The sequence below is a fragment of the Methylobacter sp. genome (genome assembly GCF_023227905.1).
Lineage (GTDB): Bacteria > Pseudomonadota > Gammaproteobacteria > Methylococcales > Methylomonadaceae > Methylobacter_A.
In genome coordinates, this window is sequence record NZ_JALOCF010000023.1 from 1 (window position 1) to 57,671 (window position 57,671).

The 57,671-nt window shown below is 48.9% G+C and carries 48 protein-coding genes, 1 tRNA gene and 2 pseudogenes (1 of these 51 running past the window's edge); 17 read left to right on the top strand and 34 right to left on the bottom strand.

What is annotated here, in order from left to right:
• Window positions 1-90: 90 nt before the first annotated feature.
• The 11 genes and pseudogenes from M0R47_RS10765 to gmtY all read right to left on the bottom strand — a co-directional run bounded on the left by M0R47_RS10765 (window position 91) and on the right by gmtY (window position 11,166).
• Window positions 91-726, bottom strand: a complete 636-nt coding sequence (locus M0R47_RS10765; protein ID WP_292554303.1) for an isoprenylcysteine carboxylmethyltransferase family protein — start codon at window positions 724-726, stop codon at window positions 91-93.
• A complete protein-coding gene (locus tag M0R47_RS10770) occupies window positions 723-938 on the bottom strand; it encodes a DUF2933 domain-containing protein (protein WP_292554421.1) in 216 nt (71 codons plus the stop codon). Before M0R47_RS10770 ends, M0R47_RS10765 begins: the two co-directional genes overlap by 4 nt.
• 518 nt (window positions 939-1,456) lie before the next feature.
• Window positions 1,457-2,044: a protein containing YHS domain protein gene (locus M0R47_RS10775; protein ID WP_292554424.1), complete on the bottom strand. Its 588-nt coding sequence runs from the start codon at window positions 2,042-2,044 to the stop codon at window positions 1,457-1,459.
• Between the two features lie 24 nt (window positions 2,045-2,068).
• Window positions 2,069-2,176, bottom strand: a pseudogene (locus tag M0R47_RS10780) (YHS domain-containing protein); the annotation flags it as partial.
• Window positions 2,177-2,458: 282 nt separating this feature from the next.
• The gene (locus M0R47_RS10785; RefSeq protein ID WP_292554306.1) at window positions 2,459-3,709 is read right to left on the bottom strand and encodes a hypothetical protein; all 1,251 of its coding nucleotides are present in this window, start codon (window positions 3,707-3,709) and stop codon (window positions 2,459-2,461) included.
• Window positions 3,710-3,929: 220 nt separating this feature from the next.
• The gene (locus M0R47_RS10790) at window positions 3,930-4,271 is read right to left on the bottom strand and encodes a hypothetical protein (protein ID WP_292554309.1); all 342 of its coding nucleotides are present in this window, start codon (window positions 4,269-4,271) and stop codon (window positions 3,930-3,932) included.
• A gap of 333 nt (window positions 4,272-4,604) precedes the next feature.
• Window positions 4,605-5,870, bottom strand: coding sequence for an efflux RND transporter permease subunit (locus tag M0R47_RS10795; protein WP_292554312.1), 1,266 nt, complete (start codon window positions 5,868-5,870; stop codon window positions 4,605-4,607).
• Window positions 5,871-6,009: 139 nt separating this feature from the next.
• Complete coding sequence (greB, locus tag M0R47_RS10800) at window positions 6,010-6,483, bottom strand: transcription elongation factor GreB (protein ID WP_292554315.1); 474 nt, start codon at window positions 6,481-6,483, stop codon at window positions 6,010-6,012.
• A 1-nt stretch (window position 6,484) separates the two neighbouring features.
• Window positions 6,485-7,090 (bottom strand): gamma-mobile-trio protein GmtX, encoded by a 606-nt coding sequence (gmtX, locus tag M0R47_RS10805; RefSeq protein ID WP_292554318.1) that lies wholly within the window; start codon window positions 7,088-7,090, stop codon window positions 6,485-6,487.
• A 21-nt stretch (window positions 7,091-7,111) separates the two neighbouring features.
• Window positions 7,112-9,850, bottom strand: a complete 2,739-nt coding sequence (locus M0R47_RS10810; RefSeq protein WP_292554320.1) for a VPA1269 family protein — start codon at window positions 9,848-9,850, stop codon at window positions 7,112-7,114.
• The gene (gene gmtY / locus M0R47_RS10815; protein WP_292554322.1) at window positions 9,847-11,166 is read right to left on the bottom strand and encodes a gamma-mobile-trio recombinase GmtY; all 1,320 of its coding nucleotides are present in this window, start codon (window positions 11,164-11,166) and stop codon (window positions 9,847-9,849) included. The genes M0R47_RS10810 and gmtY overlap by 4 nt, the downstream gene beginning before the upstream one ends.
• 219 nt (window positions 11,167-11,385) lie before the next feature.
• On the opposite strand from gmtY, the gene M0R47_RS10820 reads away from it, so the two are divergent.
• Complete coding sequence (locus M0R47_RS10820) at window positions 11,386-11,610, top strand: GreA/GreB family elongation factor (protein WP_292554427.1); 225 nt, start codon at window positions 11,386-11,388, stop codon at window positions 11,608-11,610.
• 127 nt (window positions 11,611-11,737) lie between these two features.
• A tRNA-Ser gene (locus M0R47_RS10825) sits at window positions 11,738-11,827 on the top strand.
• A gap of 218 nt (window positions 11,828-12,045) precedes the next feature.
• Here the strand turns inward: M0R47_RS10825 and M0R47_RS10830 are convergent.
• The 3 genes from M0R47_RS10830 to M0R47_RS10840 form a co-directional block, all read right to left on the bottom strand.
• The gene (locus M0R47_RS10830; protein ID WP_292554324.1) at window positions 12,046-13,140 is read right to left on the bottom strand and encodes a transglycosylase SLT domain-containing protein; all 1,095 of its coding nucleotides are present in this window, start codon (window positions 13,138-13,140) and stop codon (window positions 12,046-12,048) included.
• Window positions 13,141-13,428: 288 nt separating this feature from the next.
• Window positions 13,429-13,941, bottom strand: a complete 513-nt coding sequence (locus tag M0R47_RS10835; RefSeq protein ID WP_292554326.1) for a lipocalin family protein — start codon at window positions 13,939-13,941, stop codon at window positions 13,429-13,431.
• 477 nt (window positions 13,942-14,418) lie between these two features.
• Window positions 14,419-15,291 carry a LysR family transcriptional regulator gene (locus M0R47_RS10840; protein ID WP_292554331.1) on the bottom strand — a complete coding sequence of 291 codons (873 nt, stop codon included), beginning with the start codon at window positions 15,289-15,291 and terminating at the stop codon, window positions 14,419-14,421.
• A 525-nt stretch (window positions 15,292-15,816) separates the two neighbouring features.
• Here M0R47_RS10840 and M0R47_RS10850 point away from each other — a divergent pair.
• From M0R47_RS10850 to M0R47_RS10860, 3 genes are all read left to right on the top strand, one after another.
• Window positions 15,817-16,413 carry a hypothetical protein gene (locus M0R47_RS10850; RefSeq protein ID WP_292554335.1) on the top strand — a complete coding sequence of 199 codons (597 nt, stop codon included), beginning with the start codon at window positions 15,817-15,819 and terminating at the stop codon, window positions 16,411-16,413.
• Window positions 16,406-17,290: a poly(3-hydroxybutyrate) depolymerase gene (locus M0R47_RS10855; RefSeq protein ID WP_292554338.1), complete on the top strand. Its 885-nt coding sequence runs from the start codon at window positions 16,406-16,408 to the stop codon at window positions 17,288-17,290. The genes M0R47_RS10850 and M0R47_RS10855 overlap by 8 nt, the downstream gene beginning before the upstream one ends.
• 727 nt (window positions 17,291-18,017) lie before the next feature.
• On the top strand, window positions 18,018-18,917 hold the full coding sequence (locus tag M0R47_RS10860) for a TIGR01777 family oxidoreductase (protein ID WP_292554340.1): 900 nt from the start codon (window positions 18,018-18,020) through the stop codon (window positions 18,915-18,917).
• A 49-nt stretch (window positions 18,918-18,966) separates the two neighbouring features.
• Here M0R47_RS10860 and M0R47_RS10865 read toward each other — a convergent pair whose 3' ends face one another.
• Both M0R47_RS10865 and M0R47_RS10870 read right to left on the bottom strand, forming a co-directional pair.
• Window positions 18,967-20,352 carry a deoxyribodipyrimidine photo-lyase gene (locus M0R47_RS10865; protein ID WP_292554343.1) on the bottom strand — a complete coding sequence of 462 codons (1,386 nt, stop codon included), beginning with the start codon at window positions 20,350-20,352 and terminating at the stop codon, window positions 18,967-18,969.
• A 14-nt stretch (window positions 20,353-20,366) separates the two neighbouring features.
• Window positions 20,367-20,795, bottom strand: coding sequence for a DUF1499 domain-containing protein (locus tag M0R47_RS10870; protein WP_292554346.1), 429 nt, complete (start codon window positions 20,793-20,795; stop codon window positions 20,367-20,369).
• Between the two features lie 837 nt (window positions 20,796-21,632).
• Between M0R47_RS10870 and M0R47_RS10875 the strand changes: the two genes are divergently transcribed.
• Window positions 21,633-22,565: a DUF523 and DUF1722 domain-containing protein gene (locus M0R47_RS10875; protein ID WP_292554349.1), complete on the top strand. Its 933-nt coding sequence runs from the start codon at window positions 21,633-21,635 to the stop codon at window positions 22,563-22,565.
• Between the two features lie 5 nt (window positions 22,566-22,570).
• Window positions 22,571-23,410 carry an NAD-dependent epimerase/dehydratase family protein gene (locus M0R47_RS10880; protein ID WP_292554352.1) on the top strand — a complete coding sequence of 280 codons (840 nt, stop codon included), beginning with the start codon at window positions 22,571-22,573 and terminating at the stop codon, window positions 23,408-23,410.
• A gap of 164 nt (window positions 23,411-23,574) precedes the next feature.
• On the opposite strand, the gene M0R47_RS10885 is transcribed toward M0R47_RS10880, so the two are convergent.
• The 7 genes and pseudogenes from M0R47_RS10885 to M0R47_RS10915 form a co-directional block, all read right to left on the bottom strand.
• Entirely contained in the window at window positions 23,575-24,669 is a 1,095-nt protein-coding gene (locus M0R47_RS10885) for an alkene reductase (RefSeq protein ID WP_292554354.1), read from the bottom strand.
• Between the two features lie 356 nt (window positions 24,670-25,025).
• The gene (locus M0R47_RS10890) at window positions 25,026-25,955 is read right to left on the bottom strand and encodes an ArsA-related P-loop ATPase (RefSeq protein ID WP_292554430.1); all 930 of its coding nucleotides are present in this window, start codon (window positions 25,953-25,955) and stop codon (window positions 25,026-25,028) included.
• Between the two features lie 12 nt (window positions 25,956-25,967).
• Window positions 25,968-26,788: pseudogene (locus M0R47_RS10895) on the bottom strand (TRC40/GET3/ArsA family transport-energizing ATPase); the annotation flags it as partial.
• 19 nt (window positions 26,789-26,807) lie between these two features.
• Window positions 26,808-27,170, bottom strand: coding sequence for an arsenite efflux transporter metallochaperone ArsD (arsD, locus tag M0R47_RS10900; protein ID WP_292554357.1), 363 nt, complete (start codon window positions 27,168-27,170; stop codon window positions 26,808-26,810).
• A gap of 51 nt (window positions 27,171-27,221) precedes the next feature.
• Window positions 27,222-27,944 carry an arsenical resistance protein ArsH gene (gene arsH / locus M0R47_RS10905; protein WP_292554360.1) on the bottom strand — a complete coding sequence of 241 codons (723 nt, stop codon included), beginning with the start codon at window positions 27,942-27,944 and terminating at the stop codon, window positions 27,222-27,224.
• 17 nt (window positions 27,945-27,961) lie between these two features.
• Window positions 27,962-28,441 (bottom strand): arsenate reductase ArsC, encoded by a 480-nt coding sequence (locus tag M0R47_RS10910; protein WP_292554363.1) that lies wholly within the window; start codon window positions 28,439-28,441, stop codon window positions 27,962-27,964.
• Window positions 28,438-28,821 (bottom strand): helix-turn-helix domain-containing protein, encoded by a 384-nt coding sequence (locus M0R47_RS10915; RefSeq protein ID WP_292554365.1) that lies wholly within the window; start codon window positions 28,819-28,821, stop codon window positions 28,438-28,440. The genes M0R47_RS10910 and M0R47_RS10915 overlap by 4 nt, the downstream gene beginning before the upstream one ends.
• 239 nt (window positions 28,822-29,060) lie before the next feature.
• On the opposite strand from M0R47_RS10915, the gene M0R47_RS10920 reads away from it, so the two are divergent.
• The 4 genes from M0R47_RS10920 to M0R47_RS10935 all read left to right on the top strand — a co-directional run bounded on the left by M0R47_RS10920 (window position 29,061) and on the right by M0R47_RS10935 (window position 33,948).
• Window positions 29,061-30,041 (top strand): diacylglycerol kinase family protein, encoded by a 981-nt coding sequence (locus tag M0R47_RS10920; RefSeq protein WP_292554368.1) that lies wholly within the window; start codon window positions 29,061-29,063, stop codon window positions 30,039-30,041.
• Window positions 30,038-30,904: a metallophosphoesterase gene (locus tag M0R47_RS10925; RefSeq protein WP_292554371.1), complete on the top strand. Its 867-nt coding sequence runs from the start codon at window positions 30,038-30,040 to the stop codon at window positions 30,902-30,904. The genes M0R47_RS10920 and M0R47_RS10925 overlap by 4 nt, the downstream gene beginning before the upstream one ends.
• A gap of 86 nt (window positions 30,905-30,990) precedes the next feature.
• Window positions 30,991-32,316 carry an alkaline phosphatase PhoX gene (locus M0R47_RS10930; RefSeq protein WP_292554374.1) on the top strand — a complete coding sequence of 442 codons (1,326 nt, stop codon included), beginning with the start codon at window positions 30,991-30,993 and terminating at the stop codon, window positions 32,314-32,316.
• A gap of 432 nt (window positions 32,317-32,748) precedes the next feature.
• The gene (locus tag M0R47_RS10935; RefSeq protein WP_292554377.1) at window positions 32,749-33,948 is read left to right on the top strand and encodes an alpha/beta hydrolase; all 1,200 of its coding nucleotides are present in this window, start codon (window positions 32,749-32,751) and stop codon (window positions 33,946-33,948) included.
• Window positions 33,949-33,969: 21 nt separating this feature from the next.
• Here M0R47_RS10935 and M0R47_RS10940 read toward each other — a convergent pair whose 3' ends face one another.
• Together M0R47_RS10940 and M0R47_RS10945 are read right to left on the bottom strand one after the other, a co-directional pair.
• On the bottom strand, window positions 33,970-34,434 hold the full coding sequence (locus tag M0R47_RS10940; protein WP_292554379.1) for a GDP-mannose mannosyl hydrolase: 465 nt from the start codon (window positions 34,432-34,434) through the stop codon (window positions 33,970-33,972).
• Window positions 34,435-34,566: 132 nt separating this feature from the next.
• The gene (locus tag M0R47_RS10945) at window positions 34,567-36,108 is read right to left on the bottom strand and encodes a porin (protein WP_292554382.1); all 1,542 of its coding nucleotides are present in this window, start codon (window positions 36,106-36,108) and stop codon (window positions 34,567-34,569) included.
• A 930-nt stretch (window positions 36,109-37,038) separates the two neighbouring features.
• On the opposite strand from M0R47_RS10945, the gene M0R47_RS10950 reads away from it, so the two are divergent.
• Window positions 37,039-38,496 (top strand): M48 family metalloprotease, encoded by a 1,458-nt coding sequence (locus M0R47_RS10950; protein ID WP_292554385.1) that lies wholly within the window; start codon window positions 37,039-37,041, stop codon window positions 38,494-38,496.
• A 463-nt stretch (window positions 38,497-38,959) separates the two neighbouring features.
• Here the strand turns inward: M0R47_RS10950 and M0R47_RS10955 are convergent, their stop codons facing one another.
• Window positions 38,960-41,287 carry a TonB-dependent receptor gene (locus M0R47_RS10955; RefSeq protein ID WP_292554388.1) on the bottom strand — a complete coding sequence of 776 codons (2,328 nt, stop codon included), beginning with the start codon at window positions 41,285-41,287 and terminating at the stop codon, window positions 38,960-38,962.
• A 222-nt stretch (window positions 41,288-41,509) separates the two neighbouring features.
• On the opposite strand from M0R47_RS10955, the gene M0R47_RS10960 reads away from it, so the two are divergent.
• Together M0R47_RS10960 and M0R47_RS10965 are read left to right on the top strand one after the other, a co-directional pair.
• Window positions 41,510-42,460, top strand: a complete 951-nt coding sequence (locus tag M0R47_RS10960) for a ZIP family metal transporter (RefSeq protein ID WP_292554391.1) — start codon at window positions 41,510-41,512, stop codon at window positions 42,458-42,460.
• 84 nt (window positions 42,461-42,544) lie between these two features.
• Window positions 42,545-43,273, top strand: a complete 729-nt coding sequence (locus tag M0R47_RS10965) for a TMEM165/GDT1 family protein (RefSeq protein WP_292554393.1) — start codon at window positions 42,545-42,547, stop codon at window positions 43,271-43,273.
• 246 nt (window positions 43,274-43,519) lie between these two features.
• Here M0R47_RS10965 and leuB read toward each other — a convergent pair whose 3' ends face one another.
• Window positions 43,520-44,626, bottom strand: coding sequence for a 3-isopropylmalate dehydrogenase (gene leuB, locus M0R47_RS10970; RefSeq protein WP_292554396.1), 1,107 nt, complete (start codon window positions 44,624-44,626; stop codon window positions 43,520-43,522).
• A 409-nt stretch (window positions 44,627-45,035) separates the two neighbouring features.
• Here leuB and M0R47_RS10975 point away from each other — a divergent pair, with 409 nt between their 5' ends.
• On the top strand, window positions 45,036-45,503 hold the full coding sequence (locus M0R47_RS10975; RefSeq protein WP_292554400.1) for a hypothetical protein: 468 nt from the start codon (window positions 45,036-45,038) through the stop codon (window positions 45,501-45,503).
• Between the two features lie 23 nt (window positions 45,504-45,526).
• Here the strand turns inward: M0R47_RS10975 and M0R47_RS10980 are convergent, their stop codons facing one another.
• The 7 genes from M0R47_RS10980 to M0R47_RS11010 all read right to left on the bottom strand — a co-directional run bounded on the left by M0R47_RS10980 (window position 45,527) and on the right by M0R47_RS11010 (window position 56,067).
• Complete coding sequence (locus tag M0R47_RS10980; protein ID WP_292554402.1) at window positions 45,527-46,210, bottom strand: alpha/beta fold hydrolase; 684 nt, start codon at window positions 46,208-46,210, stop codon at window positions 45,527-45,529.
• Window positions 46,173-49,271: an efflux RND transporter permease subunit gene (locus M0R47_RS10985; RefSeq protein ID WP_292554404.1), complete on the bottom strand. Its 3,099-nt coding sequence runs from the start codon at window positions 49,269-49,271 to the stop codon at window positions 46,173-46,175. The genes M0R47_RS10980 and M0R47_RS10985 overlap by 38 nt, the downstream gene beginning before the upstream one ends.
• 135 nt (window positions 49,272-49,406) lie before the next feature.
• Window positions 49,407-50,096, bottom strand: coding sequence for a GIY-YIG nuclease family protein (locus tag M0R47_RS10990; protein ID WP_292554406.1), 690 nt, complete (start codon window positions 50,094-50,096; stop codon window positions 49,407-49,409).
• A 443-nt stretch (window positions 50,097-50,539) separates the two neighbouring features.
• The gene (locus M0R47_RS10995) at window positions 50,540-51,073 is read right to left on the bottom strand and encodes a transposase (RefSeq protein ID WP_292554408.1); all 534 of its coding nucleotides are present in this window, start codon (window positions 51,071-51,073) and stop codon (window positions 50,540-50,542) included.
• A 276-nt stretch (window positions 51,074-51,349) separates the two neighbouring features.
• Complete coding sequence (locus M0R47_RS11000; protein ID WP_292554411.1) at window positions 51,350-52,294, bottom strand: hypothetical protein; 945 nt, start codon at window positions 52,292-52,294, stop codon at window positions 51,350-51,352.
• Window positions 52,295-52,493: 199 nt separating this feature from the next.
• Window positions 52,494-54,464, bottom strand: coding sequence for a PAS domain S-box protein (locus M0R47_RS11005; RefSeq protein WP_292554412.1), 1,971 nt, complete (start codon window positions 54,462-54,464; stop codon window positions 52,494-52,496).
• Between the two features lie 115 nt (window positions 54,465-54,579).
• Complete coding sequence (locus M0R47_RS11010) at window positions 54,580-56,067, bottom strand: RimK family protein (RefSeq protein WP_292554414.1); 1,488 nt, start codon at window positions 56,065-56,067, stop codon at window positions 54,580-54,582.
• A 141-nt stretch (window positions 56,068-56,208) separates the two neighbouring features.
• Here M0R47_RS11010 and M0R47_RS11015 point away from each other — a divergent pair, with 141 nt between their 5' ends.
• Together M0R47_RS11015 and M0R47_RS11020 are read left to right on the top strand one after the other, a co-directional pair.
• The gene (locus tag M0R47_RS11015; RefSeq protein WP_292554417.1) at window positions 56,209-57,306 is read left to right on the top strand and encodes a DUF2817 domain-containing protein; all 1,098 of its coding nucleotides are present in this window, start codon (window positions 56,209-56,211) and stop codon (window positions 57,304-57,306) included.
• Window positions 57,303-57,671 carry the 5' portion of a GNAT family N-acetyltransferase/peptidase C39 family protein gene (locus M0R47_RS11020; RefSeq protein ID WP_292554419.1) on the top strand. It continues 747 nt past the right edge of the window, so 369 of the gene's 1,116 nt are visible here — the first part of the coding sequence; its start codon is at window positions 57,303-57,305; its stop codon lies off the right edge, out of view. The genes M0R47_RS11015 and M0R47_RS11020 overlap by 4 nt, the downstream gene beginning before the upstream one ends.

A 57,671-nucleotide genomic window follows, 5' to 3' on the forward strand; every position in this document is an offset into this window, starting at 1 on the left:
TAATTCAATAGTTAAAATAACATTTTTTTCAAATTGTTAACGTATAGTTCAGTATTCAGTTGGTAATGACATCGCTACATCAACCGCCATTTAAATTTTGAATCGTGGAAAGAATGCCGGTACACGATCTGCATATTTTGAATATTTCTCCCCAAATTCAGCATAGGCTTCTCTCTCTTCAGTTCGGGCAAGTAGGATATACATGCAGAGCAAAATCGGAAACATCGCCACTGTCACGATTGTCGGCCATTGCAGCAGAAATCCGAACATGATCATCACGAACCCGGCGTACTGCGGATGCCGAATTTTTGCATAGGGTCCGGTTGTGGCCAAGGTATGCTGGCGTTGCGCCCGGTACAGCACCCGCCATGCGCTGGATAACAGAAAGAACCCGGCAACGATCAGAACGCTGCTAATCAAGTGAAATGGTCCGAAGTGCGGATTGCCGCGCCAGCCGAACAGGTCTTCCAGCAGATGGCCGGCATCATGCGAAAACGGATCGATGCCGGGAATGCGCTTGGTGAGCCAGCCGGAAAGCAAATAAATGGTTAACGGGAAGCCGTACATCTCGGTGAACAGTGCCACGATGAAGGCCGAAAAGGCACCGAAAGAGCGCCAGTCGCGCTTGCTTTGCGGTTTGGCGAAGCTGAAGGCGAAGATGATGAATACTAGTGAGTTGATGATGACCAGCGACCAGAGTCCGTAGGCCGGGGGTGTAGTGTTCATTTCCTGTCTCCTTCGATTGTGTCGTGGTTCTGGTCATGATGGCCATGGCCATCGTGACCGTGATGCATGAACAAATGCATCAGTGGACATGCCAGCAGGAACAGGTAAGGCAGGATGCCAAGCACATGGGCACGGTGCTCTGTAAACAGCAGGAATCCGGCAATTAAAAGAAACCCGTAAAACACCCATCTGCCCTTGGCGATGTGGTGCATCTCGTGCTCATCAGTCATGATGCTCTCCTTTTTTGTCTGATTAATCAAATGTAAACCCACGGGTTTGCCGGGGGAACTCCCAGGGTTTGACAATTCCGAAAATCATCGTGAGTCTCCCAATCTGAGAACCGCCCAAAGTTCAATAGATGAGGAAACTCACGATAAACTCACCAAAGAGTTTATATCATACAAAATGGGAATGTAAGGTCTATAGTGGTGGTGCTGTGCGCGGAAAAGCCGGCGGCGGGCGAGGGTGACAGGACGGGGGCAATCAAACTTTTCATGGGGTTTCTCCTAGGGTTTAGTGTCTGGCAAAAACGCGGGTACTGCCGTCCGCCTGGAACTGATTTCATGTCTGTTTCCGGGGCGATTATTTGAATGTAGCCAGTTTAAACGGTTGTTCCTTACGGGAGGCTGACCGAGACATTACATTTCCGTAATCTTCCAGGGTTTGGTCAATGCTTATGAGCGGTAAAAACTACTGCATAAACCGGTTTAGTACAATTGAGTGAATCAATTCAGCCTGCGCCTGCAGGTATCTCGTCGCAGAAACAGGAAGGACGTTGATAATGACGTTCTGTATATAACTTTGCCATTTCGTCGATTAACTTCAATGGATCGGCTGAATATACTAAACGTGCACCGCTATCTTTCTGAAAACTAGCCACAAGATCCTGAATCTGATCAGCAATTCCACCATTGCCTTGTAATACCCCGATCAACTTGCCTTCATCAAAAGCAATAGCAAACTCCCCTAATGTACCGGAACGTCCTCCGAGGATTACAACCATATCACTTGAGCGTATATTCGTCACTTCACGCCCCATCAAGCCACTACCTGTATAGATAAGGACATCATAAACGTCAGCTGGCGACCGGTACTTGTGTATATGTTCATCCAAGCTCAAAGCCGGCGAAATACCAATGGATAATCCTCCTGCTTGTTTCGCACCACGGGCACATTCATAGGGCAAGCCAGGGCACGCACCCGTTATTAATACGAAGCCCCGTTGTGCAATACTCTGACCCAGAATCATGGATTTCTCTTTGACATCGTCTGCTGCTTCGTTACCGGCTGAACCCATGCCCCCTACAGTTAAGTGCATCGAGGTGACTTTATTTTGATATAAGGCTGGCTGGCTGAGAAAAGTATTCCGGCAGGAAGGAGAGCAGAAATAATACAGTTTCCCTTCGTATTCAGCGGTTGTTTTTGCCTCGCGCGGAGAAAATTGCATTAGGCAAACCGGATCTTAAACCATCATTTAATCTCCTCTGGTTAAATCAATTGTATGCAAGGTCTTTTCAAGCGCCACAAAGAATCCATGCTCAAATTCTTTATCCATTTTTTTCCAGCTCCCGCATTGATTGGTTGCCAAGCTAACCCAACGAGTGCAATGACGCAAAAGGTCGCGCCAGCATAACCGGGGTGGGCAGGCTTTTTTTGCCCACCGTTCACAACACCAAAAGTATGGATTCATCAATGTGCTGGGCAGAAAAGCATTGCGCATTTGACTTCTATCTTATACCTCATACAGTTTTTGCAATTTTTTCATTATTTGGTGGCTGTCACCAAACTTACAAAGGGCATCGCAGTGTTGCCGGAGTTCTGAAAATAAAATGTATCCAATTGGGGTTTTGATTTGCTTGATGGAAGGGCGCGAGAGTTGTGATATCACGTCCTTTTCTCTGCTATCGGGTACCACCAAATAAAAAGTTTCATTGCCGGTAGCAATGGAATAAGAAAGATCGGTCAGTCGTAAAATTCCGGAATAAATACTGGTGCTTTTTTCAACTTCAAAGGCGCAAATTACAGTATTGGTCTCTTTCTCAAACCATAACACATCGATCAACTTGATCGTATTGGCGGTTTCTTTATCACAATCGATAGCGGGGAATTTATCGGGACTCATAAACGAAAAGTTGCTTCCTGCATAAGACCTTGAACGGTCATTTGAAGCCACAAAAGCATCGTAACCCAAGCTTTGGCCGATCTTCAAAAGATGAAACTGCATTTCGGAATGTAGGTTTTCTTCCTGTTTTTCGTCTTGAATTTCTTTTTGGCGTTTTTCAATGTTTTTCTCTAACTTGTTTCGCTCGTTTTCACTCAAATATTCATCATTGCCGATAAGCATTTTTTGCGTACCGATTTCAAAACACAAACCTGCAATCGCTCCCAAATCGTTAGAAAGTTGAGCCTTGTGTTTATTGTTGGTTTCAATCAAAACTTCCCTGATTTTTAGATATTCTGTCCAAGAGCCTAATTTCTTTTTGTCGTTAAATAACGCGTTAAACCCATTGACAATGGCCGTATTGAAAGGCGGAAACAACGTCGGGTGCAAAAAATATAAAATACTTGCTACGGCTGGGCCCAAGCCTTTTATTTTTAGCGCATCTAATCGCACTATTTCTTTAATAATTTGTTCTTCGGATTTAGCATTGATACAGTTTTCCAGAAATTGACCGAAGGCGATTTTATTACTTTGATTTTCGTAAATATCGGGTATGCGTAATTTAGGTTTCCAATAAAAAGGGTGTGATACGCCTATAAATACTTGCTTTTGTTCGGCAATGCAGTTCAAAACAAACTCTAAAGAGCTCCCCTTAAAATCATTAGGAAAAGTTTTATTTTTAATATCGTCTACCACTTGTGAAACCCCTCTGCGAATGGTGCGAAAGGCTTTGAGCCGTTGGTCATTGTCAATAAACCAAGTATTGTAGACACTCTGCGTATCAGCTTTGTATTCTGTAATTAGCTGTAAAAGGTTTTTCATTTTTCATTCTTTTATAGAGGTTACGTATTTGACAACTGGCTGAAATTAGGGACTTAAATACGCCATGCTTGACATAAAAGCGGGGCTTACGAAACGGAAAATAGCAAGCTAAGCTTTATAAACCACCCCTGGTTGCTGCCCAGCTAACCCAGTCGCAAAAAGCTTGCGCCAGCATAACCAAGGTGGGCAACCCATAGGATATGCTGAACGCAGTAAAACATTACATTTGGCGATGCATTTTCGCCATTTCCAGATTTTCCTCGGCGGCTTTTTCATAGACATCAATCAGCCTTTGGCAATGAACTCCGAACCCGGTTGCCTGCTGCTTACCGATCAACCACGGCTCACGCTGGTATTCACTCAGGATTTTCTTGTGTTCTTCAACCTTAAGCTGCATTTCTTTCGCCACTTCCTCATAGTGTTCCGCCAGCGCCTCATGATCGGCTTTGGTTTTTGCGTTATGTACCGCTTGATCCATATCCATCGAATGCGGATTAAATTCGGCACATGCGGTCAGCAAACCAAGAGCCAAAACCAGGGTAATCAATAACTTTGTTTTCATGGGTTTTCTCCAGAGTAATTCAAAAAATTAAAATAACATCGTTTTTCAGGTTTTTATCAGTTTTACCTCCTTTATAGCTCGTGGGTTGAAAAATGAAATCCAGCTTTTCTTAGCAAATGCTGGGTTACTAAACCCAGCATGACTGTTAGTTAAAACGAACGCCCCTTATCCCAAGGATGACCCTGTCCACCGGGATGTGATGAGTAGACATTTTTAATGAATTTAGTATGTGATGCACACGAAGAAACAGTGAGCAATAAAAGTGCGATTAATACAACAACACGTTTTCGACCTCTAAATAATGTATTCATGTTTTCGACCTCATATAAAGTATTAGTGAACGACATCAACCACTACTTGCTTGCGTTTTTCCTGAAACTGCAACACCAGACTATAAATCACCGGAAATACCAGCAGGCTCAATATCAGCACGGACACCATCCCACCCAGCGCCGGGGCGGCGAGACATTGGGTAACATCAGCGCCTGCGCCAGTGGCCCACATAATCGGAATTAAGCCTACGATGTTGGCCAGCGAGGTAATCGCGACAGGCCGCACCCGCAGGGCTGTGGCAGCCTCGGTGGCGGCCCTGATTTCGTCGCCGGTTAACGGCGCTTGTTTTTGCTCACGCAGCTTGTCAATTTCAATGTCGATAAAACTCAACACCATGACGCCGGTTTCGGCCGCAGTACCGGCGAGGGCGATAAGACCGACATACACGGTAATCGACAGATTGAATCCCAGCCAGTACACGAACCAGATACCGCCGATCAGACTGAAAGGTATGGCCAGCATGACGATAGTTGGCTCGGTGAGGTTGCGGAACGCGGCATACAACAGGATAAAAATCAGCAGCAAGGTGATGGGTACCACGATACGCAACCGTTCTGCTGCACGTTCCATGTATTCAAACTGGCCTGACCAGGCGACCGTGTAACCTGCCGGCAGCGTAACGCGTTCGGCCAGTGTTTTTTTCGCCAGCTCAACATAGCCGCCGATGTCGGAGGTCTTGATATCGACATAAATCCAGGCATTAGGCCGTGCATCTTCGGTTTTAATCACGTCCGTGCCGCGTTTGAAGTTGATGTCCGCCACGGCAGTCAACGGGATCTGGCTGCCGGTCGGCGTCGGGATCAATACCCGCCTCAACGCCTCCAGGTTATCGCGCAAGTCGCGCGGATAGCGCAGGTTGACCGGATAACGCTTCAGGCCTTCGACGGTTTCGGTGATGTTCATGCCGCCGATCGCGCTTTGGATGACATCCTGCACATCGCCGGTAGTCAGTCCGTAACGCGCAGCCGCTTCCCGGTTAATATTAAAATCCAGGAAATAACCGCCGACTGCCCGGTCGCCATAAGCCGACAGCGTTTCGGGCAAGGTTTTCATCGCCTCGGCAATCTGTAGCGATAGGGACTGTAAGACATTCAAGTCAGGCCCTGAAACTTTGATGCCGACCGGCGTTTTGATGCCGGTGGCCAGCATATCGATACGGTTTTTAATCGGCATGGTCCAGGCATTGGCTAAGCCCGGAAAATGAAGCGCCTTGTCCATTTTATCCATCAGTTGCCGCGTGATCTTGCCCCGATTTTGCGGACACATGGCTAAGAGAGTAATCTCTAAAACCGAGGTCAATAATGAAAAATGCAATGTAATCAGCCCGCCAGGATTTTTCGCGAAAGCTAAAATGGTGTCCTGCCTGTGTTACCACATCCACATCGAGCCCCAAATATTTTAACCTTCATTTGGAATAGTAAATATTTGTGATGTACCAGTTTTTTTTCCCACTAGGAAGGTCCAAAACCACCTCATCATCGAGTTGCTTTTTTATACAAGCATGTGCCATAGGCGAATCGGTAGATATGTAATCTTTTCTACCGTATATTTCCTCAGATCCAACTATTCTAAATTTCAGTATATTGTCTTCATCATCTACCAACTCTACCCAGGCACCAAAAAAAACTTTGCCTTCTTGGTCTGGGTGATAGTCAACGATCCTAACTTCTTCTAATATTTTCCTTAAGAAGCGAACTCTTCGATCAATTTCTCTCAGTCTACGCTTGTTATATTGATAGTCTGCGTTCTCAGAGCGATCCCCAAGGCTCGCAGCCCAAGTAACAATCCTAGTTACTTCTGGTCGCTCTTTCCGCCATAGATTATCAAGTTCTTGCTGCAACTTTAGACAACCTTCTCTTGTTATGTATTTTTTTTTCATATCAGAGAAAATCTAGGGCTTTTTTTATGGCATCTAGTGTTGCCACCTTAAAAACAGGGCTATTATTTGAATCAATTAATTCTCCGTATTCATTTGCAGTGAGGTTCCATTTTTGTTGGAAAGAAGAGGACAACAAATATTCCAAAGCTCTTCGCTCTTGATCGCTGAGTTTGTATTCGGTCACAGTTAGTGCATGTTTATGATCATAAACATCAATCCTTAAGTTGGGTGGCAATATTTCGCTTATTTGTTTTTTTGCAGCACGAAGCTCAGAAGCCTGGATTTTTACCAATAATTTATGCTTGGGATTCGAAATCTCCTCAATCCAGTCCTCTTCCCTTCTTGAGAGTTTAGCTATGTCCTTTACAGGATTTTGCTCAGAGAAGCATTTAATTAGCGCTCTGTATTTTTCGCCAGATTTATTACGAATGCTTTGTGCTTTAGGGACACCTCTTTTGTAGCCTAGTCTTTCAATAGTGGCGAATGAGTAATCATCAATACCTCGCTCCTGCTGCTCTATGCAAACCTGATATATTGAATCAAGTGTTTCACAAACCTTTAGCGAGGCTTTCTCTTTTAATTTAATTAACAATAGCTCAGGACTCATGTATTAATTCTCAGGTAACTTTTAGTTAGAACTTGTTATTAGCAGAATTTCAAAATTTGAAATTTGCTCCGAACCCAAAAGATTTTCAAGTTTCACCTCACAGTTGACCACCTGTTCAATTCGATTCCAAGTTTTCAATCGACTTTTTAATAACTTAAATAACTCATTTCCAGCTTTAAGTTGTTGATCTTCACTCATTAGAAAGAGGCTTGGTGCCAAATCGTTAAACAATGCCATACGATCAAGAATTTGTGTTCTTGGTAAAATTGCGTTTTCAGCGCTGGCAGAATGGTAAATTGTCGCGTTTTCACATACTTCTTGAAGTTGCTGAAAATAACTTACCTCTTCCAGCTCAATTTTTGTTTCTGAATTTGGCATCGTTATTAATGAAAAACACTGTTCTTCATCATGATATATTTCATTATTTAGCAGGGATTGACAACGCTGTATATGGCTATAACTTGCCTGTAAATCACATAAAAGCATATCTAATTTTTTGGCCGCGCTTTCATAATCTGATTCAAGTCTTCGCACTTGAATTTCGAGTTCTTCCCTTTGAGATGCGTCGTATTTTTCTTTTTTTAAATTTGCCAAGTATTCTTCTTTTTCTAGCTCATTCAGTTTAATTTGAATGCTTTCAATTTCAGTTTGAAATGAAGAGCATTTAGAAGATTGGGTGTTAGACTGAAGTAATATTTCATTTGTTACAGATAATATTCCTCCAAGAAAAGCTGGACCGGTAATAAAATGACGACACCTTAAACAATTTTGTGTCCCCAGATAACCCGAGGGAGTCGGCGCATAAACTTGAGTGGAGCCAATTATTTCTCCGCCATCATCACATTTTGATGCCGCAAAAGGACAAATGCCATAATCCCTAAATACATAATTTCCAGCAGGCACATCGTTTATCAGAGATTTTAATAAATCTTTATTATTCGCAATAAGACGGTTTTTAATTTCTTCGATTTTGTTTTGTTCGATAATTTTTTGAGTCGCATCTGCTTGGGACTTTAGGGCAAGCTTTTCGCCTTCTTCTAATTTTTGCTTTAGATCATTATGCGAGACTTTGCAGTAGTAAATTGACATAACTACTGATGAGTGACCCACTACCTTCATAACCACTTCAATAGGCATCCCCATTTCCATAACATAAGCCGTGATTAAACTTACACGCATTGAGTGGGGCGTAAACCTCGAAGAATAATGCGATAAAGTTGATTCATTACCTTTTAAAGTAGCCAAGATTAAATTTGAAGGTTGGATATGATAAAGCGCTGCAGCTAATCTTTGAGTAAGTGCTGATGATACATTTTTAGGTTCAATATCTTTATAAGCCCTAAAAAGAAAGCAGTTTATGCCCTTTGCTTTTAGCTGTAATTCATTAAGATTTGTTCTGGTACACTCTAACCAACTAGTTGGTTGTATGATGGGATTATATATTTCCTGCCACTTCCTAAGTTTTACTAACCAATATGCTAGATCTTCGGGCATCCATGGTATCGAATATCCTTCGCCATTATTACTGGTTTTATTAGTGGTAACAAACATTCCTATAGCGTTATCTGGAAGGCGCTTTATGAATGACTGGTTTTTCGTCATGGTTGCAAATTGCCCGTCATTTTCCAGCCAAATTATTTTTCCATGATCATCAGTATCTGCTATGAATTCGTCACCTTCGCCAGAGTCGTTGTAAGCTATTTGCCTTCCTCTTAGCGGAACCTTTGTAAGAGCAAAAGTATGAATCCAATCAGTTGGCACCCATATTAGATATTGACCATCAATGTTTCGATACACACAGTCTGGATTATCTTTATCTATTTCTTGAGGATTAACTCTCACCCAATCCGCATCAAATTTTTGTAAATGCTTTAGATCTCTAAAATTTTTCGCAGATTTTGGTATTGTCCATTCTTGAGCTTTCTTTACAAAGTGATATTGAAGGTAGGGTTTAGTTGTTTCGGATCTTTGAGGGGAGATAACACTTTGATCCGTCAGGAGAAGAGAGAATGGGTTTCTAGCATCCAAAACCCTCACTATCTCACCTGTATCTTCGTCTTCAATCGTGAGATCTTTGTTGATTACATAATCTAAAAATTGATTCACTGAAAGGATAACGTTTCGACGCAAATTTTCCGTACTAAAACCATCCAGAATTTTTCTGAAAGGTTTTATATTCACCTTACCTTTGGTAAGTAACTCCTCTGGTGAGAGGCTTTTATCGTACTGCTCAATAAAAAGCCTAACAAAACGACAAAGGTGGGAAATTTTTGAGCCCCCTCCCTTAGCATGTTTCATAAACTCATTAATTTTTACTGCCCAAGCTGAAAACTCTGGTGCAATATACTCAGGTTTAAACGGTTCAGGTTTATGAAGAAATTTATACCAGTTCTCCCATTCAGTGGCATAAGCCGTTTGAGGATCAAGCGGAAGCGTAGAATCTTTTTGATCACGTAAAAATCGTTTATATTCATTTGCATTTTTTAAATTCAATGAATGAATTATTGATTTAAGATCTTGATAGGGAATGAAATCCGGGATATCGAAAAAATCATAATAACTCACCCATTCGTCAGCATAAACTCGCTCGGGATGAGCCGGAAAACCAGCGAACTCTTGGTAACGTTTTTTATAATCGACAGTGTTTGTAATACCATTTTTTTTACAGGCTACCTTTAATTCAACTAATGAATAGCTATTTTGATTAAAGATGCTTTTATTTTCTAAGGAAAGCTTCCTAATAGATTTTGGTTTAATCATTCGGTTTCCTTCATTTTATTTCGGACATCTTCGTTTGTAGGTTTGATATATACAAGACAAGAAGTTGGGCTTTTATGATGCATCGCTTTCTGAATTTCAATTTGATCTAGTCCAAATCGACGAACACGATAACCATATGCATGGCGATGACCATGCTCTGTTGTACCATATTCTTTTTTACACACTAATCCTATTTTTTCGACCGCTCTCTTATGTAGTCTTTGAAAGTTTTTAACCGTTTCAGGTTTGCCTTTCGAATTTGTAAATGCGTAAGGATTGAAATCAATCCCATGAGGTTCTACCCGTTGAAATTTTAAATAATTAACCCAGGTGATTAAAAATTCTTTCGCCTTTTCAGGAGGACAAAAAATAACCTCAAAATAACCTTTGTTACTTGTTAGTAGTGGGGTTTTCCAACCAGCATAATAACGTTCCGACAACCTATAAGTATTTCGAGGTTTATAATTTGTTTCTGCCAATAAATATTCAGCTCTGATTTTGTAATGTGGATCTGGCGAAACTCCAATCTCAGGATGAAAAACCCTAACTAATGCTTCATCGGGATGATTAGGATTTTGAGTTATGTCTGAAACATATATGTGAAAAATTTCACTCTTTCTTAATCCACCATAATTCATAAGCATTGTTATTGCCTGAGCCTTATAGTCAGGAATATCTTTCTTTTGAAAACCTAAAAATATGAGTCTTTCAATCTGATCTTCAGGAAACCTTATTACTTTTTCATTATCAAATTTATTTTCAGAAAAGTTCCCAATTATTCTAACTCGTTGGGCCTCATGTTTAGCTTTTTGAATACTTGTTAGATGATTAAGAAATACATTTGACTGTTTATGGTAATAAGCACACCAATTAAGGCGCTCTTCATAGCTAGATGTCTTCCTAAATGGATTAAATCTTGACGACGAATAACCGTCTTGCAACGCTAAAAAATCCGTATAGTGAGTAATATGAAAAAGGATGTTATTGGCATCTCTGTTTTTTCGAGGTTTCCAATAAAGATCTAATGGGTCATCTATTCTGCTGTAATCGATAGTTCCAGCAATTAGTGCCTCTGTAAAAGATTTCAATAGTTCTGTAACCTTTTCATAATTTGGCACCGCAGTGATGTATTCAATGAGGAGTTTCAAAGAAAAAACTGATCGTTCTTTCCATGATTCACTTTTAGCGTTAAACCATGCCAAGTACCTGAGATGAGAGACAATCAATCCTTTTTCGGTAAATAACCCCGGCAAATTGAAAATTTGTCCACTTTCAGAGTCTTTGTAATTGACATGTATTTTTTTGACGAATGGCATATAACAAATAGTACATATTATGTATCATTTACACAAATTTTTTCCATCTAACTTAGCTGCAAGACCAATTTTTACTAGAAAATAGTATGTTTTGATGTGGGGTTATAATACATCTACCGTAAAAAAGAACTACGCGGCATCGATCGGCGCATTCACTATCTGCAAAAACGGCTGCCCAACCTTCATGTCGTAGCCCAACCGCCTGACGATCAGGACAGGATTTTTTTCAGCGCTTGGGTGACTTTGGAGAATGAAGCAGGCGAAGAAATGACTTACCGCATTGTCGGAGCAGATGAACTTGATCCTAAAAAACAATACATCAGCCTTGATTCGCCGCTGGCAAGAGCGCTGCTTAAAAAGACTTTTGACGATGAGGTCGCCATTAAGAATGAGCTTAAAGAGACCCGGTACACAGTCGTCGATATTCATTACGGCAACAGATGAAGCGTTTTGAAATTATTCAAATGTATTTCATCGCACAGGCTTTGCCCCTCAAGAAAGCATTATTTGAGGTTGAAATAAAGAATTATGATTGCAATAAATGCAGCAGCATATATAATACGCCGGGTTAGGAGAGGTGGCTGAGCGGCCGAAAGCGGCGGTCTTGAAAACCGTTGAGGGTTGATCCCCTCCCAGGGTTCGAATCCCTGCCTCTCCGCCATAGATACGAAAAAACCGATTGTTTTCTAAAGACAATCGGTTTTTTTATGCCTGTTTGTTTCAGTTGCCTTTTTTCACATCATCCATAAACTTTTCGGCAAAAAACACGCTGTTATCCTGCCGCACAGTTTCTCAAGTCCTTACACATCACAAGACTATAACTTGAACTCCTCGGCAACTGTCCTAAGCTCGTCCCCCTCTTTGAATATTGTGCCTCGCCTAAAGCTCCGCTTGCAGTCCAGGAATGCCAATGCGCTGGATACGCATGGCATTATCGCCTTCTTCATAAACGAGCAGTTTTCTTTCTTTTTGCCAGAGCCGGAAAGCGAGCGCATGCGATAAAACACGAATCGGATAATCGCGTGGCAGTTGCTGCAAATAAGGCTGGATGGTGACAAAATCGGTCGCGCCGTACTGCTGCATGATAAAGCGAAGGCCGCCGTTGCGAGGGCCGATGTTATAGGCCAGTAAGCCTAAAAACAAATCGTTGTGCATCTCGGTGAGATAGTATTTAAACGTGGCGGCGGCGATAAAGGCATTGTGGCGCGGATCGAGCAATGACGGTTTGCTGACCGCCAGCTGTTTGCCGGCCTGCGCCATAACGGCTTTAGGCACCTGGGTAATTTGAAACAGACCATGCCCGCCGTCCTGGCTGTCTCTGGGCAAAAACGAGGATTCCGTCGCGGCAATGCCTTGTAGAAGGTTGGGGTCGATATCGAATACCTTGGCCGCTTCTGCAATGGCCGGGTTATATTCCTCGGCCCGGTTAACCAGCTTTTGTAATTGTGCCGGATCATAACGCCGGTAAGCCGCATAGACCTGATGGGCCAATGTCACCCGGCTGGCTTCCTGCTTGCCGCCGACCAGCAATCGAAAGTGGCCGAACGCCTGGGCAAATTGGTTTTGCATCACAAACCAGCCGATGACCAGCGCAAAGCTGATCGCCAGAATCGGCGACAATATCGTCGACCTATCATGCAACCGTTTGCGCAGTTTCCACCAGCCTATCAGCAACACTGCCCCCGCAACGATCAATGCCAATACGCCGATTGCAAACGGCAATAAACTGGTGAAAAAACGGGTGCCGGAAAACCAGCTGGCCGAATAGCCCAACAAAATCATGACTACGGAAATCGCCGTTATCGCCAGCCCGGCCACTTCAAGGCTGACCATCAACAGCCTGTGCTTAAAACTGCCAACCGGCGGTTTAGGCAGCGGCTTTTTCGGCGTTCTTGGCGCCCTGCGAGGCTTAGGTTTGGGACTAGTCTCCAGCTTGGCACTGGCCCGTTTTCGAGGAGCTGCCGGTTTATTCATACAAACAGGCTATACGGTTTCGGCAAGGTGTTGTGCGCATAAATTCAGAAGAGTTGGCGTGATGAGATTATAGCCTGAAATCGTAATTATTCCGCCCTATCCGAGTAACCGCTCATCCTATTGAAAATGCCTGTCAGGAAACCGCGCAAAGTCAGCTTCGCGACGCCAAGAACCAAGCAGTGCCCAGTCGGAGTGCAAAGCTGGCTTTGCACTTAAACCATAGGCCGGCTTTTTCACCCCAGATTCAATTTAGCGAAAAATCGCTGGATGCGCATTGCTTGCCCAAGGCTAATCGTGCTTGACAAAAATAAGCTGATCGGTCGCAAAGCCCAGCGCCTTGGCCCGCTCAAGCAACGCCTGTAAAGTCGCCTCGGGCAATTGCCTGGTTCGGGATAATATCCACAAATAAGAGCGATCCGGGCCGGTGACCATCGAATAAGCATAATCTTTTTTATCCAGATCAATGATGTTGTAGCCGCCATAAAACGGCCCGAAAAAAGAAACTTTCAGCCTGCCTTTATCCGGCTGTTCGACAAAATAAGCCTTGCCTTGCGCCTCCTGCCATTTTCCGGCCTTGACATCCCATCCCTTATTAAGCACATCAATACCGCCATCTTCACGCAGTGTATAGGTCGCCGAAATATTCTCCAGCCCCCGTTCAAACCGATGATCGAGCCGAGCGATTTCGTACCAGGTGCCCAAATAACGGTTAACGTCAAAACCGTCAACAGCCGTAATCCCTTCAGGAATGCCAGTGCAGCTTGTCAATAAGGTAAAAATCACTATACATAATATTTTCATACGCAATTCCTTTTAAAAGTGTTTTATAAACCAAGCGGCTAACAGTAACCGCCCAAATTCCGACAATCAATTCAAAGGGATTAAGCAAATTATCCATCCGGCGACAATAAAGGCAACACTTTCGTCTTTACACAAGCGTCATTGCCCTGCCGAAATGATAATGTCTCGCAAGACATGCGTATAACGATGAGCGCGTTGCAGGACAAACAGAAGTGCAGGCGAAGCCTGCAAGCGCAAGCGAAGCTTGCAAGCGCAAGCGAAGCTTGCACTCCCGTTGCAATAATCCGTCTTCGTGACATAAAAATGAGCATAGGCTTGTGCGGGCTACGTCCTCCATACCCATAATGGCACCTCACAGGCTCTGCATGGATGCAGGAGGTAGAGCAATGCAGGAGCAATTGCCGAGGAGCAAATATCAGTCCTTGCAGTCGTAAAGCGCCTACTGTTGGAGCCCTACCCGTCCCTGCCAAGCTGATTTTAAGTACCGCTCAAATTCACTAGCAATGCCTGCAATTCGGGCTTTGCTGCTGTCTGATGCGTATGAATCGCATAAACCTGACGGCTGATCTCAGGTTCCGATAGATAGCGATAACTGATATCTGTTGCCTGCTTGGGCAGGGTATATTCCGGCATTAATGCAACCCCGATACCGGCCTTAACCATCTGCAAAATCCATTCTTCGCTGTTACTTCGGTAAGCGGCGTAAAGATTGATTTCCTCGTTTTGGCAAATGCATTTCAAATCCTCTCTTAACTCACAGTTTAGCCTGTCTAAATAAGGCTCCGACTGTATCGCTTTAAGATCGACTTTTTGCACTTGATTAAAGCGATGGCTAGGGCTGAATGCGACCACATAGCGTTCTTCGTAAAGCAAGGTCGATTGATACGGCGTTGCCGGTATGTGCGCCGGCGCGCTGATTACCAGATCCAGTAATCCTGAACCTAGTTGCTTCAATAACTCGGCTTCGCTGTCGACGATGAGTTCCAATTCGATATTCGGGTATTCCTGCTGATACCACGCCAAACAAGGACTTAGGCGTTGCGCGCCTATGGTAGTCATCAGCCCGATACGCAACGGAACAGTGTTTAACCGGGTAAAGCGAATCGCTTCGGCTTTGGTTGCCTGAAGGTCTCTATAAATCTTGCGCAGGTTTGCTTCAACCATACGACCTAACGGCGTTAACTCGCAGCCGGATCGAGTCCGCGTAAATAACGCTCCGCCCATTTCATCTTCGAGTTTTTTTATCGCCTGAGTCAAAGACGGCTGCGACACATAAGTGAGTTGCGCCGCATGCGTGATTGAGCCTTGATCACAGACGGCCAAAAAATAGCGGATTTGCTGCATTTCCATCAGAGATGCTCCTCATATAGAGAAAACCTATTGTTCCATAGAAAGCAGGTATTATACAAACGCTCATATTCCGCTATACGATTGCGGCTCCTTTAGACAAACCATATGAGAAATCTATGAAAACAGCAAAAGCCGATTGACGCTTGCTGATGCTGAACTATTTGAACAACGCTATGCGCAGAAATACGTGCCGATGGCAGTAGAAAAACTGGCCGGCAAACCCGCTTTGTCGCGTCGCTGATTACAAGCAGCGTAGACCAAGAACAAACGCCTTTCCATCGTATTGCCGACGTTTATTTTCCATCTATGCAGGGATTTGTAGGCCTGTTTAAATTCACCCGGCAGCACACCACCATTTTTAATCGCGAAGCCGAAAGTTTCGATTTTAGTGTGATGCAGGTTGGCAGCCGATTGCCGATCTCTGCCTTTATCATCAGGAGATACGATGTTGTGCCCGCCGTCAAATGCGGAGAAATAGTGGGGTTGATAATTCTGCTTTCACTAAAGTTAAAAAGAGGTTTAAACATGAAAGAGAACATTTCATTACCCGCATTAATCAATAGGATAGCCTGTAGTTGCCGCGTCCTGGTGTTATTCGGATTATTGGCTTTGCCGTCAGCCGTTTATGCGCACCGGGGAGCAAGCAATGAAATCGACGCCTGCAATATTCTGGTCGGTCATGAACGGGTCCACTTTACCGCCTACACACCGACCTTTAATAACAAAGAGTATTGCCAGTCGATTCCGCACCTGGGTACCACTAACCTGGTATTCGATTATGGCGGTAAAGGCCTGCGCAATTTAACCGTCGAGTTTGAAGTCACCAAAGAACCTGAAGGAACCCGCGTTTTCTATCTGGAGCCGACAAAAATAAAATCCGGTACGGTAAACGGCACGGTCGATTTCAATAAATTCGGTGCAGGCAATTATCTGATCCATGTCGCGATAGTGCATAAAGACAAAAGCATCGATAACCATATCCCGCTTTCGATAGGTCTTGAACCTGAGGCCTCGGATAATTTGCCGTTAAAAGCGCTGTTCATTGTGACACTTATCGCGGCAGCTATTTATTTTATGAAGCGCTTAGCTGACAAAGATGCACCGAGGCCATCCGATGTTTAAAGCCTACCAGGACAAATTAAAAGCCACTTCGGCTATCCGAAATAACCTTTTTAAGCTCCTGTTCTTGCTACCTATCTTGATAACGCTGATAGTCTTTTTCAGCGAAGATAATGACGAATATTCTCAAGTAGGTAGCGCGTCTTATGCCGGGCAAATCGAAAACCCGCAATGCGTTGCCGATACGCTTGCTGGAGAATCCGGCGCCGTCAATGGCGAGTCAACGCTTGAAGGCATCAAATACAATGTACGCACACCATTAAATTACGATGCCACGATCGCCCATCCGTTGCTGGTCGTGTTGTCTCCGGCAGGCTCAAACCGGGCAAAAACCGAAAAAACGACAGCGCTGACACTGAAAGCGACGAGCGCCGGATTTATCGTCGCTTATGCCGATCATCCTGATTTATCGCCTACGTCCACCATCGAACTCGGCACTATTCCCGGCTTGATTGCCAAACAATGGTGTATTGATAAAGAACGAATTTTTCTTACCGGGCATTCTGACGGCGGTACTGCCGCGATGGCTTTGGCGTTTATGTCCGGCACCAAGCATATTCCCAAGGCGATTGCCCCTAGCGCCGCAGGAATCGATTATCAGGATTTGCGAGATCACAAATGTCCCGATCCGGTTCCTGTGATGGTCATGCACAGCGTGAACGACCATTTGTTTCCGAAGTACGGTCAACAGACTTTCGGCTGGTGGGCGGCGTGCAATCAATGCGAGCCAATACCTGAAAAGATTGCCAATGGCTGCATGGCTTATTCCGGTTGCGCTAAAGGCGTAAAAACCTGGTATTGCGAAGGAGACAAGCTTCATGCGCAGTGGCCGGATATTAATGATACGTTGCTGGATTTTTTGATTTCTACGAGCCATTAGACTCGCAGCTTATATAGCGATCGAATCGATAAATTGAGGACCGGTAACAAATCATGCTCACCACAAGCTGACAATCAATTAGCTATTAATACCGCTTAATTCAAAGCAGGATAAAGTTGAAAAAACCAACAATAACCAATATCAACAATCCTGCCGGACAAGTTTGAGGTGCGCTCATTCGGGGCGGCTTAAAGGCCGCCCTTTTTTTGTACATCGGTTTTTACAAACAGCCCATTAACGTTAAAAGCCGGCCCACACGCCTTTTGTGCCGACCAATATCATTGTAATGAACTGAATCAATAAAAAAAGTAATCCGATCGCTATGAATAAATTTATGTTTTTCATAAAGACTCACTCCATTTAATACAAATATCCCGGCCACTGCTTCGCCAATCAGGAACAAAGTAAATTATGATTAGCATCTGTGCCGTGTTCAGATAGCTTTTAAATACGTGGCACAATTTTAAAATTGGTTTTGTAGAAGATTTTAATTTTATGATCAATTTATCGACTTTGAGAAATATCAACTTTCTATGAATCAATAGGTGCTAGCTATAGTTCTCTTGAGCATGAAAGGGGCCTGACGAAAGAAGGCCGCATTCTCAAGGCAGAACCATGAATTCAGGAATCCACGCAGTTTTTACTAGTTTATGTCACTATCGGGTTAATGCTGTTTGGGCATTGATAAAAGTTTTCCAAATCAATCAATGGTTATGAGGACACGATTATGAACATATTAATTACCGGCGGTACCGGCTTTATTGGCAGTGCTTTGGTTAAAAACCTGGTCGAGCAAGGCCATGCGGTTACGGTATTAAGCCGCAGCCCGGAGAAGGTCGCCAACATATGCGGCCCCAGCGTTAATGCATTGGGCAGTCTCACGCAACTTAAAGCTGAAGACAGCTATCAGGTCATCGTCAATCTGGCCGGCGCACCGATTATTGCCCCCCGCTGGAGCGAGGCCCGCAAGCAACTAATCAGGGATAGCCGTATCGGCCTGACCCATCACCTGATAACCTGCATCGGTCGCATGACGGTTAAGCCCGAACTGTTAATCAGCGGTTCCGCTATCGGCTATTACGGCGATCAGGGCGACACGGTGTTAACCGAGGAATCAACACCCTATGAAGATTTCTCCAGTCAGCTTTGCGCCGATTGGGAAGCCGCCGCAAAGCAAGCCGAACAATTCGGCGTCAGAGTCTGCCTGATCAGGACAGGTTTGGTTATAGCGGGCGGCGGCGGTTTTCTGCAACGGATGTTACCGCCGTTTCGCTTGGGACTGGGCGGGCGCTTGGGCGACGGACGACAATGGATGTCCTGGGTGCATCGTAAGGACTGGCTCAATATTGCGCAGACCATGATGGCCGATTCGACAATGCGCGGTGCTTATAACGCAACCGCCCCGAACCCTGTCACCAACGCCGAATTCACCCGGATACTGGCGCAATGCCTGAATCGCCCCGCGCTGCTGCCGGTTCCTGCTTGCGTGTTGAAAAGTCTGCTCGGCGAAATGTCGGAACTGGTGTTGGGCAGCCAGCGCGTGATGCCGGAGCGGCTGTTGGCGCAGGGGTTTAAGTTTCAATACGAGGATCTTGCCGCTGCATTGAATGAAGCGTTGTCTCATTAACGTTGAACGGCCAAAGCCAGTCTTGGACTCCATAAACTAATACCGGAGTTCAAAGCTGGCTTTGAACCTTATTCTTCGTGCCGGCGGCTTCCTTAAACCGGGTCTTGGTTAATTGGCTCTCACGGGCATGATCGACAACCGGCGCAGGATAATTGCATATACCATGTCTCTTATCCCATTGATGAATGGTACGGGGCGGAAAGGCTTGCAGTTCAGGCAGCCAGCGATAAATGTACCGGCAATCCTGATCGAATTTAAGCTGTTGCAGCCAGGGATTGAAAATCCTGAAATACGGCTGCGCATCGCAGCCTGTCGAGGCGGCCCATTGCCAGTTGCCGTTATTGACGCAGGGATCGTAATCGACCAGCTGCCGGGCAAAGTAGCGCTCGCCCCAACGCCAGTCGATATGCAGGTCTTTGACCAGAAATGAGGCCGTAATCATCCGTACCCGGTTATGCAGGTAACCGGTGGCTTTGAGCTCGCGCATCCCCGCATCCACTATCGGAAAGCCGGTTTTGCCATCGCACCAGGCCTGGAAATAATCGGGATTGTTATCCCATTGCAGGTTATCAAATTTCTCCACAAAAGCCCGCCCGAAAACCTGCGGAAAATGATAGGCGATATGAGTAAAAAAATCGCGCCAGTATAGTTGCCGAATCAACGGATGTTCGCTGCCGAGCTGTTCGATAATGGCATAAAACACTTCCCGGACCGAACAAGTGCCGAACTTTAAATGCGCGGAAAGCTTGCTGGTCGCATCCAGCGCCGGAAAGTCGCGGGTGTTCCGGTAATCGGCATAGTCGCCTATCCGGTCCAGTATCGCCAGCGCCCGATTGCGGCCGCCTTTAATCACAGATTCCGCCAGCGGCGAGACCCACTGATCGGGGGTGAATTCGGAAGCCGCCGCCAAAAAATTCCACTTAACCAAAGCTTGCGGCAGAGCAACCGGGATTTGCCTTGCCTGGTTATAAAACGCCGTAAACACTTGATACGGTGTTTTGTTATTTTTCACGACTTGCTCCGGCTCATTAAGCAGAATGCCCGGAAGCGTATGCAGCGCGATGCCCAGCTGTTTGCACACAGCGGCCAGCTCGTCGTCGCGCCGCCGACTGAAAGGGGTGTAGTCGCGAGTGATGAATACGGCTTGTATCTGTTGTTGCTCATGTAGCCGCTTTACGACCTGCTCCGGCAGCGCATGATAAAGCGCCAGTTTGCCGCCTACCTCCTGTAACTGTTGCTGAAGGTCATCAATAGACTGCAACATGAACTGCAAGCCCGGCTTGCTTTGGTAAGGGTGCGGCTCGATCTGCCGGGGATCGAAAATAAAGCACGGAATGACCTGCATGGAAACCCGCAAGGCTTCAAGCAATGCGGTATTGTCATGCAGACGCAGGTCGCGCCGGAAGATGAATAACGAAGTCGAGTAACAGGCCATCGCAGATTACGGCGTCATTCAATCACATGCGCCTGTTGCAGCTTTGAACGGAGCGTTTCCATGCGCTTGCGGTTAACCCCGAAATCGCCGTAACCGGTGCGCGAGGCGGAACGGATATGAATCATCCTGGCATCGGCGTCCAGTATCGCGTCTATATCGTCGACAAAGCGAAACACCAGGCTGGTTGCCTCGGCATGAAGCGTATCGCCGGTTACGTTGGTGATGACGGTGCGGCTCTGGCCGACCAAGGCTTTTTTCAGCGCCGCCCAAGCCTCATCAACATTGCCTATGATTTTAAACGGCGCAATAAAATGGTCGGCGTCTTTCGCCTGGCTGGAAACGCAATTGGGGCTGCCCGGACAAGGCGGTAATTGTTTTTCTGATGCTTGGGTTGCTGTGCTTAATGTCATAACGATAATGTAAAAAATGGTTTTAAATTGCATCAGTGTCATCCTTAAAAACTTATAGTATTGGATATTTCTGATGATTGCCTCTCGAATCCTGGACGCCAAGGGCTACAAAGACGGAAAAGTTCAGAGCGAAGCCATCCCATGCCACAGATATGGCCGGCATTATTGTCAAAATAGCACACTGTATTAATGCATCCCAAGGTCAGATCTTGTACCTTAGCAACACCAATATCAAAACAGTGCCCCACATATTAATCAACAATTCAGATATATGATATTCCATGATCACTCCTTGGCTCATTAGCCTGAGTAAATTTCATTGGAAAGCGAAAATACGGCGATCTGCGGATTCATGTTAAAACCGGTAATAAAAATATACCCGGGGAACAGCAAGAAAACCGCCACAACCGTGTATTTGCAAATAACACCCGACCGGTTGACGCGTCTATGCAAGTAATTAGCAGAAAATTTAAACCATAGCCGTTACAGCGAAATGGAACCGCGACAACATCCATTAACCGTTCAGTAAGTCCATAGTTTGAAAAGCAGGGAACACGAACAACTGCTCCCGCATGCGCCCCCTCTCCATCCCTGGGGGTGCCTTACTACCTACGTCCTTGTAGGTATCCCTTTGGAGAAGGAGCAACCCTATTTAGCAGACACCCCGCTTGTAGAATAGGGGGTTCAATTCCTTCGATCAATAAGTGCCATTACCTAGCGTTTTAGCTATAAGTGACTGAACCCTCTGGCTTTTGGTCATAAATCTACGCGAATGATTAAGCCTTCATGCAGGGACGGCCAAAAATCGATTGAAAAATCCTCCAAAGGCTATAGACTCGGGCCATCACTCATTCAGCACTCGTCAGCCTTATGAAAAAGATTCCTGTCGGCATCAGCAGTTGTTTATTGGGCCAGAATGTCCGCTTTGACGGAGGGCACAAACTTGACCCTTACATTACTGGCACCCTGAGCGAATACTTTGAGTTTCACCCTTTTTGCCCGGAAGTAGAAATTGGCCTGGGCACGCCTCGGCCAGCCATTCACTTGGTAAGAATTGACAATGCAATTCACTGTGTCGGCATTAAAGACCCTGAACTGGATGTAACCGAACGCTTGCACAACCGGGCTACGCATCAAAAAGATTTGCACGCCGACTTGTGCGGCTACATTTTGAAAAAGGATTCGCCCAGTTGCGGCATGGAGAGGGTAAAGGTTTATGCTGGAGGCCAACCGCATAAGGACGGAGTCGGCATTTATGCGCAGGAAATGATGCGCAATAGTCCGCTGTTGCCGGTAGAGGAAGAAGGTAGGCTTGGCGATCCCGGACTGCGCGAGAACTTTATCCAGCGCGTTTACGTTCTCTACCGCTGGAAATTAATGCTGGCAGACGGACTGACTATAAGCAGCCTGACGCATTTTCATGCCCGCCATAAGCTCATTATCATGAGCCATGACGATTACCGCGACCTGGGCCAGTTATTGGCGGGACTCAACAAAGCCAACCTTGCGCCTGTTGCAGAACAATACATTTCGCAGCTGATGACCACCCTTAAAAAGATCGCCACCCGCAAAAATCACGTCAACGTCTTGCAGCATATTCAAGGCTACCTAAAAAAGGCTTTAAGCGCCGACGATAAAGCCGAACTTTGCGAAGTAATTGAACAATACCGCAATGGTTACGTGCCACTGATAGTGCCTTTAACCCTGCTCAAACACCATTTTCGTAAAGCGCCCGATCCCTACATCGAAGAGTCCTATTACATGTCGCCTTATCCGCAAGAACTGCAACTCCTTAACCAATAATAAACATGGCAAAAATTCTGATTGTCGGCTGCGGCGCGATAGGCTCTGAGCTTGCCGAAGTTTTAGCGGCCCAAGGCCATGAAGTCACCGGGCTAAAGCGCAAGCCGCCGTTATCTGCGTCCGGCCCTATCCGCTATGTCGCCGCCGATATCAGCTCATCCTCCGACCTGGCAGGTTTGGACGGCGATTTCAGCCAGGCTTTTTTTATTGTTTCGCCTGACGGGCGGGATGAACAAAGCTACCGCGCCGTTTACGAAACCGGCTTGGACAATCTGCTCGTAAGGTTTGCGCAAACCCCTTGGCTGATGGTCTCATCCACCAGCGTTTACGGGCAATCCCAAGGCGAATGGGTGGATGAAGACTCAGTTGCCGAGCCTGCCAATATCACCAGCCAATTGATCAGGCAAGCCGAACAAAAATTGCTGGCTTTAAATCCGGCTAATATTGTGGTGCGTTTTTCCGGCATTTACGGACCGGGGCGGGAATCTCTGTTAAGACAGGCGACGCAAGCACCAGCCATACAGCAAACTCCGCCTTATTTTACCAACCGGATACATCAGCGAGATTGCATCGGCGTTTTGGCTTTTTTGCTGGAACAGCGCCTGGCCGGTAAAGCGTTAGCTCAATGTTATTTAGCCAGTGACGATGATCCGGCGCCGATGTGGGACGTAATGACCTGGCTGGCAGATCGTCTGCATTGCCCTCCACCCAGTGTTAAGAAAGTCGATGCCGATATCGGAATGAACAAGCGTTGCAGTAATGCCAGGTTAAAGGCGTTGGGTTATCGGTTCCAATATCCGAGCTATCGGGACGGCTATTCGGAGTTAATCAGCGCCCAAAGATGATTTTACCCGTTCCCACGCGCTACACTCATCGTAATATACATCTTCCGTTGGCACCCAAATCAACTTTTAACGCTTTTTTAAGGCTCCCGGAGTGCAGGCTTCGCCTGCAAGGCAAGCAGAGCTTGCACTCTTCACTTTGCACCGGGTAAGCTGCGGCCCATCCTTCATCCACCCGCATACTTAGGATAATCGGTGTAACCCTTTTCATCGCCGCCGTAAAAAGTCGCATGATCCGGCTTATTTAGCGGCAGGTTTTTAGCGAAACGATCCGGCAAATCCGGATTGGCGATAAACAGCTTGCCGAACGCCACCATGTCGGCATGGCTCTGTTCAATAGCCCTGTTGCCGGTTTCCAGGTCATAGCCGTTGTTAGCCATATAAAGCCCTGAAAAGCAGTTTCTTAATGCCACGTAATCCACCTCCCGCTTACCGGTCATCATGTCGCCTTCCAGCACATGCAAATAGGCCAACGGGTAGTCGGATAATTTTTTGGCGACGGCATTAAAAGTCTGTTGCGGCTGACTGTCTTTGATATCGTTAAAACTGTTTTCCGGCGACACGCGCACACCGACACGATGGCTTCCCCAGACCTCGATGCATTTTTCAATCACTTCAACCAACAAGCGCATCCGATTGGCAATGTCGCCGCCGTAGCTGTCTTCGCGGCGATTGGTGCCGTCTCTTAAAAACTGATCCAGCAGATAACCGTTGGCGGCATGAAGCTCCACGCCATCGAAACCGGCCTTTTTGGCGTTTTGTGCAGCCGTTGTATATTCGTCAACTATACCCGGCAGTTCATCCAGAGTTAGCGCATGCGGCGTTTCAAAATCCAGCAAACCTTGATAGGTCATGGCTTGGCCCGCGGCTTTCAGTGCCGATGGCGCAACCGGCAAAATATGACGGGGCTGCAACGATGAATGGGAGATTCTGCCGGTGTGCCAAAGTTGGATAAAAACCCGGCCGCCTTCCTTATGGACGGCATGGGTAATGCGCTTCCAGCCTTCAATTTGCAAGTTGGAATGAATGCCTGGAGTTCCGGGATAGCCGACGCCGCTAGCCGATATTTGGCTGCCTTCGCTGACAATCAAACCGGCCCCGGCCCGTTGCCGGTAATATTCGATATTCATGTCCTGAGGCACATTGCCGTCACCCGCCCTGTTGCGCGTTAACGGTGCCATGATTATCCGGTTGGCTAAGGTCATATCCCCTAACGCTATCGGCGAAAACAGATTGTTTTTATTACTTGTTGCTGGTGCCATGATGACCTCCAATTTGAATAGTTCACTAAGCGTATCTTTTAAAACTCGACGGCAAAACGCTGTAGCCTCTCAATAAAAGCCCGCCACAATCGGGTTTGCGGTTTTTGATGATAGCCCGGCTCAACATTCATGCCTAAGTCGAACGCTTTCAATCGCCAAAATCAGGCGCGGATGTATTTACACCCGCCGGTTACAGGTAATTATTTTGCGGTGAATGAGTAACGGCCCTGGCAAACTGATTTGGATGTTAGCGTACCCGGCAATGCGACACAATAGCCATGGTCGAGGTTATTGTGCGCGCTAAGGGTGCCAGCTAAATTGCCGTTACAGCTTGAAAAAAGCTAGACTCGGGCATTTCATCGCCCAGCCAGTTCAAGCAAGCGGCTGACGCCGACCGGCTCTTGATGAAGCAGCGGAACCACCGCATAACGTTGCGCATATTGATTGGCTACCGCATCGATTTCGCGCAATTCGTTGGCGGCCCGCTGGCGTAACAGCGGCGAGCTGACAAGAGTGGCGGCAACGCTGTTGTTGATGACCCAGGCCCACGGTTCGATACCGGCCCGACGCAGGTCGGCTTGCAGGTTGGCGGCTTCCAGTATCGGAGTAGTCTCCGCCAGAGTAACGACAAGCACTTTGGTCAATTTCGGATCTTGCAGCCTCATCAACGGCGTGGTGTAGTGCAAGCCGGTGTCGCCCATCTGGCGGCTAATTTCGCGGTGATAGGCACCGGTTGCATCCAGCAACAGCAAGGTGTGGCCGGTCGGCGCCGTGTCCATCACCACAAATTTCTTGCCTGCTTCGCGGATGACGCGGGAAAAAGCCTGAAACACGGCAATTTCCTCGGTACAAGGCGAGCGCAGGTCTTCTTCCAGCAGCGCCCTGCCCTGGGCATCCAGGTTTGCGCCTTTGGTCTGCAAAACATGCTGGCGGTAGCGTTCGGTTTCCGCGTGCGGATCGATCCGGCTGACCGCCAGATTAGCTAATGTTCCGCTCAAGGTTTCGCTTAAGTGAGCGGCCGGGTCTGATGTGGTCAGATGCACCGGCAAGCCGCGCTGGGCCAATTCTACGGCTACGGCGGCGGCCAACGTGGTTTTGCCGACGCCGCCCTTGCCCATCAGCATGACTAACCCGCGCCCATCCTGTGCAATGCCGTCGATCAGCTCTGACAAGCTCGGGGTGTCGAGTTTAATGGCTGAATCGGCCGTACCTTGAGCCTGCGAAGGCGTATCGACCAGCAGTTGCCGTAACGCAGCCAATCCGACAAGGTTGAAAGGCTTGAGCATGACCTGATCGCAGGGAAGCTGTTGCAAGACATCCGGGATGGCGTTGAGGGCGGATTGCTCCCGCTCGTGAATGGCGGCTGCCAAGGGGTCATTTTCAGCTTCAATACGAGGCAGGATGCCGTTAATAACCAAATACTGCTGTACCAGCCCAATGGCGGCCAGTTCGTCATGGGTGCGGGCAACTTCGCGCAATGTCGCTTGCTGGGCACGAGCCACCAGGATCAGCCGGGTACGGGCCGCATCGGCCAGCGCATCCACTGCCGCCTTGTATTGCTCCCGCTGCTTTTCGAGGCCGGACAAAGGCCCCAGACAGGACGCATCGCCCTTGCCTTGCTCAAGAAAGCCGCCCAGGCGCCGGGCAGTTGCAGCAGGCGAATGGTGTGGCCTGTGGGCGCCGTATCGAAAATAATATGGTCATAGTCGGCGGTCAGCACCGATTCGGTCAGTAGCGCGGTGAATTCGTCGAAGGCGGCAATCTCGGTGGTGCAGGCGCCGGACAGTTGCTCCTCGATGCCTTGCACCACCCCATCCGGCAGTACGCCGCGCACAGGCCCTACGATGCGGTCCCGGTACGCTTGGGCGGCGGCTTGCGGATCGATTTCCAGCGCGGCCAGATTGGGCACGGCCGAAATAACGGTGATGCTATTGCCGATGCTGATGCCAAAGACCTGGCCGACATTGGAAGCCGGGTCGGTACTGACCAGCAGCACGCGTCGACCGGCATCCGCCAACTGTATCGCCGTGGCGCAGGCAATCGAGGTTTTGCCGACGCCGCCCTTGCCGGTAAAAAACAAAAAGCGCGGCGCTTGGTCGAGAAATTTCATATTCATCATGCCCCTTTCCAAGGCTTTTTTAACAACAACTACTGCCGCTACAGCAGCCGCCTTCCGGTTTAATTTCAATCGATGGACGCGTGATTCCGGTCCAGCGCGCCAGTTCGGCGCGGCTCGGGTAACGCCCTGCCAGGGCGACTTCACCATCGACCAGGATTAAAGGCAGCGCTTCCGCTCCGGAACGCTCAAGGAAGCCTTTAACAACTGTGTTATCGGCAAAAGCCATGGGTTGCTGGGCGAGGTTGAAGCGCTCAATCTGAGCACCGTTTTGCTTAGCCCAATCCACATCGGCAGAAAAGTCGACTAATTGCTGATCGATGTCCACACCGCAAACTCCGGTGCTGCAACATAATGCAGGGTCAAACACTTGGATGGTTTTCATTTGAAGTCTCCACTAAATATTAAAATATCTGTTATTGCAAAAATGAGGCGATTAGATCGCAGGTTGATTAACCCGCCGGGACAGCGCTTCGGCGCTCTCCCGGCGCTCACTGTAGCGGTCAACCAAATAAGGCGTCACATCCCGGGTCAGCAGCGTGAACTTAAACAGTTCCTCCATCACATCGACCACCCGATCATAATAAGGGGACGGTTTCATCCGGCCATTGTCGTCGAATTCGAGAAAGGCCTTGGCCACCGACGACTGATTAGGAATGGTCAACATGCGCATCCAGCGGCCCAGAACACGCATTTGATTGACGGCATTGAAAGACTGCGAGCCGCCGCACACCTGCATGATCGCCAAGGTCTTCCCTTGGGTGGGGCGAATGGCGCCAATGGACAGAGGAATCCAGTCGATTTGCGCTTTCATGATGCCGGTCATTGCGCCATGACGCTCAGGAGAGCACCACACCATGCCTTCGGCCCATTGGGTCAGTTCCCGCAGCTCGGTCACCTTGGGATGAGTCTCCGGCGCATCGTCAGGCAGAGGCAAACCGCTGGGATTGAATATCCGCACCTCCCCTCCCATAGCCCGAAGCAGCCGCGCGGCTTCTTCGGTCAGCAACCGGCTGAAGGAACGCTCACGCAAAGAGCCGTACAACAGCAAGAAGCGCGGCGCATGCGTGGAAGGCGTTGCCGGCCGCAGCTCGGCCAGGTCCGGAACCCGGAACAGGTCGCGCTCGACATTAGGTAAATCGTTCAATAAGTCAGACACGTTGGCCCTCTTAAGGCTTAAGGTAACAGGGTGCCGATACGATCCAGCTCCGCTTTCAATCGGTCACGATCGTTTTTCAACTCGTCCAGCGGCAAGACCAGAAATTGTTCGATGCGATGGCGCAAGATGCCGTAAGCGGTCATGAACGCTGCGGTGATTTCTTCTTCAGTGCCTTCAGCATGAGCAGGGTCTTCAACCCCCCAATGACTGCGCAATACAGGGCCCAGATAAGCGGGACAGGTTTCGTTAGCCGCATTGCCGCAAACACTAATGACGATATCAGGTGTCAAAGGCAGATCATTCCAGGATTTGCTGTAATAACCTTCAGTAGAAATACCTTCCTGCTCAAGCAAAGCGACTGCTCGACTGTTTAATCGTCCTAAAGGCTTGCTGCCTGCACTCAATGCCCGCCAGCCTTCTGGAGCAAGATGATTGAAAGTAGCTTCGCCGATTAAAGATCGGCAAGAATTACCCGTACAAAGAAAAAGTACATTCATAAATAAGAGTCTATTTGATCAGTGGTTGAAAGATTTGCTTCAGTGTTACAACAGTCCGATGCTGAATCGCTGTCAAAGCAATGCTCAGCCTCAGTATGTCCGGTGCAGCATTCGGCGGTTAAATAAATAATCAGTTCCTGCATAATGGACAAGTTAGCGCGATAGCGTTGATAGCGTCCTTCTTGGGTGACGTTAAGCAAACCGGCGTGAGTCATCGCTTTGAGATGAAAGGACAGATTGGTAGATGGTAAAGCCAGCAGCGTGGCAATTTCCCCGGCGACCAGGCCATTGGGCGCGTTTTTAACCAACAGCCGGTAAACATCCAGCCGTACACCGGAAGCCAGTGATTCAAATATCGTTGTTGCAATTTTTTTATCCATTTTTCAATACTACAACGATTATTGAATTATTAAAATAAATATTATCAATTCCGCCAAGTGGAAATTTGCCGGTTTGGATAAAAGAGCATCAATATTTGCCAACAGATCATCGCTGTTTTTAATGTATAGTCTGTTTTTCTTGAAAAACGGCGCCGATTAGTGGAAAAATTAAGCGTCGTTTTACAGACGGACGCTTAGAATTCCGAATTGCCGTTCACTGGTTAATGGGAGTACCCCATATGCAAGCTGTTACGATAAACCCATCAGCTCCGTTTTTCATAGTGTTCAACGCCGGCTCCGGCAGCGATGATGTTGCGGTAACGCGCGCAATTATCGAAACCTTTTTGACCGAGGCCAATCGCGAATATCATGTCATGCTGGTCGAAGATGCGTCCCGGTTACCGCACATTTCGGCATCGGCCGTGGCCCGGGCCCAGGCGCAAGGCGGCGTGGTGGTCGCAGCAGGCGGCGATGGCACCATTAATGCCGTAGCTCAGGCGGTGCTGGGCAGCGGCTGCCCGTTCGGCGTATTGCCCCAAGGCACTTTCAACTATTTCAGTCGCACCCACGGCATTCCATCTGATACGGCAAAGGCCTTGCAGGTATTGCTGAGTTCGCGCGCTCATCCAGTGCAGGTCGGACTGGTGAATAACCGGGTATTCCTGGTCAATGCGAGCCTTGGGCTTTACCCGAAGCTGCTCGAAGAACGTGAGGCCTATAAAGTGTCCTACGGCCGTACCCGGCTGGTGGCTTGGTGGGCAGGCATTATGACGCTGCTGCGTGAACACCGGCCAATGCGTATTCATGTCGAGCATGGCGATCAGTCGTATGAGCTGCGCACGCTGATGATTTTTGTCAGCAATAACCGATTGCAACTCGAACGCATCGGCCTTCCCGAAGCGGAGGCGGTGGAGCAGGGCCACCTTGTAGCGACCGTACTAAAGCCGGTAGATACGCCGACGCTGCTACAGTTGATGCTGCGCGGAACGCTCGGGCAATTGGGTGATGCCGAGCATATTGCCAGTTTCGCGTTCCGGCAAATCACAGTGACGCCGACCCCGGCACTACTTTATGGCCGGCGCCATATTAAAGTGGCTATGGATGGCGAGGTCAGCTTGCTCACGACTCCCTTGCGGTTCCGTTTGGCACCCGAAGAATTGCTCCTGCTTAAGCCCGAAGTAGTACCGGGCGAAAATCCACCCGACCCGGACAGCCTATGACCTCACTGATGCAGATCTCCGATACGCATTTTGGCACCGAACGCCCGGCGGTCGTCGAAGCTCTGGTGCACCTGGTGCATGAGCAAGCGCCGGAAGTCATTGTCGTTTCGGGCGACATTACCCAAAGGGCCACACGCAAACAATTTGATGCGGCGCGCCGGTTCTTCGGGCGACTGGGCAACATCCCTATGCTGATCATACCGGGCAACCATGATATTCCGTTGTTTAATATTGTGGCTCGCCTGTTTACTCCCTTGAGAAATTACCAGCGCGCCTGCGGTGCCGATTTGGAACCGGTATTTATCTCAGCGCGATGGCTCATCGCCTGCGTGAACACCACGCGCGCCTACCGCCATAAAGATGGCGAGGTGTCTTCCGCACAGACCCATCGGGTAGCCGACCTGCTCAAAACTGCGTCACCCGGACAATTGCGCATCGTGGTGGTGCACCAACCGGTCGCCGTGATAGGTGACAAGGACCGCACCAACCTGCTGCACGGCCGAGACGCCGCCGTGCACTGCTGGGCCGCCGCAGGCGCCGATCTTGTCATGGGTGGACATATCCATGTGCCTTATGTGCTGCCTCTGCACGAATGCTATGACAATTTGCCGGGCCGACATTGGGCGGTGCAGGCAGGCACTGCGGTATCGACGCGCGTGCGTCAGGGGACGGTCAACTCAGTCAATCTGATCCGATATCCCGGCAGTCAACAGCCGCGCCACTGCATATTGGAGCGCTGGGACTGCGCAGAGCCGGAACTTGGTTTCCAATGCTTCAGTTCGCACGAACTGGCCTGCGGACTGGAGAATAATCAACTGTTTAAAGCATATCAATCTTGTAACGATAACTTAACCAAACTGTAACGCTACCCACCCTGTTTTGTAACACCAGCTATGTACTATTGACGTTGGCTGCCAGCCAAATAACCCTATCTATCCTGGAGTACATAATGAAAGTTACCAAAACTCTATTGTCGCTTGCTATTAGCGCGATTATCCCTGCCCTTGCAGTTGCCGATTCTGAAGTTCAAGGGCCTATGGCATTTGACTCTATTTCCGGTTCCGCTTACGGTCAGCAAAACGCTACCGATCTTGACGCTACACCCTGGGTCATTCCCGAAGGCTATAACCAATCTATCATTGCTGACGAAAGCGACCTGAACATCTATGTCGGCACCGACTGGAACGACATGAACACAGTCAACGAAACCCAAAAACACGCCGGCCGTTATCTGTACCGCACCCATGAAGTTCGCGGCGGCGCCATGGGTAGCGATGGCAATTCATTGCGTATTGATGGACACAGCGGCGGCGCGGTTTCCGTTGTTGACCTGCGGACCGGGGAAGCCAAGGAAATGGCTGGACGCGACGATTGGGAAGCACTCGACGGCATCGTCTGGACACCGTGGCACACGCTACTGTTTGCTGAGGAAACCATTACCTCGTTACGTCCTGACCCGCAAGCGCCTCAAGCCACCAGCGGCCTGGTGTACGAAATGAAGTTAAAAGCCGGTGATCCAACAACAATGGAAACTGTTACCGTACTGCCTAAATTAGGTTCTCTGGCGCATGAAGGCCTGGAAATTGACGAAGAAGGCAATGTCTATGTCATCGACGAAGATAAAAAAGGCTCGATCTATAAATTCGTGCCGACGACTTATGGCGATCTAAGCGACGGACAGCTTTACGCTTTAAAAGTGGATGCTGGCAAAACCGGCGCTGCACAGTGGTTGGCGTTGGATATGGATCAAGTGCAAATCAGTGCCCGCGTAGCGGCGGCAACTGTCGGCGCAACCCAGTTCTGTCGCCCTGAAGACCTGGAACGCATTACCGAGACCCTGTACGTCGCGTTGACTTGCGAAGATGTTGATAACGCCGCCAACACCAGTGGCCGTGGCGCGGTCTTGGCCGTAGCGCTGGACGAAACACCATCCGTCAAATATGTCGTCGCTGCCGGCAAGAATGCGCCGATCGAAAACCAGGCGACTAATGCGACCGGCTTCGCGAAAGTGGACAACCTGGCGACCAGCCCTGACGGCAAGTTGTGGATGGTGGAAGACAACGACTTCAGCGACATTTGGGTTTATGACCCGGCCTCTAAAGATGCCAACAACGATGGTTATCAAGACGGCGTACATTTGTTCGCTTCCTTGAAAGACAAATCAGCGGAAGGCACAGGCATTTACTTCGGTAAAGACCCTCACACACTGTTCGTGAATGTCCAGCATTCCGGTACAGGCAACGACAAAACGATGGCCATTACTAATCGTAAATAACCCATCGATTATTGAGTTCGACAAAACGGCGTCCTCGGACGCCGTTTTTTATTGTTCTTTCAACTGCTTTGTCATCCATGCCAAGCATTGCGGAATTGGTGCGATAAGGAAACGGTCCTTATTAAACATCAGGTACAATCTTATTTGAGAAAATCGGCGCTAGCAGATTGGCCATGAACTCTTCTTCAACGCTTGCCAGCCGGTAGACTTAAGTTTATGGTGGAAGATGCTGGAACCTGAATCCGGTTTTGCCGCAGCGTGAGGATGCAAAGTGAAGCTGCCTCCTCTTCACCAGCAATCATGAGGTGATCTATGAAGCCCATCAATCCGCCTACATTTATCCGGTCAATTGCTTTAGTCTCACAGCGGTTCCGACCGAAAGAGAACGTCACCGGCCATTCAAAACCGATTGAAGCTTATCGCCGATAAGCCATGTTATTCAGCAAGCCAAATCTTTTACCCATTTTACTGCTGATGTTGTGCAGCGGCTGTACCTATCAACAAATAGTCAAGACAAAATACCCGTTGTGGGGCGAAGAGCACACTCTGAATGCCGACGAAGCCGGTTCAATCCGGCATATGCAGATCCTCATGCCTGCCAGGCCGGATTCCGCCCGCGGCTGCCTGCTGATTGTCCACGGCATGAATGAACATGTCGGCCGCTATGGCGAGATTGCACGGCACTTTTCCGACCGTTTTATTGTCGCGGGCATGGATATGACTGCGCATGGTTTGAGCAATACCGTGCTTAGGTCGGCGAGCAAAAGTATTGAAGCCGGCGCACCGGCCTATGATGCCAGTTCTGCTTATCTTGAACAGGCGCAGCTTGGCGACTTGCAGCCTCTGCGAGATGACCTGAATCTGGCCTTAAATCATCTGCTCAATCACTGCGATAAACTGTCGGCCAACAAATCCCTACCTGTGTTCATTCTGTCGCACAGCCTCGGTTCTCTGGTGAGCGCATCCTATTTGCTGCAATCAGGCAATGAAGCTATAAAACCGAGAATAAAAGGCATCATTTTCACCGGCCCGGCCTTTTCCGTTACCGAAGTTCCCGGCTGGCGAGGCTGGTTCCAGAATCCGGTTATCCGGTTTTCGCTTCATACTAACGAGCACTTCCTCAACCCGCACGACGAACCATTTCCCCTATTGCTGTTCAATCAGCTGCTGGCCTTGGTTACCGTCCCTTTGCAAGACGGTATTTTTGAACTGCTGTCATTGCCCGGTCTGCGCAATGTGTTTTCGCCGGCCAGCCCGCCATGGGTGGAAGAATACCTCAGCGACTCAGAAGAACAGCGAATCCGTCAGCGTAATGACAATTACATCATGCACCGGAGTGTCTTACGTTATGTGTTGGGCATTGAAAAGGAAATTATTCAGTTCCGGCAGAACATGGCGAAGTTTACTACGCCCTACTTGCTCATTTACTCCGAATATGACCCGATTACGCCCGCGTGGGGAAGTACCGATTTCGCTGCCGTAACGCGCGATAAACATGAACACAATGAACTGATGGTGCTAGCCGGAAAAAGCCATCACGAACAACTGTTTTCCACACCGGCTCTGCGTGAGCAAATTTTACGCAAAATTGACGACTGGCTGAAACAGCGACAGGAAAACGGGCAAGACTAACAGCGCATGATTCAAATGGAATCAGTTGCTGCCGCGCTTCATGTAGGAGAAATAAGCCCTGGCGTTCGGATGGACCTTAGCCAGATCGCCGCTTTCCGACACCCAGCGGTATTCGCTATGCTGATCCGTTGGCAGCTGCTTCAGGTTGATATAAACCTGAAGTTCGTAAGCAAGAACAACGTAGTGAGTACTGATGCCCGGTATATGGGCAAAATTAGTCTGGTACTTATGAGTAAATGCGCCCAATAGCCGGGCCTGATCAATGGGGTAGGATTTCCCTAGCTCCGCCTTCGTTATTCTCAAAAACGCATCCTCGATTGATTCGTCCTTCCGGATTCGTCCTCCTGGCACAAACCACGTGCCCGCTGCCGGCTCATTGACCCGCATTCCCATGAGCAGCTCGTTATTCTCGGACCGGACCACAAGATCCAGCGATACCAACGGCGCATTCTTCACAACCCTCATAAACTCGTCGTCTTCAATCATTTCCATCAACCGGAATTAGTTAAGTTGAGTCGTCCTAAAACGCCAAGTCGGCTTCCACGCCCGAGCGCATGCATGTGGGAGCAGTGCCGCAATCCGTAATACCTAAGCAGCCTAGCAACCCCTCCAGCCGCATCAGAATGAAATATCCCACTGCATCCGGGCTCTTTCTTCAGACTGCTCTACAAGCAGGACAGGATCTTCGACCCGTAAGTGGCTAATTTCAAAAGTCAGCTTATTGGAATGCCCTGAAAAGAACCAGTTAATTGCAGCCGAGACTTCCTGCTGAAGGTCATTTGACCGGTCAGCGTTGGGGTCGACGAAGGCGTACCGGACAGCGAATTCGAGTTGCCTAGGCACGGCCTGGACCAGCGCATGAGGGAAATAACCTGCTTGGACATAAGCTCCGAAAAGGTCGGTCTTTTTTGTCGGATCGGCTTCGGATTTAAGCGTATCGTCAACCTGCTTCCAGTGGTACTCATTTTGCAGCGAGAACCCGAGCCATTTGAAACGGAATTCTTCCATTGCCTGGTTGACCCGGAACTGGCCCGGCCTACCCAAGGCAAAACCGGGCAACGCGCGGCAGCTGTCGCTCGCTGTCTCAAAGGCGGTGCATCTGCTTTTATTGGTGGCTCCGGCAAAGGCCAAGCTGGCAGCCGGTTGTTCATGAAACTCGACATCCGACTGGGAAAATTCCAGCTCTTTGCCCAAGAAGTTCCACTGCAAACGGCCGGTATACATCATGTTGTCATCGTCATTGTTGCGCTCACCCACGCCTAGCCCGGTAAAGACGCCGGCGGCATAGCTGAAGTCGTACCATTCGCCGGGAAAGACGCGCCCGAACAACTGCGCGCCTTGTTGCCGGTCGACAGTGAAGATGTCATTAATCAGGGAGCGGTTAGCAAATTGTTGCCGGCCTGAGGATGTGACCCGCTCATCATTCCAGAGCACCTTGCCGCGACCGAGCCGAAGCTGCGCCTCGGAGAATTTGCTGACGTCCAGGTAAAAATCGCGCAAGACCGGCTGGCTCCAGTCGTATTGCATATAATATTTGAGCCAGGGCCAATAAGCGTGCCCGCCGACCTTAAACCGGGCTCTGCGCACCATGAAAGAACTTTGGTCGCGGTCCAGATCGGCAAGCGTGCGTGGGTCGCTATCGAACGGGTTGGCATAGCGGAACTGCAACCGGTTCTGAATCTGCATGGAAAATTTGCCGTTATCCGTTTTGAATTCGAAACCTTTATCGCCGTAGCTGACGGTAGCGGGAAATTTTTCAAGCGCTTTGGATTTTGTTTGTTCAGGCTTTTTTTCTTCTCCGGCTTGGGCTGGCGGCTTATCCGAAACAACCGGCAACGTTTTTTCCGACGCCGCAACCGCTACCGGAGGAGTCGACTCCAGTTTTTCGAGTTGTTTCAGTTTGTCATCCAACGCCTTTAACTTGGCGTCTAACCGGTTTTCTATGACCGCAAGCTCCTGCTTTTTCTGTTCCAGACTCTCAATAGATTGCAAAGTATTCAGCTTGATTTTGCCCTTGCCCGGTTCAGTGACAATCTGTTTGGTCTCAGGGTCAAAGTAGAGTTCCATCGCTTGAGAATTTGCGGCTGTTACGGATAAGCTGTTCAACACACAGAATAGTGCGGCTGATACTATTAGCGGGGCGGAGGTTATCATCTTCATATTGTTTTTTTCAATTTGATTAGGCGGACAATATTGAGATACAGATTCATTTAAACTGACCGGCGTGGATTCTACCCTGCCTCTAACACAGGCGCTAGAAATTTACCCTCAAAATAATCATAAATAATGACTGATAGACCTTAACGCCTGGGTCTGAACCCGGCAATCATACGGCTTCTTGCTTTTACTCATAAAATGTCCCATGACCTATTTTTAAATTGAGCTCCAACCTGATTAATGACTGATGTTACGCACGGATGTTTTTTACCCCTGTATGCCGCGCCGAGCCCGAGCACCGGAGCTTTTGCCGAGGCGAAGCACAAATTCGCCTGGAGCGAATTTGAACAGCCATAAGGCTGGCCCGCACAGGGCGAAAACCAAGGAGGGTTTTCGTAGCGAAAAGTAACTCGCCCTCGGGTGCGAGAACCCGATTAAAAATAAACCGTCGCGGCAGCGACACTTTAATAAAAAATGCTAATGCCGTCTAAATTCGAACAACTGCGTAACATCAGTTATATAGAATATTTTGTGTTTAACCTTCGTAAATCTATCGTGCCTGTAACAGTCCCATAAAAATGCTTTTGATCATCGATGATAGCAAGGTTTCAAGAATGTTAATCCGCGCACATATTCTTGCCCAACGCCTCGAATGGGCAATTTATTATGAAGCCGTCTGCGGCGAAGAGATAAAAGCCCCCTTTACCCGGAAAACGACGACAACCTGCTAAACACGGCTGACGCGGCGCTCTATCAAGCTAAGCTGAAGAGCCGCAACCGATGCATTTTTCTTCCGCTTTGCGTAGTCGAAGAATATCTGGAACAATAGAGAGCACCCGCCCGACCAAACTCAACATCATGATCCTGACGAAATATGACGATTGAGCCTAACAACCGATTAAACCCAAGTTAAATTTTATTCAGTCTCATCGTATGAAATTCAAACCATCCGCTATAACACTGGCCTTAAGCCTTGCTCTCTTCCCAGCTTCGCAACAGGCTGTTGAGATTAGCAAAATCGAACTGCCTGACATGGGCGACTCTTCCGGTACCCTGATTACGCCCGCCGAGGAAAAAGAGTTTGGCGAAGCGTTTTTCCGCAGCCTGCATTCGCAAATTTCCATCAATCAGGACGCTGAAATTCAGCAATACATTCAAACTATTGGTGAACGGCTGGCAGCCAATAGCGATGCGCCCAGCAACCCGTTTCATTTTTTTGTGGTGATGGAAAAGGACATCAACGCTTTTGCGGGACCTGGCGGCTATATCGGTGTAAATTCCGGGTTAATTTTAATCACCGAAGCTGAAAGCGAATTGGCATCGGTTATGGCGCACGAAATTGGCCACGTTACCCAGCGCCATTTGTACCGTTCTTACGAGGCCGCCAGCCGCCTGTCCATCCCGACTGCCGCCGCGACCTTGGCCGCGATCCTGCTAGGCACCCAATCTCCGGCTCTGGGACAAGCGGCGATAGTCGCTATTCAAGCCGGTAACGTGCAGTTCCAGATCGACTTCACGCGCGAACACGAGGCGGAAGCTGACCGCGTCGGGATGCAAACGCTAGCAAGCTCGCAATACGACCCGCGCAGCATGCCCACTTTTTTCGAGCGCCTGCAACAATCCAGCCGCTATTACGGCCAGAACATTCCCGAGTTTTTGAGAACTCACCCGGTTACCGCGTCACGTATTTCCGACACACGCGGCCGCGCCGAAACCTATCCCTATAAACAATATCCCGACTCACTCGGCTACCAGTTAACCAAAGCAAAAATCCGTGTCTTAACCAGCACTGACAATGCCGAGACGCTTAAATACTTTAAAAGCAGATCAACTCAAGGCACTCCCGAACAACGCACCGTTGCCCGCTACGGACTTGGGCTGAGCGCGCTTAACTCGCAAAAGTTCACTGAAGCGGAAACAATTTTCCAAGAGTTGAGCAAGGAATACCCAAATCAGGCTCAATATCTAACCGCACTTGCCCGCACCGCGCTGGATTCCAAAAACTACAGTACAGCGCTGGCCCGATATAAAAAGCTAACCGAACAATTTCCGGCTAACGAGGCCATTAAGCTTGAATATATTACGTCTCTGCTAAAAGCCGGTAGCGCCGATCTGGCGCGGAAGAACTTATTTCAGTTGAGACCTAAAACCCAACAACAACCGATTTATTCACAGTTATTGGCACAAGCGTACAGCGACTTAAACCAACCCGCCGAATCTCATCGTTATCTTGCGGAATACTACTACGCAACGGGGCAAACCCGGGATGCTATCCTGCAAATAAAACTGGCTCAAAAATCCAAAGGCCTTAATTTGCAGCTATCCGCCATCCTTAATGACCGGCTCAACTTCTTTGTCAATGAGGAAGAAGAGGCTAGACGCAACAGGTAAAATCCTGAATATAACCTGAATAAAAAGCACTACTTGCCTGTTATTTTGTGTATTAGCAGCGTCTAAAATTCCGTAATAAACTGTATTTATTACACATTTCCAGTAGGCTTGTATTTTTCCCGCTAAACCTTACTTTTTAAATAGACAACGAGAACTCATTTGCATAGAATTCGCACCAGCTTAAGGGACTGGGCTCGGTTTAATTACCGACTAAGAGGAGGAATTTAGTCTTTTTTAGGCTAGCTGATAATAATAATAAAATAAGTGATACTGCTTGGGTCAAGTTGCAACGACAACTCAATAATAATAATAACAGCACTCAACACGCCCGCTTTATGCGGGCTTTTTATTGCCCAAAAAAAGACAAAGGGCGAAAGGCGCAAATCCCCTTCACCCTTCACCCTTCACCCTTCACCCTTCAGCTTTAGCTTTAGCTTTAGCTTTAGCCTTTAGCCTTTTTCATCTACATACTCAACCTTACCCCAATCCAACCCGCTCTAGGCGCGCCGGGCGATACAAAGCGGTTATTGTCAAACTGCGGGAATACTTCGTCAGCCTGACCATAAACACCAAAGGTGTTGTAATTCGTATCGAAGATGTTATCGACCCGACCGAATAGCGCAAAATTCTTGGTGACCTTGTACTCCGCCTTGGCATTAAACAGCCAGTAGCCGGATAGCGGTTTGGTGGAATTGGCCTCATCGCCCCTGAAATACTTATTGCCACTATAGATGCCGTCAATACCCAACGACACGCGCTGCCATAAATCGACGCCCAACGCAGCCTTATAGATATGCTCCGGGATACCTGGAATTCTGTCGCCTTTGGTAACCGCCATCGCCTCGTCAGTATCCAGCGGATTTTGGATATCGAAACCGTCCATAAACCGGGCATTCAAATAGGTATAGTTGGTCGTAAAATGCCAGTCGTCAATGTTGCTGAACAACTGCGGATAATTGACGGTCGTTCCTGCTTCGATGCCGTAGCGGCGGGTCTTGCCGACATTATCGAAATAACCTTGACTGATCAGGCCGCTGGAAGCATCGCGACGGAAAATAATGTCATTGTTATTAATAGTGTGGAAATAGCCCAGATTCCATTTCAAATCGCCCTTGCCCAGCAGCTCATCCAAATCTCCCCTGAAACCGCCTTCCCAGGTTTTGGCAACCACCTGTTCCAGAGGCGGATCAGCCACAAACGAGTTTGGCAGTTTACACGGCGCCGTCGGATCGGCGCAGCTTAATTCCATCGGCGTTGGCGCGCGGGCCGACTCGCTGTAGCTGCCGTACACGTTCAGGTTATCCCTGATTTGATAAGTCAACCCGGCGGAAGGGTTAAGCCGCTCAAAGGTGTGCGAACCGTCCAGGGTATTTGCACCGTTTATATACTTGTCTTCCATGTTGATATGGCTGTAGTTGTAACGCCCCGCTACGGTTGCCGTCAGGGCATCGGTAATGGAAAAGCTGTCGGTCAGGAATACGCCCACCGTTGAAGTATTGGTATGCAAGCGAACCCTGGATTCATCGACAAGAATCCCGCTTTGCGTTGAGCCCCGGGTATCGGTCAGCGAACCCAGCTCGGTGTCAGAACCGAAATGCACCTCGGCATAATCGTAACTGGTGCCCACAGTCAGGTTGTTTTTATGCTTAAACAAGTCCTGGGCGAACACCGACTGCAACGTGCCGCCACGGCTGCGCATGTAGGTTTGGCTGGTGTTGTTGGTTGCGCCTTCGACTGCGTCAGTGGCGAGTACATTATTACCGTTGATGTCCACAACCGCTTCTTCATCCGGATCGTCCTCAGGGTCTTCACATAAAAGCCCGGCATTGCCTCCGAATTCGCAGTCATCATAATCGCTGTTATCGCCGTTAAAGGTCTTGATCCGATTCTGCCTGAAATAGGCGTTGCCGCTGACTTCAATGTCATCGGCCACATCATAACTGCCTGCCAGTTCGGAAAAAAACATGCGCGTAATGGTCTGGTCGGGATGGGTGAACACCGCCGCCCGGTTCTGCTCCTGCAACTGGACCGGCACCGCGCCATTACCTCGCATATCGTTATCATTGCCGCCCAGGGTCAGATCCAAAGACCCCTTATCGCCGCGCCAGCTCAAAGTACCGAATGCCTGATCGGCCTTGGTCGGTGAAAAATCCCGCCAGCCGTCTTCCTCAAAGTGATGCAAGTCTACAAAATAGCCCCAAGTGCCGTTATTCCAGCCGCTGCTTAACTCCTCTGAGTGCCTGCCCCAGGAGCCGCCGTAAACTTCCAATTCATGCTTGGGCGCAGAGAAGCCGGTTTTGGTTTTGATTGAAATGGCGCCGCCCAAACTGTTCAGGCCGTACACCGGGTTGGAGCCCGGATATAAAGCCATCGAATCGATCGCGCCTTCGGGAATCAAATCCCAATTGACGGTGTCGCCAAACGGTTCGTTAAAGCGGACGCCGTTGACATAGGTCGATAAGCCTTGCGGCAAGCCGAGCAATGGCGAAGCGACAAAGCCGCGATAGGAAACGTCCGGCTGCAACGGGTTATTTTGCGCTTCATTAATATGTACGCTGCCCAGGTAGCGGCTGATGTATTCAGCCAACGTGATGCTTTGAGCCTTTTCCAGTTGTTCGGAAGACACGCTTTGGATGTTGGCCGGCACTTTACTGGCGGCAACTCCACTATCCTGTAACGGTGTTACGCCGACCACGTCGAGAATACCCAGATCCTGCGGCTTATCTTTGGCCACAACCGCTCCGGCCGCCGTCAGGCTTAGTCCGAGCATTGTGCATGCAATTTTTTTCATTCTTTCCTCCAATTAAATAACTCCCCATGATAGCCAAACCGTCACTACGGCACTAGACAACAGCCGACAAAAGGAAATATTCCTGACTCTAGGCAAAGTGCCGAAACCACTTATGAATACTGAATATGCCTCCCGGTAATCCGCCACAAACACCCCAAGCTTTGGGGATTTGGTTATAATGCTTGAGGGATATTCCAAAACAAGCTGATGCAGGTAAAACTTATGACGTTAACGACAGAGACTGTGACTAAATTGCAACGCTATTTTGAAGACCGGGTAGATGCCATAAAATCCAGCGCCAATTATCAAAAACTGCTGGCTATGCCGCCACTACAACGCTGGGCGACAGTAGCCGGGTTATTCCTGTTGTCGCAACTGGTGGTGTTCGGCGGTTTATATTTGATTTTTGGCAGGATCGTTGTTATCGGTTTTTTTGCCAGCATTCTGGCGGGAATGGCTACAGGCCTTGGCGCATTACCTGCCCTGTTTTTCAAAGACATCTCCAAAAACCTGTTCAACAGCATGCTTGGTGCCGCCGCAGGCGTCATGCTGGCCGCAACCGCATTTTCGCTGTTGGTTCCCGGCATGGACTACGGCAACCAAGTCTGGCCCGGCAAAGGCATTTATGTCGTCTCTTTTGGCATGCTGGTCGGCGCCCTGTTTTTGCATTTGGCCGATCGACAGCTACCGCATGTGCATTTCGGTTCAGTTTCCGATACCCAGCTGAATTCCCTCAAAAAAGTTTGGCTGTTCATCATCGCCATTACTATCCACAACTTTCCTGAAGGCATGTCGGTCGGCGTCAGCTTTGGTTCCGGAGAGATGAAAAACGGCATAGTGCTGGCTGTTGCCATAGCCCTGCAAAATATTCCCGAAGGCTTGGCCGTCGCCCTGCCCCTGGTCGGGCTAGGCTACAACAAGTGGCGAGCTGTGGGTATTGCCGCACTGACAGGCTTGGTGGAACCCATCGGCGGCTTGCTCGGCATTACCATGGTCACCCTCTTTCAACCTATCCTGCCGTTAGCCATGGGTTTTGCCGCAGGCGCCATGCTCTTTGTCATCAGTGAAGAAATCATTCCCGAGACCCATTCTGACGGTCGTTCCCGCTACGCTACCTTTGCATTAATGATCGGCTTTATCATCATGATGGTCTTGGACAACATGCTGGGTTAGTACCCTCTATACCTCCTACTGCCGTTGTAAAGCGCGCTTGCACTTTTACAACGGCACAGCAAAGAATCCTCCTCAGGAAACAAAATGGATCACCTTCAAAGTTATTTAACGCATCTTCTCGCGTCGCTAAGTACCACACCCATCTACGAAAACCTTCAAAACTCCTTACAGCATTTTTTATCATTGCTAAGCAACGGCAACTTCGGCGAAATATCGGCTACGGCAGCGACCAGTTTTGCGTTGATTGCAGCGGCTGAAATCGGCGACAAAAGCCAACTGGTGTGCATGACGCTGGCGTCCCGGCACAGAGCCATGCCGGTTTTGCTGGGCGCCATTTCGGCTTTTGCCTTTTTAAACACTCTGGCTGTCGTTTTTGGCATTGCCATCGCCAGCTGGTTGCCGACCTATATTGTCGCTTCAGTCGTCGCGATCCTGTTTGCCGCGTTCGGCATTCATTCTTTGCGCATAGAAGAGGATGATGACAAGGAGGAAGTTAAGGAAAAAAGCGGGCACGGCATTTTCTTTACCACTTTTTTATTGATCACGGTGGCTGAGTTCGGCGACAAAACCCAATTGGCTGTTGTCGGCTTAAGCAGCACCGCAGCACCGATTGCAGTATGGTTCGGTTCGACAGTCGCGCTGGCCTCAACATCGGCTTTGGGAATCTTGGCCGGACGCACTATTTTGCAAAAAATCCCGTTAACGTTGCTGCACAGGGTCAGCGGCACCATCTTCCTGATGCTGTCGGTTTTTGCGGGTTACCGGGCTTATATCAGCTACATAGGACCGCAGGCCGGAACAAGCTTGTTTTGACAAGCTTATTCCGGCACCACCGCCCGGATTTGCCGGAAAAGCTTCCGCTCCTCGGCAACTGCTCCTGCGTTGCTCTACCTCCTGCATCCTTGCAGTCGTGCTCACGCTTCTTACCTACATAATCCACAGGGATGTGGTGAATGCAGATATTGCAGGAGCAAATATCTGTCCATGTAGGCAACGCCACCTCGCGCTACGCTTGGGCGATCTTACTTGTGCCCTGTGGGTATTCCGGCTTACGCTAGCTTACACTCTCGGCATCTGCCTCAGTTTTTCCACAACCTTGTCGCCAAACTCTTCGGTGCTGATCATGGTAACGCCGCTGCCCGGCTTGGACAGGTCGGCGGTCGAGTAACCGTCGCCAAATACGCCTTGCATCGCCGCCCAGACATTTTTGGCTTCTTCGGCCATATCGAAACTGTTTTCCAGCATCATCGCAACCGAGCCGATCATCGAATAAGGGTTAGCGATATTTTTGCCGGCGATGTCCGGTGCCGAACCATGCGATGGCTCGTAATAGGCTTTTTCATCACCAATGCAGGCAGAAGGCATCAAGCCCAGTGAGCCCAAAATACCGCCCCCCTGATCGCTGAGGATGTCGCCGAACATGTTTTCCATGACCATCACGTCGAACTGGGTAGGCTTTAAACACAGGTTGGTTGCGGCCGAGTCGACCAGCTGGTGGATGACTTCCACTTCAGGATAGTCTTTAGCCACTTCATCGAGTATTTCATTCCACAATACGCTGGATTTCAGCACGTTGCTTTTATGGATGTTGTGCAGCACTTTCTTGCGTTTGCTGGCGAGTTTAAACGCTTGCAGCAAAATTTGCCTGATCTGGTGTTCATCGTATTCCAGGGTTTCTTTGACATAACGCAAACCCTGCTCGTTAATGCCGGTTTCCTTGGCACCGAAATACAGGCCGCCGACTAACTCGCGAACCATAATAATGTCGATCCCTTCGCCGATAATTTCAGGCTTTAACGGCGAGAAATGCGCCAAGGCTTTGGGCAGCACAACCGGCCTAAAGTTGGCGTAAGTGTTGTAACGGCGACGCATCGGCAGCAGCGCGCCGCGCTCGGGTTGCTTATCAACCGGAATCGTTTTGGATTGCTCATGGCTCAAACCGATCGGTCCTTTAAGAATTGCATCGGCTTGGTCGCAAATATCGATAGTCGACTGCGGAAACGCATCGCCGAATTCAAAATAGGCGCAAGCTCCAAAAGCTGCGGGCATCAGTTCAAAAGACACATCATTACGCTCTTCAATAAGCTTGAGCACTTTAATGGCTTCCCGAGTAATTTCAGGACCGATACCGTCCCCGGCTAACACTGCGATTTTATAATTCTTCATTATGTACCTTTGCTGTCTACTTAATATCTACGAAGTAATGTTTAAAACCGGCTATTTTACTTTATTTTTTTCAATAAAGCCGGGCATCCTTCAAGCCAAGATATTAAACCGATAACCGAGCACTGTTATCCATTGCTGAAAATCCGCATGACCTCATAGCGAAAGCCTGACCGGCTTTGCAAACAATATGACGCAGCAGATCAAATCTATCGGATTCATTAACACTAAAAACGACTCAAACTGAAAACATCCAAATCACTAAGGATTTCAGGCTAATAGCTCATGCAGCCTGATAGGTATCAGCACTTATTGATTCAATGGCATGAAATATCTATCCTAAAAACATCTTTATATCGCCAACCGATTTTTGGCTAGTGCATTTCATCTTCATGAAAATAAGTGTCCGACTATGTTTAATTTTACTAAAAAATACAGCCATGCTCTGGTCGCTTCGAATGAAAAAATCGCAGGGATGAGCGAAAAATACGATGCCGCGATAGAAAAAATCGAACGGCTAGAGGATGAATTATCACAAAAAACCTTTGAACTTCACCAAAGCTGCAAAGCCCAGGAGATAATGAGCGAAGGCGTAAAAAAATGCGTTGAATCGCTTTATACCGTTCAAAATCAACTGCAAGCCGTAGCCTCGCATTTAGACCGTTCAAACAAACGGATTTTTGAACTGATGCGAAAAAACAAGATACTTAAATCGTCAGGCGACGAATGGTTCAGGCGCTCCATCAAGCTTGAATTTGAAGTTTTAATGGCGAAGGACGAGCTTAAAAAAATCGAAAATGAGCGCGATTCGGCGCTAAGAATGTGCGAATTTCTTCAAACCGAGTTAATGTCGAATGGCCGGGATGGCAAACAGGGCTAACCGACATGCATCAACTTAATAACTCACCTTGCAAAAATCCCCTGCTGAATAAAATGTAGCGCCTGCCCTATGGCCGCTTTCCGGCGCATGATAAACGGATGCGAATAAGGCATGACGATAAAATCTTTCATACCGGCCACCTGCGCCCTGCTTACCGACACCTTGCCGTCATTGATGCCGGGGATCAGCCTTGATAATAAAGGGTTGATGGTCTTATTCCCGGCAATTACCCCAAGCTCAAAATTCACCGGCCCCAGCCGGTTCGGTACACTGCCGCTGCCAGTGCCCAACTGCAACCCGGCCGGACCGTTTAAAGTGTAAAACAGCTTCCAGCCTCCCAGCTTATCGACAATTTCACTGCCTTGATTGGGCGGTGCCAGCATCACCACTCGCCCCAGCTTATCGACAGTGTGACCGGCCAGATAATCGCGCAGTAAAATGCCGCCCATCGAATGCGTCAGGAAGTGGATTTTCTGAATGCATCTCACGTCGCACTGCTTTAATGCCTGATCAAGATATTTTTGCGCCAAAAGGCTGATGTCTGCGCTACGCGAAGGGTAATCCACATTGATGATTTTGTAGCCGTACGCGGCCAGCAGTCTGGCGGCTTTACTCATGCTGCGGCTGGTTCTTGCCAGACCGTGCAACAGAATAATCGCTTCCGAATCTTTAGCTATCGGTTTCAGCTTTGCTGTTAAATTTTCCATAGCGCAGCAAAATGGCAGGCAGCAATAATAAATTCAGTAATGTTGAAGAAGCCAAACCGCCGATGATGATCGCCGCCATCGGCCCCATGATTTCCCGCCCCGGATTATCGCTGTTGAAGGCGATAGGGAACATCGCCAGCGCGGTGACCAGCGCCGTCATCAATATCGACGGCAAGCGTTCCTGCGCGCCCAATACGGCAGTGTCCAAATTCCAGCGCTTGCCTTCGACTTCAACCAGATGACGGTAATGCGACAAGAGCATAATACTGTTGCGCACGGTGATGCCGAACAGCGTTACAAATCCCACAACCGAGCCGACCGACAAAGTAACTCCGGTCAATACCACAGCGACAACCCCGCCGATCAGCGCAAAAGGCAGGTTGGCAAGCGTCAGCAACATGTGCCGCATGCTGCCGATGGCGATATAAATAAAAATCAGCACCCCGGCTCCGGCCAGCAGCGAATGCAGAACCAATTCCTTACGTGCCTGCGCCTGCTCGATCGCCGCACCGGTGAATTCGGGATAAATGTCCGCCGAGAACGGAATCTCCTTTAACACCCGCTCTTTAAGCTCCGCCATAAAATCATCCAAGTCCCGGTCGAGCACATTGCCGGTGATGGTCTGCCGCCGCTGCGAGCCTTGATGCAGAATATTGTAGCGGCTGGCCGAATGTCTGATTTCCGCGACCTGCTCCAGCGTAACCATCGTGCCGTCCTGCGTCCTGATCGGCAGCTTGGCTATCGATTCAGGCTGCTGCCTGAGTTCCGGCGTCAAGGTCACCGCGACGTTGTAGATCTTGTTACCCTGAATGTTTTTACCGACCACGCGGGTTTCGTAAGCGGCCTGCAAGGTATCTACGATCTGCGCCGGCAAGACGCCCCAGAAGCCAAGCTGGTCGAGATTCAGGTTGATTTGCAGCAACGGCGTGCCGGGCGGCGAGCGCAGTTGCACATCCGCAGCGCCGTCTATGCCGCGCATAATATCGGCGACCGCCTGTGCTTTCGCATCCAGCAGATTCAGGTCATTGCCGTAAATATTGACCGCCACCGGCGAGGTGTAGCCGGAAATGGTTTCATCGACTCGCTCCGTCAAGAAGGTATTAGCCTCAAACAAAATGCCGGGGAAGCCGACCAGAATCGCCCTCAACCTGTCCTTGATCTGCTGCTGTTCCGAGCCCGACATCGGTTCAAGCCGCACTTCGTACTCGCTGTAATGGCTGCCGTAAGTATCGGCGCCCCGCTCCGCCCTGCCCGCCCATTGCGACACCGACTGTATGCCGGGAATCGCCATAAACTGTTCGGTCAGCTTACTGCCGATCCTGATCGATTCCTGCAACGACGTGCCGGGAATGCTGGTGGTGTGGACGATATAATGGCCTTCGCGCAATTCCGGCAGGAATTTGCTGTCGAGACTGAAAAAAGCCAGCAAACCGGACAAGCAAACGATAACGCTGCCAATCATGACCGGTTTGAAATGACTCGAAACCTTGCTTAACAAATCCTTATAATGCGGCTTGATACGCCTGATCAGCGGCGGATCGTCATTGGCGATCACCGCGTTGCCGAGCAACATATAGCACAGCGCCGGCGTTAAGGTTAGCGCGACCAGCAGCGACGTTAAAATCGCCAGGATGTAGGAATAGCCCAGCGGCGCAAACAAACGCCCGGCGACGCCGTTTAAGGTCAACAGCGGCACAAAAACCAGCGCGACGATAAAACTGGCGTAAACCACTGAGCTGCGCACTTCCAGCGATGCGCTGTAAACCACCTCGGTAATCGGCAGCGGTTTGACTAATAACCGGTTCTCGCGCAAGCGTCGGAAAATGTTTTCGGTGTCGATAATCGCATCGTCGACCACCTCGCCCAGCGCAATCGCCAAGCCGCCCAACACCATGATATTGAGATTAACCCCGCTTTCCAGCAGCACAATCACCGCGCCAATCAACGACACCGGAATCGCCAGCGCCGAAATAAACGCGGTGCGAAAATTGAACAAAAACAGGTACAGGACAATCAGCACGAACAAACCGCCGATCAGCAAATGACCGGACAAATTGCTCAGCGATCGTTCGATATAATCGGCGGGCCGGAACAGGTGCGAGTAAAAATTGATCGCCTGTTTTTTGAAAATAGGCTCGAACTCGTGCAGCGTCTCTTCTACCTGCCGGGACACCGACAAGGTGTTGGCGCCGTATTGCCCGATCACCATCATCACAATGCCGGGCTTGCCCATGATTTGCGCCGCGCCGATCGGCGGCTCCGGCGCATAGCCAATCGTAGTGACTTCGCCCAATGTCACACTGCGCCCCTGATCCCGCTTGACGATAATCTTGCCGAATTGTTCCGGCGTGGCCGGCTGTCCCGTCATCTGCAACGTGAAGCGCTGATTGTTGTTTTCGATAAAACCACCTCCCTGAATGTTTCCGGCCTTTGATGCGGCCAGGATAATGTCCTCCAGCGCCAGGTTAAAGCGGTGCAATTGCAGAGGATCGACCTGGATTTGCAGTTGCTGAATATCGCCGCCGAACACGTTGACATCGGCCACGCCCGGAACAGCTTTCAAGCGCGGCACTATCGTCCAATCGACCAAACTGCGCAAAGCCATCAAATCGGTTTGATCGTCCTTGTTTAAACCGATAGTTAAAACCGTCGCCGAAGACGAGGACAGCGGTATCGCAACCGGCGTGATGCCCAGCGGCAACTGTCCGGCCAGCGTGGTTAGCCGCTCGCTAATTAATTGACGGTTACGGTACACATCGCTGTTTTCGTCAAAAATCGCGGTAATAATCGACAGTCCCTGGATGGATTCGGATCGCACCGACTTCATGCCGATCAAACCGCTGATCGAGGTTTCGATCTGCTGCGTGACCAGCACCTCGACCTGCTCCGAAGAAAGGCCGGGCGATTCGGTCTGGATAATGACTTGCTTGGGGGAGAATTCAGGGAAAATATCCAGGCCCGCCGTGGCAAAACGGTAGCTGCCGTAGAGCAGGATCAAAACGGCAAGCGCGATGACAATGCCGTAGAAACGGATGGAGAAGCGGACTAGGGTGGGTAGCATGGATTAATGGTTTTGATTACGAATGTTGGTAATAGATTGTTATGTTTGCCGCAATCAAAAACAGCCTCAAAAAACCTTGGAATACCTTCAACGTCAAGCATAGTTACGATTCAGCTACGGGAGCAAATAAAACTGTTAGATTTTTGAATTTCCAAAATATCTCCGATACTCATCTGTAAACCTCCAAGCGAGATGTCCTTTGTGGTAATGGACAAATTCGAAAACATTCTCTATTGGCGCACCATCAGTTGGGCGACATAAAACCGATGAGTCCAATTTTGCCAACGTCTTCATTGCATCGGAAGCTGCACGCGAACTAACCGAAAACAGACTTGCGAGTTGATCTGCTTTTAGAAAACCATCTACGATGCCACGTCGACTACAAAATATGCGATCAAGGAGTGTGTTGTTGGTTGTTGCCGCAATGAGAGTGTAAATAAGCTTATGTAAACTTAAGGTAATATTGGGTTCGTAGTGAGCAGTAAGCAAGGTATTGTGCAATTCAATGTGAGAACAAATACTTGCATCCTCCTTCTCATAATTCACCACATATTTACATACATTAATTGCTTCTCTGAGAGACAAAGAAAAGAATTCCTTAGATGGATTCATCCTGTATTGATCAAGCAGTAAATGAATACGCCGTTCAGCAGTTAAGACATCCCTAACAGGAGATTCGTATTTCACTTCAAAATCCAGCGGAATTGAAGAAGACTTGGACAAGTTGAAAGCACGATTCTTAACTCCGACTCGTGAAAGGCCAACCTTCACGCAATTTTTCTTTAAAGATGGATTAGTGAGTATGTAAATGTAGCCGTGCTTCATAGACCTAATAAGTTTTCGCTAGTTCCCAAGCTCAAGCTTGGGAATTCAATTACGGAAGCTCCAGCTTCCCGTTTACGAAGCTGGAGCTTCGTCTTATGGGTTCCCTATCTGGAGCTTGGTAACCAGCTCGATAAAATCAGCATAAGCTTATTGCGACAAGTTTTGCCGCCGCACTGAATGCAATAAATTTGTTCTGAGCTATGCATTGGTCTTTCTGGAGTGCAGGCTTTGCAAGCGAAGCTTGCACTCCTGCCGGTTCATTCTATTCAATTGTACCATTGCCGTTCCAATAGATATTCACTTCATGCTCTAGCGGCTAGCGGACTCCAAAACAGCGCGGCATGAAAAAGTGTGCTTCGTGGTTGGCTGGGGTGCAGGCTTTGCCTGCCTGGCAAGCACCAAAAGTAGGCGCTTTAGGCGAAGCTTGCACTCCTGTCTGTTATTTAAAATTCATCTTCGGTCAGAATTAAAGATTGGTATTGGTTGTTATTACTAAATTGCCGACGCAGATTTTCCCTGCCAACTTTTTCTATGTGCTGATGAAAACTGGAAAAAGGATAATCAGTCAGATTCTTCGTGTAGCCGTGTTTTACGGGATTATTCAACAGGTAATTAAGACGAATGAAATAATCTTTTTCATCATGCGGGCAGTAATCCCAGTAATTCCACCATACCGGTAAATCAGAGGGATAGGCTTTCCTGATCAGTTGCCCCGATTGGTAATGTACACGCGCTATGATTTTCGGTAAATCTGCCCCTTTATGACTCAACGCCATCAAATGATAGTGATTATTCAGCACCACCCAATGTTCCAGAGTCCAGCAAAATTCAGTAAACGTCTGCTGCAACAAGGCGATCAACTGCATTTTTAATTGATCGTTTAATAATTCGCGTTTTTGATAAATGCTGCCGGTTATAAAGTAACTGGTTTTATCTAACAAAAGATGTGCGGGACGATGTTGGTAACGTTTTAACATATCAGCTCATTGGCGTGCTTTCGGAGTGCAGGCTTGGCCTGCTGGCAAGCGGAGCTTGCACTCCTACTCATATAAAATTGACGCTAACGCCCACTCTGGAGATAACACGGTAAAACGCAATCCGTAACACGGTAGGCGTATCCAACTTGATAAAGTGCAATACGCTATGCTATTGGAGCCTTACGATTGGCGGTAATGTTTTCCACAACCAAAAAACAATCTCAAAAAGCCTGGCATACCTTCGCAGACCCATGATTCAGTCGAGTAGATACCCTACTATTCTAATAGATCAGAGCATTTCTCTCTGGCTGAGATTGGGGCATAGATAAAATCGCTGTTTTCAACGAGTTCGCCTCCAGCGGCATCGCGATGTTTTTCTTTTTCCATTTCCCAACGTGTTTTGAAATAATCGAGAAACAGGTCGACCATATTCCAGTGCTCCGATTCGAACGAAGCCTGATCGCTGGGTTTTAGCTCGGTTTCCCAATGCAGATAGGGCATTTTTGAAACCGGTTCTGCCAAATAATAGCTGCTGTAAACTTCCATTTTTCTGGATTCGTTGCGAATAATAATAAACAGGGGAATGCAAGGTAAGCCATCGTAGACAAAAACACCTAAGGAACCTGTTATTGTTTCGCCTATGCGGCTAATCACATCTTCCAGCGAAACTTTAAATAATTTGGAGTACTCATTAAATTCGTCAGGATTAAATCCTGTGGTTTCCGTTGCACGTAATTCGCCGATTCGACTATCGGCTTTTAAAATCAGCATCCTGAAATGAACACCATTTTTTATCGCTTTTTCCAGTTCCCTTGATTTGTTTTTAAAACGAGGATCGAAGGTAATAAGCCAATAGACATAATCTCCCGGCTGTAAACCATGCATTATTTGGCTGAAATCGAATTCTTTATTGGTTATGCCGGAAAATCCTCTTTTAACGGAATTCAGTAAAATACTATCAACGTACTTGGCAAGGGTTGCGCGTAAATTTATTTCGGACTCCTTGCTCTCTTCGGCAGCGATAAACCAGTGATGGAAATAACCGACCGAAACGATAACGGATACGAACAGGCCAAGTTCCGAAATGATTTTGAATATCCATTCATATTCATGGTAAGCAAGACTCTGAGCCAGCTCATCAAAAAGCTTGTGAACTGTAAACCCGCCGAAAATCAGCACTAGCGCTAAAAGCCATTTGAGTTTTTTGGTGGTGGTCAGCATCGGTGGCACCTACTATTGTAAGGGTTAACCCGAAGTATCATGTTCTGGTAATGCGTAGCGAATACCGGGAAAAATTGAATCGTCAAAGCAGATTTTGACTTCCTCGCATAATACGGCAATGTCTTTGCAACAACGAGGTGAGATGCAATCCGCATTTCTTGCGGCGCAATACGCTACGCTATTGCGCCCTACGAGAGAGTTAATCCGCGATACAAACCTTATTGCGCCCGGTATTCTTCGCTTGGTAAAGCGCCTCGTCGGCATTGTTGAGCAAGATATCAATATTGGCATCCTTCTCTTTTAATGTCGCTATACCGATTGAAACCGTGAAATGCAGCGGCAATCCGGTTGCCAGTGTTATCTTGGTAAGGTCGATAGTCTCTCTTAAGCGCTCCGCTATTTCAGCCGCTTCCTGAGCATCGGTTTCCGGCAGCAGGATGACAAACTCCTCGCCGCCCCATCGGCCGATGATATCGATCGAGCGCAGTGTTTCCCGGAGAATATGGCTCAAGGTCTGCAAAACGATGTCGCCCGTCGCATGGCCGTAGGTATCGTTGATTGCTTTGAAGTGGTCAATATCGAGCATGAATAGGGATAACTCGTTGCCATAACGCTGCGCCCGGGCAAGTTCCAATTCCCCCTGTTCCAGAAAAAAACGACGGTTGCACAGGCCGGTCAGATAATCCTGCTGCGCCTGGCGTTCGAGACGGTCCAGCAGGACTTTGCGTTCGTTGATGTCCTGAATCTGACCGACAAAATAGAGCACTTTTCCGGCCGAATCGCGCACGGCCGAGCCGCTAAGCAATATCCAGATCACCCGGCCATCCTTTTTAACATAGCGCTTTTCCATCTGGTAGCTCCGCCGTGTGCCGGCCAGCAATTCACGCATTAATGCCAGATCAATTTCCAGATCGTCGGGATGGGTGATGTCCTGGAAGGTCTTTTGCGTTAGCTCCGCTTCGGTGTAGCCTACAATCTGGCACAAGGCAGCATTCACTTGCATGAAACGGCCTTTCAGACTAACGAGCGCCATGCCGATGGCGGCGGCGTCGAAAGTAGATCGGAAGCGTTCCTCCGATTCCTGCAAAGCGGCTTCCTGCTGCTTGCGTTCGGTAATGTCGCGGGCAATTTTTGAAGCGCCAATAATTTCTCCGCTGCTGCCGCGAATCGGCGAAATGGTTACGGAAACGTTGATTTCCTTGCCATTCTTGCACAACCTCACCGTTTCGAAAGGCTCAACCTTTTCTCCCCGTTGCAGCCTTTCAAGTATGATATTTTCCTCATCCTGCCGATCCGTGGGAAACAGTATGTTCAGGGACTTGCCGACCATTTCATCGGCGCTATAGCCAAACATGGCTTCCGCTCCGGGGTTCCAACTGGTAACGATGCCGTCCAGCGATTTACTGATGATGGCGTCTTCTGAAGACTGGATAATGGCTTCATAGTGCTTAGCCGCAGACTCTAAGCGCTTGCGCTCGGTGATGTCGGTGGAAATGCCGCACAATCCCCAGATCCGTTTTTTGTCGGTATCGTCGTAAATCGGCGTCTTGATCTCCCAATAGACATACTGCCCGTCAACCACCTCCTCGGCCGTATCTTCACCGTACTCAAGAACCCGTGTATCTATAGCCTCGAGCCGGGCAACAGCGTCGGGCGAAAAAAAGCGGGAATCTTCGCTGCCGATAAGTTCTTCCGCCGAACATTTGAACAACTCCAGCGTTGGCCGATTGGCGTAAACGTAGTGTCCTTGGCGATCCTTCATGTAAATAAAAGCGGAGATATGGTTCAGCGCATCGCGGAAACGGTTGGCTTGCGCGAGGGCATCAGTCATTCGTGCTCGCCCATGAAACATGGCCTCGCACGCCAGGGAGACCATGATGCCGTTGATGATAAAAACCGCCATGCCCAACCAATCGGCCGAATCCTGGATAAACGGATGCCCGCTGGGCTGCCAGAAATAAACAACCAGCGAGGAAAGAGCCGTCGCCAGCAAGCCGGTAAAAATCCCTCCGTACAGGGCGGCAATCATGACGGCCGGATAAAAAGTGAGGTAGGCCAAGCGCAAGCCCAGGGCTTGCAACGGCCACAAACGCAGGGATGCGGCCAAAAGCACGATGCCGATAGCGACGGTAATTTGCAAGATAACGCGCTGAAATCGCTTCAGTTCCAAATATACTTCCTCATTATGCGTTGTGACAAAAAACGCCTTTCAGCTACTGCTCTGATCAACGCAATTCGGTAAGGCGTAATCTATACCCTACCCTATTCAAACAGACGTTTCCTGGCTACAGCATTAACATCCCTTTACTGCGATTTTCCATGCGCCGCAGCAGTTCGGCCATAATCAAGCGATACAGTTCATCGCCCAGGTATTTGTCCTCGACGCCGCTGTCGATATTGGGGTTGTCATTGACTTCGATGACATAGCCTTTGCCGTCTTTCTCTTTGACATCCACGCCGTATAAACCGTTGCCTATCGGCTGGGTGGCTTTTAGCGCGGCGTCAAGCACGGCTTTGGGGACTTCAAAAGTCGGCAAGGTGGCAAAACTGCCGCTATCGATTCGGCTTGCTCCGTAGCGGTATATTTGCCAGTGATTTTTAACCATGTAATAGCGGCAGGCATACAGGGCTTTATTATTAAAGACACCGATACGCCAATCAAAATCGGTATAAAGAAATTCCTGTGCCAGCAGTAATGCGGATTTTTGGAATAGCTCTTCCACTTTAAGCTCCAGCTCTTTCCGGTCATGAACTTTAACAATGCCGCGGGAAAAAGAACCGTCAGGGATTTTTATGACCATCGGAAATCCGGCTTCCGCTTCCACTCTGTCCAGGTGGACGGCGTTGCCTTTGTGCAGCAGCCAGGTCTTGGGCGTAGGTACTTTATGGGTCCGAAACAAATCGGCCAGATAGACTTTATTGGTGCAGCGCAGCATTGAGGTCGGATCGTCGATAACGACCAGGCCCTCGGCCTCGGCCTTCTTGGCAAAACGGTAGGTGTGGTGGTCGATGTTGGTGGTTTCCCGTATGAACAAGCCGTCAAACTCCGACAGACGTATGAAATGTTGCTGCGTTATCAGTTCTATTTCAATGCCCATTTGCCTGCCGATTTTGATGAATTTTTTCAGCGCGCCACGGTTGCTCGGCGGCAATTCTTCTTCGGGGTTGATCAGGATGGCAAGATCGAAGCGCGCCGCTTTACGGGCCCGGCCCTTGCGCCAAACTTTGGTACTGAATTTATCCAGCGCATCAGCAAAAACGGTTTGCTGCCCATCATCCAGATGGCGGTGCGATATAGCCTTTAAGTCGGCGATTTCCCATTGCTTCACATGGCAGCGCAACGTGACTTCCAGAATCGGGCAGGACAGGCGTTCAAACAGCTGCCGGGCAAGCTCCTGAAAAGCCGGGTCAGGCGTGGTGCCGAAATAGCTCATCAAGGTTATTTCGCGGTTTTTGTCGGCGGTTTTAAAAGCGCCTTTTCCCAATGTTTCCTCGAGGTCATCAAGCTGGAGCCGGTAGAGCGCCTTTTTGCCCAGATCGTTCAGTACTTTAACCGAAGGAATAACGTGGTGGCCTCTGGCCTCGGCCAGCAGCGAGCAGTAATAACCGTCGGAAAGATACCGGTAGCTGCTGCACAGGTTGATAATACGGACACGTTGCTGAGCGTCGCCCTGCTCGGTCGCAAGATAGGTTTCAAAAGTGATGACTTGATCGCTGGGATAGTAAGGGCTCCAGTCGGAAAGATCATCAACAACCAGAAGAGTACGCGCCATATCAATAAGATCCTGTAGTAAGATAGGGCATAATTTTGGAACCAGTCAGTTGTTTGTACAAGGGGTTTTTGTGGGTATTGAGAAATATTCCATGATTAACTTAACTGGGGCTATGCTAGAGAAAATCGTCAGGTAACCGTCATGTTATATAGTCTTCCTTTCGCCGCTATCGATACCACTCTTTTTCCCGGTAGCTATGCCGACGGCCGGCAGCGCTGGCAGGCCCAAGCCAATAAACTGCCTGGTCATGCAAGCTGCCAATCTTACCCATGTGACGGCACCGGGCCTGACGGCGAGGAGCTGGTTACCGACACAATCTGGATCGGCCCGGAAGACGCATCAAGGGTGTTGGTTTTGCTCGGCGGAACCCATGGCATCGAGGGCTTTGCCGGTAGCGCCGTGCAGATCGATCAACTGGGCCTGATTGCCGAAGGGCATGTTGCTATTCCACCCAATACCGCCGTATTGATGGTTCATGCCCTGACGCCGTGGGGTTATGCCTGGCAACGGCGTTGCGATGCGGACGGCGTTGATCTTAACCGCAATATCGTCGATTTCTCCAGGCCTTTGCCTGAGAACAAAGACTATGAGCTGCTCAAGGATACGTTTTATCTGGCAGATGCCGCACAACGGAAAGTCGCCTTGGCCGAATTTGAGCGACTGCATGGCCGTGTTGCGCTCGAAAAAGCCATCAGCGCCGGGCAATACTGCGATCCGTCCGGGCCGTTTTATGGCGGAGCGGCGTCCGCGCACGGCAGGCGGGTCTGCGAAGACCTGATGCGCCGACACAGTTTGCAACAGCGCGATTTAGCCGTCATCGATCTGCACACCGGCCTAGGCTCTTACGGCTATGGCGAAATCATTTGCGACCATCAGCCGGGCAGTGCCGGAACGCGTGCAGCCCACCATTGGTATGGCGACTCGGTTGCATTGCCGTTTCTGGGCACATCCAGCTCGGTGCCGAAACTCGGGCTACTCGATTACGCCTGGCATGAAATCATGAATGATCGCAGCTGCTACATCACCCTGGAATTCGGCTCTTTCAGCACCGATCAATTATTTGAAATACTACTGCGCGACCATCAACTCTGGGCGCAATCCGATAACGAGCAAGCCCGTCTGGAACACCGCAGAGTCATGCACCGTCATTTTTGTCCCGACGACCGGGCATGGCGGGAAATGGTGCTGTTCCGGGCCAGACAGGTTATTGCGCAAGGCTTGTGGGGGGTATCGTCTTGAGCATTGTCATTCGCCCGGCCCTGTTAACCGACCTTAACCAGTTGGTGGCGCTTGAGAATCGCTGTTTCGACACCGACCAATTAAGCCGGCGCAGTTTTAAACACTGGATAACCACAGAACATCGGGCCCTATTGGTTGCAGACATGGAAGGCGCGCTGGTCGGCTATATCCTGATTATTTATCACCCCGGCACCCGGTTGGCCCGAGTCTATTCGCTTGCCGTTGATCCTCAGCATAGAGGCAAAGGCATCGCCAAATTGCTGATGTCGGCAGGCGAGCAGGCCGCCGGTGATGCCGGCAGACTGTATCTGCGTCTTGAAGTCAGCGTCGATAACACAGCGGCGATTAAGCTGTATGAATGGCTG

Excerpts from the sequence above, each read along its gene's own strand:
- M0R47_RS10840 (WP_292554331.1), bottom strand. The coding sequence starts at position 15,291 with ATGGAAATGCAGCAAATCCGCTATTTTTTGGCCGTCTGTGATCAAGGC.
- M0R47_RS10975 (WP_292554400.1), top strand. The coding sequence starts at position 45,036 with ATGTTTAATTTTACTAAAAAATACAGCCATGCTCTGGTCGCTTCGAAT.
- M0R47_RS10910 (WP_292554363.1), bottom strand. The coding sequence starts at position 28,441 with ATGAATGTACTTTTTCTTTGTACGGGTAATTCTTGCCGATCTTTAATC.
- M0R47_RS10965 (WP_292554393.1), top strand. The coding sequence starts at position 42,545 with ATGGATCACCTTCAAAGTTATTTAACGCATCTTCTCGCGTCGCTAAGT.
- M0R47_RS10990 (WP_292554406.1), bottom strand. The coding sequence starts at position 50,096 with ATGAAGCACGGCTACATTTACATACTCACTAATCCATCTTTAAAGAAA.
- M0R47_RS10865 (WP_292554343.1), bottom strand. The coding sequence starts at position 20,352 with ATGGCCTGTTACTCGACTTCGTTATTCATCTTCCGGCGCGACCTGCGT.
- M0R47_RS10935 (WP_292554377.1), top strand. The coding sequence starts at position 32,749 with ATGTTATTCAGCAAGCCAAATCTTTTACCCATTTTACTGCTGATGTTG.
- M0R47_RS10775 (WP_292554424.1), bottom strand. The coding sequence starts at position 2,044 with ATGCACTTAACTGTAGGGGGCATGGGTTCAGCCGGTAACGAAGCAGCA.
- M0R47_RS10810 (WP_292554320.1), bottom strand. The coding sequence starts at position 9,850 with ATGATTAAACCAAAATCTATTAGGAAGCTTTCCTTAGAAAATAAAAGC.
- M0R47_RS10790 (WP_292554309.1), bottom strand. The coding sequence starts at position 4,271 with ATGAAAACAAAGTTATTGATTACCCTGGTTTTGGCTCTTGGTTTGCTG.
- M0R47_RS10915 (WP_292554365.1), bottom strand. The coding sequence starts at position 28,821 with ATGGATAAAAAAATTGCAACAACGATATTTGAATCACTGGCTTCCGGT.
- M0R47_RS10980 (WP_292554402.1), bottom strand. The coding sequence starts at position 46,210 with ATGGAAAATTTAACAGCAAAGCTGAAACCGATAGCTAAAGATTCGGAA.
- M0R47_RS10835 (WP_292554326.1), bottom strand. The coding sequence starts at position 13,941 with ATGAAAATATTATGTATAGTGATTTTTACCTTATTGACAAGCTGCACT.
- M0R47_RS10955 (WP_292554388.1), bottom strand. The coding sequence starts at position 41,287 with ATGAAAAAAATTGCATGCACAATGCTCGGACTAAGCCTGACGGCGGCC.
- M0R47_RS10860 (WP_292554340.1), top strand. The coding sequence starts at position 18,018 with ATGAACATATTAATTACCGGCGGTACCGGCTTTATTGGCAGTGCTTTG.
- M0R47_RS10960 (WP_292554391.1), top strand. The coding sequence starts at position 41,510 with ATGACGTTAACGACAGAGACTGTGACTAAATTGCAACGCTATTTTGAA.
- M0R47_RS10870 (WP_292554346.1), bottom strand. The coding sequence starts at position 20,795 with ATGCAATTTAAAACCATTTTTTACATTATCGTTATGACATTAAGCACA.
- M0R47_RS10985 (WP_292554404.1), bottom strand. The coding sequence starts at position 49,271 with ATGCTACCCACCCTAGTCCGCTTCTCCATCCGTTTCTACGGCATTGTC.
- M0R47_RS11015 (WP_292554417.1), top strand. The coding sequence starts at position 56,209 with ATGTTATATAGTCTTCCTTTCGCCGCTATCGATACCACTCTTTTTCCC.
- M0R47_RS10770 (WP_292554421.1), bottom strand. The coding sequence starts at position 938 with ATGCACCACATCGCCAAGGGCAGATGGGTGTTTTACGGGTTTCTTTTA.
- M0R47_RS11010 (WP_292554414.1), bottom strand. The coding sequence starts at position 56,067 with ATGGCGCGTACTCTTCTGGTTGTTGATGATCTTTCCGACTGGAGCCCT.
- M0R47_RS10875 (WP_292554349.1), top strand. The coding sequence starts at position 21,633 with ATGAAAAAGATTCCTGTCGGCATCAGCAGTTGTTTATTGGGCCAGAAT.
- arsD (WP_292554357.1), bottom strand. The coding sequence starts at position 27,170 with ATGAAAACCATCCAAGTGTTTGACCCTGCATTATGTTGCAGCACCGGA.
- M0R47_RS11000 (WP_292554411.1), bottom strand. The coding sequence starts at position 52,294 with ATGCTGACCACCACCAAAAAACTCAAATGGCTTTTAGCGCTAGTGCTG.
- gmtY (WP_292554322.1), bottom strand. The coding sequence starts at position 11,166 with ATGCCATTCGTCAAAAAAATACATGTCAATTACAAAGACTCTGAAAGT.
- M0R47_RS10855 (WP_292554338.1), top strand. The coding sequence starts at position 16,406 with ATGTTTAAAGCCTACCAGGACAAATTAAAAGCCACTTCGGCTATCCGA.
- M0R47_RS10765 (WP_292554303.1), bottom strand. The coding sequence starts at position 726 with ATGAACACTACACCCCCGGCCTACGGACTCTGGTCGCTGGTCATCATC.
- M0R47_RS10880 (WP_292554352.1), top strand. The coding sequence starts at position 22,571 with ATGGCAAAAATTCTGATTGTCGGCTGCGGCGCGATAGGCTCTGAGCTT.
- M0R47_RS10920 (WP_292554368.1), top strand. The coding sequence starts at position 29,061 with ATGCAAGCTGTTACGATAAACCCATCAGCTCCGTTTTTCATAGTGTTC.
- M0R47_RS10785 (WP_292554306.1), bottom strand. The coding sequence starts at position 3,709 with ATGAAAAACCTTTTACAGCTAATTACAGAATACAAAGCTGATACGCAG.
- gmtX (WP_292554318.1), bottom strand. The coding sequence starts at position 7,090 with ATGAGTCCTGAGCTATTGTTAATTAAATTAAAAGAGAAAGCCTCGCTA.
- leuB (WP_292554396.1), bottom strand. The coding sequence starts at position 44,626 with ATGAAGAATTATAAAATCGCAGTGTTAGCCGGGGACGGTATCGGTCCT.
- M0R47_RS10925 (WP_292554371.1), top strand. The coding sequence starts at position 30,038 with ATGACCTCACTGATGCAGATCTCCGATACGCATTTTGGCACCGAACGC.
- M0R47_RS10930 (WP_292554374.1), top strand. The coding sequence starts at position 30,991 with ATGAAAGTTACCAAAACTCTATTGTCGCTTGCTATTAGCGCGATTATC.
- M0R47_RS10850 (WP_292554335.1), top strand. The coding sequence starts at position 15,817 with ATGAAAGAGAACATTTCATTACCCGCATTAATCAATAGGATAGCCTGT.
- M0R47_RS10890 (WP_292554430.1), bottom strand. The coding sequence starts at position 25,955 with ATGCTCAAGCCTTTCAACCTTGTCGGATTGGCTGCGTTACGGCAACTG.
- M0R47_RS10940 (WP_292554379.1), bottom strand. The coding sequence starts at position 34,434 with ATGATTGAAGACGACGAGTTTATGAGGGTTGTGAAGAATGCGCCGTTG.
- M0R47_RS10830 (WP_292554324.1), bottom strand. The coding sequence starts at position 13,140 with ATGAATAAACCGGCAGCTCCTCGAAAACGGGCCAGTGCCAAGCTGGAG.
- M0R47_RS10945 (WP_292554382.1), bottom strand. The coding sequence starts at position 36,108 with ATGAAGATGATAACCTCCGCCCCGCTAATAGTATCAGCCGCACTATTC.
- M0R47_RS10950 (WP_292554385.1), top strand. The coding sequence starts at position 37,039 with ATGAAATTCAAACCATCCGCTATAACACTGGCCTTAAGCCTTGCTCTC.
- M0R47_RS10885 (WP_292554354.1), bottom strand. The coding sequence starts at position 24,669 with ATGGCACCAGCAACAAGTAATAAAAACAATCTGTTTTCGCCGATAGCG.
- M0R47_RS10995 (WP_292554408.1), bottom strand. The coding sequence starts at position 51,073 with ATGTTAAAACGTTACCAACATCGTCCCGCACATCTTTTGTTAGATAAA.
- greB (WP_292554315.1), bottom strand. The coding sequence starts at position 6,483 with ATGAAAAAAAAATACATAACAAGAGAAGGTTGTCTAAAGTTGCAGCAA.
- M0R47_RS10795 (WP_292554312.1), bottom strand. The coding sequence starts at position 5,870 with ATGTGTCCGCAAAATCGGGGCAAGATCACGCGGCAACTGATGGATAAA.